Here is a 57671-nt window from a genome sequence, read left to right as displayed (position 1 = left end):
GTGGGCTACGAACTGCTGGGACTGGCTTATAAAGACCAGGCCGACAGCGCCCGCTCCGTTTACTACCTCACCATTGCCCGTTCCCGGTACGAAAAGCTTCGTTTCGTGGCCAGCGCCTGGGCCGTCAACGAACTGGTTCGGGATATTTCCGGGAAAAACTATTACGCCGGTATCCAGATCGGCTCCTCCCAGGTGAAGCTGGTGATCGCCAAAACCCGGTACGAAACGGACTTTTACGACAAAGACATCAAACTCCAGGCGGAGTTTCCCAATTCCTACTTCCTGGCCAGTGCCAATCCATCGGCGGGCGCGGTTCCGGACCCGATCCGGATCTGCCTCGATTCCATCCAGCGCTATCAGATTCCCCCGGAGCGGGTGTTCATTGCGCTGAGCAGCGATGTCCGCAACAGCCTGGCCGCCAGCCCGGCCCGCCGCAAACAGCTTCACAGCCAGTTGACCAAACTGCTTCCTGCCGGCAATTTCCGGCTCGACACAACGCTTTCGCCTGTTCGGGAGGCCGAACTCTTTACCTTCGGGGCGGTTCCCCGGAAAGTGTGGTCGTCCACGTCCGCCCTGCATCTGGGCAATGAAGTGACCTCGGGCGGGTATTTCGCCGACAGACGCAAATTTCAGCCGGTGAACGTGCCCTTCGGTATTCAGTCGCTGGTGACCGCGATCGATCCCCGGAAGTCCATGAACCGGGACGAATTCCGGCGGGAAGCGCAACGTATAGTGCAGGCCGTCGCGGATACCGCGCTTGTCCGTCGCCTCGGCGGAGCGGATGCCGGGCTGAGGCAGCGGCGAACCGTCGGGTTAGGAGGGGATATTCCCCGGGCGGTCGTTACCTGCCTGCATCCGGAACGGGCGGGCACGACGGCGGTGGTCATTACCCCGGAGGAGGTGGAGCGATTTAAGAAGCTGGCGTTGACGGATTACCAGGCGCTGCTGAAACCTGATCTGAAAGGCGTCCGGGACGCTTCCGTCCGGGCCCGGGCCGAGCGCGATCTGGCCGCACTCCGCGACCAGCTTGGCGAAAAGCAGCTCATCGCCGGGGCGTTATGGCTGGAGGCCGTGATGAAAAGCTACGCCGGTGGCCCGGCCGCCAAGCGATTCGTGTTTATCCGCAATTCGGACGTCGGCTGGGTGACGGGGAAATTCCTGGAGACGATCAGCGGCGAATACGAAGCCGCCATTGCGCAGGGCGACCTGTATACCCGCTAATTCTGGCCAAAAAAACAGCTGAGATTGTAAAAGGAAAGCGAAAAAGTCGTAATTTTGCGATTAAATCTTTTTTATCAATTAATTAAGCTGTCTGACGATGTATTTAAACACCGAGAAAAAGCAAGAAATCTTTGCTTCCCAGGGTTTTCAGAAAAATCCGGGTGACACTGGGTCGGCCGAATCTCAGATTGCTCTGTTCACGTACCGGATCAACCACCTGACGGAGCACCTGAAAGTTCACAAACACGATTATAGCACCCGTCTGGGTCTGCTCAAACTGGTAGGTAAGCGCAGAAGACTGCTGGACTACCTGGTGAAGAAGGACATCAGCCGCTACCGGGCCATTATTGCAGAACTGAACCTGCGTAAATAAGGTAGCCAAAAACGATTATCAGGGAACTTGTCTACAGGTTCCCTGATTTCGTGTTATAAAAGATTAAAATTGTTGCGGTTTAAAGCGGATCGAGAGAAAATTTAGTTGCTGTAAGTAAGACCGCCCTCAGGCGGCATGGATGCCAAGCTGTTGTGTGTTTTAGCTAACGAATATGTCACAAATCATCACCCAAACCATTGCACTTCCCGACGGACGTACGATTACCATTGAAACCGGCAAGCTGGCTCGTCAGGCTGACGGGGCGGTTGTCGTTCGCCTGGGCGATACGATGCTCCTTGCCACGGTAGTGTCGGCCAAGGAAGCCAAAGAAGGCGTCGACTTTATGCCGCTTTCCGTCGATTACCAGGAAAAGTTCGCGGCTGCCGGCCGTATTCCGGGTAGCTTCCAGCGCCGGGAAGGCAAATTGTCCGACCATGAAGTCCTGATCTGCCGCCTCGTTGACCGGGCTCTGCGGCCTATGTTCCCGGAAGATTATCACGCCGATACGCAGGTCAATATTTTGCTGGTTTCCGCCGATGCGGAAGTGCTGCCCGACGCGCTGGCAGCCCTGGCAGCGGCGGCGGCCCTTTCGGTTTCCGACATTCCGTTCAACGGCCCCATCTCGGAAGTCCGGGTGGCCAAAATTGACGGTGAATACAAAATCAATCCGCTGACCTCCGATCTCGCCCGCGCCACCCTCGACGTCATTGTCGGGGCAACCGAGCACGACATCTGTATGGTGGAAGGCGAAATGCAGGAGTGCCAGGAGGCAGAGGTGGTCGAAGCCCTGAAGATTGGCCACGAAGCCATCAAAACCCAGATTGCCGCGCTGAAAGAGCTGGAGGCGAAGACGGGCAAAACGGAGAAACGCGTATACAGCCACGAAACCCATGATGAAGAACTTCGTCAGCTGGTTCACGGGCAGACGTTCGAGAAGGCGCTGGCGGTGGCTAAACAGGCCAATGCCAACAAAAAAGTCCGCAGCGAGTCGTTCAAAGCGGTTTTTGAAGAATTCAAACAGCAGCTGTTCCCCGAAGGAACCGAAGTGGATGCCGCGAAACTGGCCCTGGCCAAGCGGTATTACCATGACGTACAGTGGGAAGCTTCCCGGCGTCTGGTGCTCGACGAGCGCTACCGTCTGGACGGCCGGAAGCTGGACGAAATCCGGCAGATTACCTGCGACGTGGATTACCTGCCGATGGCCCACGGCTCGGCCGTGTTCACCCGCGGGGAAACCCAGTCGCTGACCACGGTGACGCTCGGTACCAAAATGGACGAGCAGATCGTCGACCAGGCGATGTACCAGGGGTATTCCAAATTCCTGCTGCACTATAACTTCCCCGGCTTTTCGACGGGCGAAGTGAAGCCCAACCGGGGACCGGGCCGCCGCGAAATCGGCCACGGAAACCTGGCGCATCGTTCGCTCAAAAAAGTGCTGCCGGCTGATGCCGATAACCCGTACACGATCCGGATCGTGTCCGATATTCTGGAGTCCAACGGCTCGTCGTCGATGGCTACGGTCTGTGCCGGTACGCTGGCGCTGATGGATGCCGGGGTGAAAATCAAAGCGCCGGTGGCGGGTATCGCCATGGGCCTGATTACGGACGAAACCTCCGACAAATACGCCGTTCTGTCCGACATTCTGGGCGACGAAGATCACCTCGGTGACATGGACTTCAAGGTGACGGGTACCGAAAGCGGCATCACGGCCTGCCAGATGGATATGAAGGTCAACGGCCTTTCGTACGAAGTTCTGGCGCAGGCTCTGGAGCAGGCCCGGGCCGGTCGTCTGCATATCCTGGGCGAAATGCAGAAAGCCATCCAGGTGGTTCGTCCGGACCTGAAGCCGCACGCGCCGCGGGCGGTGACGCTGAAAATCGAGCGGGAGTTTATCGGTGCCGTTATCGGACCGGGTGGCAAAGTGGTGCAGGAGATCCAGAAAGAATCCGGCACGACGATCGTCATCGAAGAACGCGACAACGCCGGTTATGTCAGCATTTTCTCAAACAATCAGGAAGGTATGGACAAGGCCCTGTCGCGCGTGCGCGGCATTGTGGCCGTACCGGAAGTGGGCGAAATCTACGACGGCAAGGTAAAGACGATCATGCCGTTCGGGGCGTTTGTCGAGTTCCTGCCGGGTAAAGATGGTCTGTTGCATATTTCCGAGATTAAATGGGAACGGCTGGAGACCATGGACGGCGTTCTGGAAGTGGGAGAGGAAGTACGCGTCAAGTTGATTGAAGTGGACAAAAAAACCGGAAAATTCCGTTTGTCGCGCAAGGCTTTGCTGCCGAAGCCGGTGAACAAAAATCCGTCGTGAGTTGTTAAAATTTTGTGTACAGAATCAAGAAATGATTTCGTTTACACTGAGCAATAGCGAATTCCGTACATGAGACAGCTAAAGATTTCAAAACAAATTACCAACCGCGAAAGCCAATCGCTGGACAAGTACCTCCAGGAGATTGGTAAAGTGGATCTTCTAACCCCGGACGAGGAAGTTCAGCTTGCTCAGAAAATCCGGGAAGGAGACCAGCTTTCGCTGGAACGTCTGACCAAGGCGAACCTTCGTTTCGTGGTTTCGGTAGCCAAACAGTACCAAAACCAGGGTTTGTCGCTGGGTGACCTGATCAACGAGGGTAACCTCGGTCTGATCAAAGCCGCGCAGCGTTTCGACGAAACCCGGGGTTTTAAGTTTATTTCGTACGCCGTATGGTGGATCCGTCAGTCGATTCTCCAGGCTCTGGCCGAACAGTCCCGGATTGTGCGTCTGCCCCTCAACCGGGTAGGCTCGCTGAACAAAATTTCCAAGACGTTCTCGGACCTGGAGCAGAAGTTTGAACGGGAACCGTCACCGGAAGAACTCGCTGCGGTGCTGGACATTACGGCCGCCGAGGTGGTGGATACGCTGAAGATTTCGGGTCGCCACGTTTCCATGGACGCGCCGTTTGTGCAGGGAGAAGAAAACAGCCTGCTGGACGTCCTGGAAAACGACGGAGAGGATAAGCCCGACTCCGGTTTGATCAACGACTCTCTGCGGAAAGAAGTGCAGCGCGCCCTGTCAACGCTCACCCAGCGGGAAGCAGACGTCATTACCCTGTACTTCGGTCTCAACGGCGAACATGCCATGACGCTGGAAGAAATTGGCGAGAAGTTTAACCTGACGCGCGAACGGGTTCGTCAGATTAAAGAAAAAGCCATCCGCCGTCTGCGGCATACGTCGCGCTCCAAAGCACTGAAGACGTATTTGGGGTAAACGGTATATGAGTTTAGGGTTTATGGTTTATCGTTGCTTCGCTGGTTTAGAATGGCGGAGCAACTAAACCCTAAACCCTAAAATTTTGAAAGGCCTCCCGAACAATCGGGGGGCTTTTTTCATGAACAGGCGGTTATCTTTACAGGATTGAAATAACGATACCAATTGTGGCCATTCATCAGCACGTCTTAGCCCTTGTTGAACTTTGCGCCCGGAAGGGCCTCCATCATGCCGTCATTTCTCCGGGTTCGCGCTCGGCACCGCTGACGCTCGCCCTCGCCCGGCATCCGCATATCAAAACCTACGTGGTTGCCGACGAGCGGTCCGCCGGTTTTATCGCGCTTGGGCTGGCCCAGCAGCTTCGGATGCCGGTCATCGTGGTCTGCACCTCTGGCAGTGCCGTGTACAACCTGGCCCCGGCGGTGGCCGAAGCTTACTTTCAGGAAACCCCGCTGTTGCTGCTGACCGCCGACCGGCCAAAGGAATGGATTCACCAGCTCGACGGGCAGACAATCTACCAGCAGGATATTTTCGGCAAGCACGTCCGGTACAGCGCCGAACTGCCGGCCGACTACGGCCATCCGGATGCGGCCTGGGCGGCGGAACGAATTGCCAACGAAGCAATCAACCAAAGCCTGCTGGCCCCGCGTGGCCCGGTCCACCTGAACATCCCCCTCCGCGAGCCGCTGTATCCCGTCGAGGGAGAAGCCTATCAATTTCCGGCCGTTCGGGAAATCGAGCAGCTGACTTCGGTGCCGGCTTTAGCGCCATCGACCTGGCACCGCCTGCAGGAGGAGTGGGAGCGGGCCGACCGGAAGCTAATCGCCGTAGGCCAGCACCGGTCCGACGGCGGTTTAAGAAAAGTGCTGGCGCAGCTGGGCGACGAATGGGCAGTTCCCATCCTCGGGGACAGTATCGCCAACCTGGGAAGTGCGGGGCCGTTCATTGGCGCGCAGGATGTGTTCATGGGAAACCTCCCGGATGCCGCCGCCGCCGACTTGCGCCCCGATCTGCTGATTACCTGCGGGCAGTCCTTTCTTTCCAAAGGGTTCAAGCAGTTTCTGCGGAAATACAAGCCCCGGCAGCACTGGCATATTCAGGCCGCTGGCCCGCTTGCCGACCCGTTCCAGACCGTAACGATGCTGATTCCGTATGAACCGCGGCTTTTCTTCCAAAAGCTTTTCGAAGACCTGGATTTTCAGCGGATGAAAGAGGGGGATGAAGAGGTGGACCCCGTTTTCCGGAATGCCTGGCTGGCCAAAGAGCAAGCCTCCCGCCGCTTTATGCACCAGTTTCTGAATCGGGAGGAAACCTTCTCGGAATTCGGGGCCGTTCGTCAGGTGCTGGAGGCACTGCCCGGGAATAGCCAGTTGCACGCCGCCAACAGCATGCCGGTTCGGTATGTCAACCTGTGCGGCGTCGGGGAGTCGGTCGAGGTGTTTGCCAACCGGGGCACAAGCGGCATCGATGGCTGTCTGAGTACCGCGGTGGGGGCGGCGCTGGCCAGCCCGGATACGTTGGTGACGGCCCTGATTGGGGACGTGGCGTTTTTTTATGACCGCAACGCCCTCTGGAACGCCCACGTCCCGGCCAATCTGCGCATCGTGCTGCTCAACAACCACGGGGGAAACATCTTCCGGATTATCGAGGGACCTTCCCGACAGCCGGAACTGGAGACCTTTTTCGAAACGCCCCATTCGTTTTCCGGCGAAAACACCGCCCGGGACGCGGGAGTTGGTTACCAGCTGGCCGCCGGTTTTGAGAGCCTCCCGGCGGGTCTGGACTGGTTGTACGCCCCTTCCACTTCGGCGCGGCTTCTGGAAATTCAAACCGACCGGGCGGTCAACGCGGAGGTCTTTGGCCGGTATCGGGAAGGGGCAAAGGCTCTGTTCTAGCGGCAGAACTGCCGGCGGTACTCCTGCGCCAGCTCGTCGCCTCCTTTTGCTCCAAGCTCCCAGGTTTTGCAGGCCTGGGCGAGGTTATTGGCCGCCCGAAGCGCCTGACCCAGGTAGGCATAGACGTTCTCGACGGATGGGTCCAGCTTTTCGGCCTGCTGCAACCGGGGCAAAGCCTGCTGCGGCTGGTTTTTTTGCAGGAAGTAAAGGCCTTCGTTGCGGTGCGCCCACCCATTCCGGTCGTCGAGGGAAAGCGAGCGGCGAATGAGGACAATGGCTTCCTCGGGACGGTTCATCTGAAGCAGCAGGTACCCTTTGTTGTTCAGGTAATAGGGCTGGCCGGGGTTGAGGCGCAGGGCCTGGTCAATGAGCTTTAAGGCGGGGTCGTATTCCTTTTTGCGGGTCAGCAGGAGACTCAGGTTATTGAGGGCAAAATCCTGCCTGGGATTAGCCGCTACCGCCGCCCGGAAATCGGCCTCAGCCAAATTGTATTGTTTCTGCTGGAAAAACAGAACACCCCGGTTGGTCAGGGCGTCCGCGTTGGACGGCTGCAGGCGGATGGCCCGGTCGTAGGCGGCCTGCGCCGCGGACAGGTTGTTCTGCCGAACCAGCACATCGCCCAGCCGGACGTGGTAGAAGGAAGAGTCTGCATAAACGGACTTGATTTTTTCCAGATCCTGCCGACTCTCGGAGGGGCTATTCCGGTCGAGCAGGACTTCGGAACGGTTGAAATAAGCTTCCCAGAATTCGGGGTCAACCTCGATCGCCTGGTTATAATCGTCCAGGGCGCCCGGCAGATCGCCGATCCGGTAACGGGCCAGTCCCCGGTTGTTGAGGGCATCCGCAAAGTCCGGTTTCTTTTCCAGCGCTTCGTTGTAAAACTTAATGGCTTCCCGGTATTCGCCGGTTTGAAAGGTCCGGTTGGCCCGCTGGAAAAACCGGACCGCATCGTCTTCCTCCGTGTCGGAACAATTGGTGAGCAGCAGCAGACTGCACAGAATGAAATTAAGGCGGAGCAAAGTGAACGGACGCATGACTCGGGAAGATTTTGGCGTAAATTTGAATCATTTTGCTTGAAATACCAATCATCTAACGGTGTTAACCAGCCCCTATGCGTTATTTAAAGGACATTCCGCATCCCCAGTTAAAGATGGGTCTTTTCGCCTGGAACGGCAAATACATCCTCAAAGTGGAGGTGGGGATGTACGAACAGACCTATAAAATCAGTGAAATGGACGTGTCGTCTGAGGAGGAAGTGGTGACGCTGCTCGATGGGCCGTTCCTGAAAAAGGTAGCGGAGCGCTTCGGACAGATGCACGGCGACTTTATGGAAAGCGCGGAACGGAACGGAATCGTGCTCTAACCAAAAACGTCTGCCTGCCTGAGCGAACCAGGTAGGCAGACGCACCATAAGCTTTCCCTATTGGTCTCCGGTGTGGAGCCATTTGGCATAAAGGGCCTTCTGACCGGCTGTCGGATTAGCGACCGGAACCAGCTGGAAGTTTACCAGCGGATTGGTGGCGAGTTTCACGCTCAGCGTCCGGGGCAGGCCATTCCGGCTTACCTGAATGCTGACCGCATCGCCGGGCTTGAAACTTCCCAAAGCGCTGTTGAGGTCGGGCCCCGGTTTAGTGCCGTTGAGGGAGACCAGTTCATCACCGACGTTAATTCCGTCGTTCCAGGCAGGGGAGTCCCGGCGGACGGAGGTTACGAAATGGCGTCCGTCTACCACGCGCGTGGTGGCCCCGAGGAATACGGCGTTTTTGGTGGTGCTGACATCGTCCAGACGCAGTCCGACCGGGGCGAAGAAAGCGTTGTAGTCGATGGGGTCCGTGCTGAACACGTATTTCCGGAAAAAGTCGCTCATGTTCCGTCCGGCCACCCGGCTGGCGGCCTGTTCGAATTCCTCATCGGTGAACCCGCGCTTTTGTTTTTTGTAATACTCCTCGTAGAGCGACTTCATGAGGTCGTCCAGATTCCGCTGGCCGTTGGTTGCCGACAGGATGGCCAGATTCAGCAGGCCCCCCAGCACGGCCCCCTTGTCGTAATAAGAGATGATGCTGTTGACGGAGTTTTCGTTAGGCCGGTAGTACTTGATCCAGGCATCCTGGCTCGATTCGGCCACGGACTGCACGCGGTTGCCCGGCTGGTTCTCGATCCGGGTAATCTCGGAAGCGGTAATCTTCAGAAACGCATCGGGCGCAATCAGACCGGCGCGGCGGAGGATGTAGTCCTGGTAGAACGAGGTGATGCCCTCGGCCACCCACAACTGCGTCGTATAATTTTCGTTCTCGTAATCAAAAGGCCCCAGCGCCCGCGGACGAAGGCGCTTGACGTTCCAGAGGTGGAAATATTCGTGAGCCGCCAGACTGAGGAAGCCCTGGTACGATTCCGGACGGCTGTAGGCATTCCGGGTAACCTGCAGGGTGGTCGAATTCAGGTGTTCCAGACCGCCGCCGCCCGTGGGCGTGTGGTGCACGATAAACGTGTAGTCCTTACAGGGCTGCTCCCCGAAAACACTCGTGGCGGTTTCGCAGACTTTCTTCAGGTCCGCCGCCACCTTCTGCTCGTCATACGTCGTTTCTCCAAACATCGCGACCGTGTGGGGAACGCCCGCGGCCGTAAAGCGAAAGGTCTTCTGGTTGCCGACCTCGATCGGGCTATCGACCAGCACATCAAAGTCCGGCGCTTCAAACGTATTGGCCTGTCCCGGGACGGCGGGCAGACCCGTCGAGACCTTTTTCCAGTCCGTATAGGGATTGACGACAACGCGGTGGGGCTGGCTGCGCAGCCCGTCGACGAAAAGAAAGATGCTGGCGCCGTTGAAGTAGCCGTGATCGGCATCCACATGACTCGTCCGGACCGACAGTTCGTTGGCGTAGACCTGATACTGGATCGTGATCGCTTCCTGATTGGTAAAGATCCGCCAGGTGTTCTTGCGGATTTTATCGGCTTTCACGGGCTTTCCGTTGACCAGCGCGCGGAAGCCCTCCACGTTTTTGGCGTACTCCCGGATGAGGTATGAACCGGGTGTCCAGACGGGCATTTTAACGTCTACATACCCGTTCTTTTTGACGTTGGTAACCGCATCGGAGGCCACCAGACGCATTTCTACCTCGGCATAGTGGGTCTGGGGCTTAGGCATCGACAGGATATAGGTAATGGGAGCCGCCGGAGGAAGTTGGCCCTCATGTCCGTAAGCGGATGCTAGCAGGAACCAGCATAAAAAGAGCAGGCTTACTGTTTTTTTCATACGGAAAAGCACGTACTTTCGTTTTTAACGTGTCAGAAATTGTATTATTTGGCTACGAAAGTAAAGACCTTCTGACGCAATACCAAACCGGCAAACGGGTATATTGTTACCGGAACGGCTTACTTGTTTTGATCAACCTGTTCATTGTCAACACCTCATAATATGAAATTGTCTCCCCGCAATCTTGCGGTAATTTTATCCTGCTGCGCGTTACCCTTTTCGCTGCAGGCTCAGCGCACCCTGAGTTATACGGAACCTGACCGCCATTACCGGAATGGCATCGAATGGTTTGAAAAAAATAATTATGCTGCGGCCCGGGAAGAGTTTCAGCAGTACCTCACCTCGCGGCGCAGCGTTCTGAATACCGGCGACCTCAACGCCGTGAACGCGGAGTACTACCTGGCGCTTTCGGGCCTGTACATGGATCTGCCCGGCGCGGAGGTGCAGGTGGATCGTTTTGTCAAAACGAATACGACCCATCCCAAAGCGGCCCAGTTGTTCGGGGATCTGGGAGAATACTACTTCTATAAAGGAGACGTCGACAAGGCCATTACGTTTCTGGAAAAGGCGGTCCGGCAGAACCAGAATTACGCCCGGGCCGCGCAGAACAAATACCTGCTGGCGATGGCCTACTACGGCAAGCAGGATTTCCGGCAGGCGTTGCCGCTGCTGAACCAGATCAAACAGGATACCGGTCTCGACCAGGCTCCGGCGGCTTCCTACTATGCGGGGGTGATCAATTTCCGGAACGGCAACTTCGCCGAGGCGCTGTCGGACTTCCGGCGCGTGGAAAAGAATCCGGCGTATCAGAACGATGTGCCAAACTGGATTGTGCAGTCCCTGTACAAAACCGGGCGGTACGACGAACTGCTGACCTATGCCGAGCCGTTGCTGGCCCGCAACCGGGCCAATGCGGCGCAGTTGGCCGATGTGGCCCTTTTTACGGGCGAAGTGTATTACAACAAAGGACAGTTTGCCAAGGCGATACCGTACTACCGCCAATATTCGAATACCAAAGGCCGGAGCGTTCCGCCGCCCATCCAGTTTCGCCTGGGGGATGCGCTCTATAAAACCGGGGATTATGCCGGGGCCATCAATTCCCTGAAGAACATCTCGGCGGGGAAGGATACGGTGGCGCAGTATGCCGCCTATCGGCTCGGGGTCAGTTACCTGCAGACCAACAACCCGAATTATGCCCTGAATGCGTTTGATCAGGCCGCGCGGCTGACCTTCAACAAACCGATTCAGGAAGAATCCGCCTTTAACCACGCCAAGGTTCAGCTGGACCTGAACAATGGGGCCGAGGCGGCCCGCGAACTGACGGACTTCCTGAAGAAGTATCCCAACAGTTCCTACGAAAACGAAGCCAACGAACTGATCGGGGAGGCGTACTTTGCGTCGAACAACTTCCCGGCGGCAATCTCCTACATTGAAGGACTGCGCCGGCGGACGCCTAAAATCAACGCCTCCTACCAGCGGGTCACGTATAACCAGGCCGTTAACGATTTCAATGCGGAGCGGTACGACGCGGCCATCACCAATTTTGACAAATCCCTCAGGAATCCGGTCGACGCGGACCTGCGCAACAGCGCCCAGTTCTGGAAGGGAGAATCGTTTTCGGCCCAACAGAAGTATAATGACGCCATTCCGCTCTATAATCAGGTCATCAAGGCGGGAAACGGAGAACTGGCCACCAAAAGCCTGTATGCTCTCGGATACGCGTACTATAACCAGAAAGATTACAGCCGGGCGGGTACGTACTTCCGCGATTACATCAGCCGGGCCGGTCGCGGCGGAGATCCGCAGACCGTCGAGGACGCGACGGTCCGGGTAGCGGATAGTTACTTCGCCTCCAAGAATTACAACGAAGCCATTCGGTACTACGACCAGGCCATCGCCCAGGGGCGCATTGACCGGGATTATGCCACCTATCAGAAAGGACTCATTCTTGGGTTTATGGATCGGGTTACCGAAGCGAAGAACCTCTTCGAGCAGGTCGTCACCCGGTACCCGACCTCCCGGTACGTGGACGACGCGCTTTTCCAGATGGCGAACGTCGATTTCGAGAAGAGTTCGTACCAGTCGGCAATCCGCGGCTTCACGCGGCTGATCAACGAAAAGCCCAAAAGTTACCTCATTCCCCAGGCGCTTCTGAAGCGGGCTACCGCCTACGGAAATCTCCAGACCTACGAACCGGCGGTTCAGGATTACAAGCGGATTCTGGATCAGTACGGCAACAGTCCGGCCGCGGCGAGTGCGCTCATCGGGTTGCAGAACGCTCTGAGCGATGCGGGCAGAGGCGAAGAATTCGGGAGCGTTGTCCGGGATTACAAGAAACAGAACCCGGGCAGCTCAGATTTACAAAAGGTTGAGTTTGAGAATGCTAAAGGTCTGTACTTCAATGAGAAATACGCTCAGGCTGTGCAGGCGCTTACGGCCTTTATCGATGATAATGCCGGTAGTCCGCTGATTTACGAAGCGCGGTATTACCTGGCGGATTCGTATTTCCGGTCCAACGACCCGACCAATGCCCTGCGGTTTTATTACCAGGTCATCAGCGACAACAAAACGGATTTTGTCAGCCGTGCCGCCGCCCGCGCCGCCGACCTGGAAAGAGGGCAGAAGAACTATCCGAAGGCCGTCCAGAACTACCGAATTGTGCAGGCGCAGGCCGCCAGCAAGGCCGATCAGGTAACCGCCACGCTCGGCCTGATGGATACCTATTTTGCGATGGGGCGATACGACAGTACGCAGGTGTATGCCCGTGAGGTGCTTCAACTGGGGAACACGGTTCCGGGGGCTACCAACCGGGGTCAGCTCATGCTCGGCAAAGCCGCCTACCAGAAAGGAGAATATCCCCGGGCGCTGGAGGAGTTTGAGAAGACGATCCGTCTGGCCAAGGATGACAACGGGGCGGAAGCCAATTACTGGATCGGAGACATTCAGTACAAGAATAAAAAGCACAAAGAGTCGATCCAGACCCTGCTTCGTTTCAACGCCGATTTTGCGGAACAGGAATACTGGAAAGGCAAAGGCTTTATTCTGGTGGCGGACAATAACGTAGCGCTGAATGAACTGACCCAGGCTAAAGCCGTTCTGAATTCGATCATTGAAAATTCAACCTTACCCGAAATCGTTCAGGAAGCCAAGCAGAAACTGGCCGCTCTGGAAGAAAGAAAATAGAGACTCTATCCCATGCTCATTGATATTCGTTCGTACGTAGCCCGTACCGCCCTGCTCCGGGCGGCCTGTTTTTCGCTGGTGGCGGGTTGCCTCTATCTAATGCCTTCTGAAGTCCGCGCCCAGCAGCCCGGACGACCGACCCCGCCGCGGCAGGGAGAAATCGACAACCAGGAGATCACCATCGAGAAAAACCGCAAGATTGAACTGCCCGCCGCCAACCGGGTCTTCAACAAAATTCCTTCCCTGAAGGCGAACCCGGACCAGAAGAAGGTGACCTACGAGTTTACCGACCGACCGCTGGCCGTGGGCGATCCGAGGTTGTCGCCTGTGGCTTTGCCGGTTCAGTCCGGCAAAGCGGAGAATACGCCGCTTTTCAACAACTACGTGAAGCTGGGGGCCGGTAATTACGGTTCCTTCCTCGGAGAAGCGTTCGGGAGCACGGCGGTGTCGGAAAACATCATGGTCGATGGCTCTTTTCGGCATTTATCGTCGTCCATTGGTCCGGTGGATGGGAAGAATTCCGCAACCAGCGAGAACCGTCTGAAATTGAACGGCGCCTATCTGACCAATTCGGCGCAGATTACCGCCAACCTGGGTTACGACCGGGATGCATTCTACTTCTACGGCTATCGGCGGCCCCGCGAGGTAGACCGGGATACCATTCGGCAGACGCTCAATACGGTCAACTTCCGGATCGGGATCGAAAACACGGAGCCGGAAAACCTGATCGATTACTCGCTGAAAACCGGCATCACGTCGTTCCGGGACCGTTACAACGCTTCCGAGACGGACTGGGCGACCAATTTCAACGGGTCGGTCGGCATTACCGAAAAGTTTATCGCCCTCATTGCCGCGGATGCTTTCGTGACGCAGCGCACGGATGGTCCGGTGGATAACCGCAATCTGTTCCGGGTCAAACCGACCTTCAAGTACAGTACCTCCCTGCTGACGGTCACCGCCGGCGTCAACGCCGTGAACGAAACCGACCGCCGACTGGGCATCAACCGGACCCGGGCGTTTCCCGTGGTTGAACTCGACGTAGTTCCGGTGGGGAGCTTCCATTTTTTCGCGGGCGTGGATGGGGATATTGCCCGAAATACGCTGCGCAGCCTGCTGAACGAAAACCGCTGGCTTTCGCCGCAGGTGGTTCTGGCCAATACGGAGAAGACGCTGGATCTCTACGGCGGTTCGAAGGGCGACCTGGGCGGAGGATTTACCTATGAAGCCAAGGTTTCCTACGGGCAGTACCGTAACTTTTACGCCTTCAACAATACCTGGGCGGATACCTCGCGTTTCTCAGTCCTCTATGACGGGGGAAATGCCCGGGTCCTGAACATCTCCGGTCAGCTGGGTTACACCTATAAGGACCTGTTCCGGTCAACCCTGAAAGTGGATGTGTACGACTATGCCCTTAGCCGCCTGGAGGAGGCCTGGCACCGGCCCCGGCAAACGGGCGTCTGGTCGAATTCACTGATCGTCAACAAAAAGCTTTTCGTCACCACGGATTTGTACCATTACAGCGGGATCCGGTCGAAGAACTTTGCGAGCGGACGAGTGGTAACGTTGCCGGCTATCTGGGATCTGAATATGAAGATTGATTACTTCCTCGGCAAGCAGGTCTCTGCTTTTGTGTCGTTAAATAACATCCTCGGAAAAAATTACGAGCGCTATTTGTATTATCCTCAACAGGGGCTTAACTTTCTCGGCGGAGTTTCCTACTCGTTCTGATGCCTAACCCGACTGCCATGCTACCTGTATCGGATTATATCAAAAAGCTGCTGTTCCAGTATGACTGTGTGGTTGTGCCGGAACTGGGCGGCTTTATCCTTCGGCATTTGCCCGCGGAGTTTGCCGAGGGTATGGCAATGTACCTGCCGCCGCGGAAGAAAGTCGCTTTCAATGCCGCTCTAAAACTCGATGACGGCCTGCTGATCAGCTACATGATGCTGCACGAGTCCTGCTCCCGCGAGGAGGCGCTGAGGCACATTCGGGCGTTTGTGGAGGAAATCAAAACCCAGATCCGGAATGCGGGCTCGTTTCAGCTGGAAGGGGTTGGGCTCTTTACTCATAACGAAGAAGGACACCTGCAGTTCGATCCCGAATTACGGCATAACTTTCTGGGCGAATGCTTCGGGTTTCAGCCTGTTCCGGCCGCTGCCGTGGCGGTGCCTGTGGAAGAAAGTGTCACTCCCGGAGAAACCGTGAAGGAAGAAGCAGAGGCGACGGTTCTGGAACATCCGGCCCTGCGGACGGTCCGGGCGCCTTACTGGCGCTGGGTCGCGGCGGTCCTGCTGGTCGGGTCTGTGGGGGTGATGAGTTACTTTACGTTTAGCCGTGTCCCGGGCCAGCTGGCTTCCAGCCTGAACCCGTTTGATCTGGTCTGGACGGTTCGTGATTTGTCTCCCGCTGTTCAGGAAGAAAAGCCCGCCGCTCCGGTGGTTAAAAAGATACCGGTCAAAGCAGCATCCGTTCCTGTGGCAGCCGAACCCGTCGTGGTCAAGCCCGTAGCTTCAGCACCCGTACCGTCGGTGGTATCGGCGGCTCCAGTAATAAAGGCCGTGCCTGTCGGGACGCCGGACGTCGTTAAGCCTGCCGAGACCCTTAAATTCAGGTACCTGGCCATCGCGGGGAGCTTTTCGAGTAAGAAGAACGCGCGGAAGTTTCAGCGCCAGCTCCGTCGCAAAGGATACGAAACCGCATTCATCGTTAATCCGGAAGCAAAAAGGGGCTTGATCAAAGTAGCGGCCTTTGGATTCAACAAACGGTCGGAAGCAGAAGCGGATCTGGCCCGGATTGCCGAATTCACGGGAACAGAAGCGTGGATCAGCCGAAATTAAGAAGCAGACATCCTGATTTTTCGATAAAGGAAAGGCATTCTGACGAGTGCCTTTTTTTTGTTTGGAACAGAAACGCTTAATTTCGCTTTGTTTTTGCAGCAGACTAAAGAAACACGCAACTGGATGAATAACCGAATCTTTCTGGAAAACGAAAAGAAGTACCAATTGACAGCACTCGCGGGGGCCGGATTGGCCTGCGGGCTCGTTTTCCTCCTGCTGTTTCTGGTCACTCTGTCCGGAACCGTACCGGTGCCGCCTGTCATTGAGTTTGTGGAAGTCAATTTCGGGACGGACGATGTCGGCAGCGGTTCCCTCCAGACGCTGAATAAGGCCAGTGATTCGCCTAATCCCGAAAATGTGAAACGGGAGGAGGACGTCCCGAACCCAAAAGTAACGACGACTTCCCGGGTTGAAAAAATACCTCCCGCTCCGGTGCCCGTTGTTGAAAAAGCCCGGCCCTCCCGGGTGATTACCGAAAAGCCGGACATCGCCTCCAAAGTTGAAAGCCCGGTCACGACACCCGAGAAGGCCGAACCGAAAAAGATAGTGTCGAGCGCTCCCAAACCTTCGCCCGCTCCCCCGCGCGTCGAGCCGGTTGCCCGTCCGAAACCGAAAGTGGATAACAGCGCCCTTTTTAAGCGTTCGGGATCGGCCGGGTCCAATGGCACCGCGGGTCGTGGAGCCGGCGTGGGCGGAAACAATAACGGCGACAACGCCTCAGGAGTAGGCGATAAAGGAAATCCGGAGGGGAAAGTAGATGCAAAAAGCCTGTACGGTGCTCCGGGCGGCACGGGTTCGGGGGTGTCTCTGAATATTTCCGGTTGGGGGTTGGGCAGTCGTCCCCAGGTGGATGACGATTCGGACGAAACGGGGAAAATCGTTTTTCAGATAAAAGTGGACGACCGGGGCGATATTCTGTCGGTCCGGACGATGGAGACCACCGTGAGTGCGGCGGTAGTGGAGGTTTATAAACGGGCCGTTCAGCGCGTTCGCCTGGTGCCCAAGTCCTCCGTCACGCCGCCCGTTTCAACCGGAACCATTACCTTTATTATCAAATCCAAGTAAATTTGCCGAATGACCTATTCGGAAAGTATCGAATACCTGTACAGTCGACTCCCGGTTTTTCACCGGGTAGGTGCCAAAGCCATTAAGCCGGGACTGGGCAATATCATCCGGCTCTGCCAGGCGCTGGGTAATCCGCAGGAAAAACTAAAGTATATCCACGTCGGAGGAACGAACGGGAAGGGCAGCTCTTCCCATCTGCTGGCGTCCGTACTGCAATGCGCGGGGTACCGGACCGGGCTTTATACCTCTCCCCATCTGAAGTCTTTTACCGAGCGAATCCGGATTAACGGCGTATCGATCGCCGAGGAGCGGGTCGCGGAGTTTGTGAAGCGGCATCAGAACCTGATCGAAGAGATTGAACCTTCTTTCTTCGAGATAACCCTGGCCCTGGCTTTTGACGAATTTGCGCGGCAGCAGGTAGACATTGCCGTGATGGAGGTAGGACTGGGCGGGCGTCTTGATTCAACCAACATCATTACTCCGGTGGTCTCGTTGATTACCAACATCGGCTGGGACCACGCGGATGTGCTGGGGGATACCCTCGAAGCGATCGCCTTTGAAAAAGCCGGCATCATCAAGCCAAATGTTGCAGCCGTGATCAGCCAGCGAAGCAGCGACACCGATTTTGTTTTTCAACAATCCGCTAATGAAAAAGGGGCGAGGCTTCTCTTTGCCGAGGATGTTTACCGGGTAGTACCTGCTACCGGGGCGCCTGTTTTGGATACAAGGCGTTTCGAGGTCTGGAAGCAGGGGGAGCCGTGGGGTGAAATCGAATCAGGCTTACTGGGGGAGTATCAGCAACGCAATCTGGGTGGGGTTCTGGCTACGCTTGACGAAATACAGATGGTTTATCCGGTCCCCAGGGAGGCCATACTGAAAGGCGTTCGTGAAGTCGTGTCGCTGACCGGTCTGAAAGGGCGATGGCAGATTCTGCAAAAGGAGCCTATGGTGATTTGTGACACCGCCCATAACGAACCGGGCCTTTCTTCGGTGTTTTCAGCGCTCTCACGGCTTTCTTTTTCCGGACTGCATATTGTGGTGGGGTTTGTGAAAGATAAGGACCTGGAGCGGGTTATAGCTCTTTTTCCGGAAGAGGCGACGTATTATTTCACCCAGCCCCGGATTCCCCGGGCGTTGCCTGTTCAGGAACTGGCTCAAGTCATGGCCGCAAGAGGGTTGGCCGGCTCTTTGTATGCGGATGTAAATGAGGCCCTGGAAGCGGCAGTATCCCGGGCTGGTAACAATGATTGTATCCTGGTCACGGGTAGTACGTACCTGGTGGCTGAATTAAACAAGTTATAACGTGGGTAGATTGAAGTTAATGCGGTTCGAGCAGAACCGGATGAGTCCTAATGTCATAGAGTTTGGGAAACCTTTGTTTGAAACGGTCAGGGGCCGGTGGAGGACCGAGGTATTTAAAAATGAAAACCCCGTAGTGCTTGAACTGGCTTGCGGAAAAGGGGAGTATACCGTTGGATTGGGTCGGCATTACCGAAACATCAATTTCATCGGGATCGACCGGAAAGGGGATCGTCTTGCCCGGGGAAGCCAGAGTGCTCTGGCGGAGGGCCTGGACAATGTGGCATTTCTGCGCTGCGATATTCTGCAACTGGAAGACTTCTTCGGTCCCGGCGAAGTGGATGAGATCTGGATTACGTTTCCCGACCCGCAACCGAAGCAGAAGAAAGAGAAAAAGCGGTTAACCAATCTAAGATTTCTTCAGATCTACAGCAACATCCTCAACGAATCGGGAATCCTCCATCTGAAGACCGACAACACTGATTTTTTTGAATACAGTCTGGAAATGTTGCCGACCGCCGGTTTCAAGAAGCTGGAGGCTACTTTTGACCTTTATTCGACCGAACTGGCTTCCATTCATCTGGGAATCAAAACCAAGTATGAGGAAATCTTTTCCTCCCAGGGGCATTCCATCAAGTACCTCCAGTTCCAGAAATAAAGAAGGCGGCCTTTGAGGCCGCCTTCTCACTTATTGTACAATACCTAACCGATTAGGCCAAACGCGCGATGAGGTCAGCGATCCGGCTTGAATAACCGAACTCGTTGTCATACCAGCCTACCACTTTCACGAGCGTACCGTTTGCGCTGGTCAGCTTCGAGTCAAAGATGCAGGAGTGGGGGTTGCCTACGATGTCGGTAGATACAATTTCGTCTACACAATACTCCAGAATGCCTTTCATCGGGCCTTCCGCAGCGGCCTTAACGGCATTGTTAATTTCTTCAACCGTAGCTTCCCGCTTCAGGATAACCGTAAAGTCCGTGATCGAACCGTCGGGGACAGGTACGCGCATCGCGTTGCCGTCGAGTTTGCCTTTCAGGTGAGGCAGGACGAGTCCAACGGCTTTAGCAGCGCCCGTTGAGGTCGGTACGATGGATAAGGCAGCAGCACGGGCACGACGCAGATCCGAGTGGGGAGCATCCTGAAGGTTCTGGTCTGCCGTGTAAGCGTGGATGGTTGTCATGTACCCTTTTTCAATTCCGAACGTATCGTCCAGAATTTTCGCCATCGGGGCAAGACAGTTCGTCGTGCAGGAAGCGTTGGAAACGATGGTTTCAGTTCCCGTCAGCGTATCGTCGTTTACTCCCAGTACTACCGTCGGGATGTTTCCCTTTGCAGGGGCGGAGATAACCACTTTCTTGGCACCGGCAGTCAAGTGTTTGCCTGCACCGGCTTCGTCCACGAAACGGCCGGTAGACTCAAGAACCACGTCGCAACCTAACTGAGCCCAGGGTAGGTTCTGGGGATCACGCTCTGCATACGCATGGATACGGACACCATTTACGGTAATGCTATCGCTATCGGAAGTTACGGTTCCGTTGAACTTGCCATGAATGGAATCATATTTCAAAAGATGGGCTAAGGTCGCATTATCGGTAAGGTCATTGATAGCGACAATTTCAACATTTTCTTTTTCTAACAGCCGACGAAAGGAGAGACGGCCAATACGACCGAATCCATTAATGGCAACTTTAATTTTGCTCATGGTAGAAAGAATTGAGTGACGGGGCAAATTTACGACTTGTCATTAAAAAAGACAGAAAAAATGCAGGGAAGAAAGAGATGAAGACAATAAACAGAGCGCATTACATTAGTATTTTAGTAATTAGTATTAGCAAGGTTAGATCACAAAATTAGTATTTAGTTGTATTGATTAGTAATATGCTAATTAAGTTGCTGCTTTATACTAATTATAATAGTATTATGTTTGGTATTTACTAACTATTTATTTATTGTTGAATCCTATCTGAATCTGGTTATATATAAGATCAATTATTTCTGCCATGTATTACACGCTATAGGTACATGTTTCAGCTATAAACAGGATAACTATATGCCTTTAGACTGCAGGAGTGCGTAGGGCTAAAATTTTTTTCCAGGTATAATCATTTTATACCAGGCTCCGATCATTGGCTTAGAACGATCGGGGAGAGACGTAGAGCCGCTCTTTCATGACGCTTGACACAATAGTTCTTTTCCGTTGGAGAAGCCTGCCAGCGCGCTTTAAAAGACGGACGTTTAGATTCTGGCTTTATAATTTTTCTCTCTTATTCAAAACCACTTAAGTGGTTTTTTTATTTATATATAATAGACAGATAGAAGAAAGAAAAGATGGGCTGATAGGAGAATGTCGTTGCGCTGGCCGCTATGATCAGGATCTAGACCAAGATCATTTCAACCGTTCATCTTTTCTCTTTATTCTGTAATTGGTGTGTTTAATTGAGCTGGAATGGATAGCGAAGAAAAGAATGGTCAAATATTTCCAAAAGGTATACGTATATTTGATCATGTTTTCGAGCTGGCTTTTATAAAGCGGCTTAACTCAGGCATCGAGCTTTCTGGACGTATCCAATAATCTTCTATAATGAATTCATAACTTTTACGCCTGAAATATTTTATAAGTCAAAAGCGTAACTAACTGGTTATGAGTTTGTTTATCTAACTTGTCAAAAGTAAAAATTCTTCCTGTTTATATAATTATTTTGTCTTTATGTTGAAAAGCCAAATTGAAAATATTTGGGATGATCGGGAACAGCTGAAAAGACCCGAATCTGTTGCTGCCGTCGCCGAAGTCATTGCATTGCTTGATGAAGGCCAGCTTCGCGTTGCAGAACCGAAGCAGGATGGATCTGGATGGCAGGTGAATGACTGGGTTAAAAAAGCCATTCTTCTTTACTTCCCGTCCCAGCAAATGAAGGTTTCGGAGGTGGGAATTCTTGAGTTTTATGACAAGATTCCTCTGAAAACAGATTATAAAAGGAGAGGGGTTCGGGTCGTTCCGCCGGCCGTTGCGCGCTATGGTTCCTATATTAGTCCGGGTGCGATTCTCATGCCTTCTTATGTCAATATCGGGGCGTATGTAGGCGAAGGGACTATGGTGGATACCTGGGCAACTGTAGGCAGTTGTGCCCAGATCGGGAGTGATGTCCACCTGAGTGGAGGTGTCGGTATTGGGGGTGTCCTGGAGCCGCCTCAGGCAGCCCCGGTGATCATCGAGGATGGCGCCTTCATTGGCTCCCGCTGTATCGTAGTGGAAGGAGCCTATATAGGAAAGCGTGCGGTTCTAGGTGCGGGAGTCACGATCACCGGCAGTTCCAAAATCATTGATGTGACAGGCAGCGAACCGGTCGAGTACAAAGGATATGTTCCCGAAAACTCGGTTGTCATTCCGGGCAGCATCCCGAAAGAGTTTGCTGCGGGTACGTTTCATGTTCCCTGTGCCCTGATCATCGGCAAACGAAAAGCTTCTACCGATTTGAAAACTTCGCTGAACGAGGCGCTTCGGGAGAACAACGTAACGGTTTAACAGAGCAAACCGGAGTTTACAAAACTCAACAGCTTACGGTTTACATAAACAAGCCAGCTATTTACAAAAGTAGCTGGCTTTATTTTTGTAAATTATTTAACATTCCATTTTAATTTACATTATTTAATTTACTTTTGTTATATAACATCGGTTAACATGTAATCTTGTAAACTATGTCAATAAATGACAAAATTAAACTGTTACTGAAGGATCGTAATTTAACACCTTCGGTATTTGCCGACGAAATCGGGGTAAACCGAGCCAGCATTTCTCACATTCTATCGGGGCGTAACCGGCCAAGTTATGATATTATACAGAAGATTTTGCGGCGTTTTCCGGACCTGGGGACCAATTGGATGCTCGAAGACGAAGAGCAAAATAACGTTGTAAATTACGACAACCGGTTTTCTAACCCGCCAAGTGGCCGAAGAAACAATTTACAACCTGAAATTGCTCCATTGGTTCAACCCAAGCCGGTAGCCAGCAAGCCCGAAGCCGTTCCGGATACAATTGTAAACCAGGAGCCAGGTGCGGTTTCTAAACAAATCGAGCGTATTCTGATCTTCTACACGGATGGCACTTTTAAAGAGTATTCTCCGTCCTAAGCAACCATCTCCGGTTTATATACCTATATTTGCAATACGTAATATGGCGTCTGGATTTCAACAAAGGCAAATTCTAAGACTTAATAGGGAAACAGGTGAAAGGCCTGTGCTGTCCCCGCAACTGTAAACGCGCACTAACCGATTTCTCTTCTTGCCACTGTTCCTTTGCGAATGGGAAGGCTAAAATCGGGCCGTAAGCCAGGAGACCTGCCTGTTACCTTATGCTGACGTTGTTCTCGGGTGAAGAACTTCAGAAGCCACCAGGATTTGTTCTGGTGTAACCTTTATCATTCATGAGGTATTCATTGGGGTTCCTGGCTACGGTACTGACCGGCCTGAACGTACCGGCCTGGGCTCAAACCCGGGAGCCAGCGGCTATTGTCCTCGATACGCTGGCCGTACGAGCCGAACGCCGGGCCGCCTTCCGCATCGGACAGAATGAAATTCTGCTGGATTCAGTTCTGGTGCAATCGCGCGGACAGTTCCTATCCGACGTTCTTCGGAGATACACCGGCATTCCGAACCGCGCCTACGGCAACGGTATGTTGTCTGCCCTTATCATCCGGGGACTGCCCGCCAGCCGAACGGCGGTGTTATGGCACGGCTTTCCGATCAATTCATCCATGCTCGGCAGTACCGATTTAAATCTGATTCCAATTTCGGGACTGACCGACATGGCTGTTCAACCCGGTGCTGGCAGTAGTCTCTTCGGCTCGGATGCCATTGCCGGTAGTATAGCGCTTTCTGCCAGACCGGAGTGGAAACCGGGATTCAAAGCCACGGCGGGCGCTACTCTCGGCAGCTTTGGACTGAAGACCGGCCAAGCCACGGCCGGTTACACCAACGAACGGCAAACCGTAAGCTTAAGGACAAGCGTCTCTCTGCTGGATCACGCCAATCGGTTCTGGTTCAGAAACACATCCCGGTTTGGCCAGCCCCGGGAGCGGCAGCAGGATGCAGGGATTCGCCAAAAATCCGTTTCGCAGGATGTCTTTATCCGATTCAGCAAAAAAATAGCCCTGACGTTGAGCGCCTGGTGGAATCAATCGCAACGCCAGCTTCAGGCACCCATCAGCGTCCGTATTTCGGACGAGAGTCAGGCGGATGAAACCCTTTCTTCATTAGCGTCTGTTGAATTTAACCATACGGGATGGAAGGACAAGCTTTCCGTTTATCACCAATATTCATCCATTCGGTATCAGAAGCCGTCCACCCAGTTGAACGAATTCTCTTCGGAGACCCGGACCATCTTCCGGTACGAACAGGATTGGCGGATAAACCGATCGGAGAGTGGTTTCCCCAACTGGCAATTCCAGTGGGGGTTGGAAGGCGCCGTCCAGCAGGCACGGGCTGAGTCCTATCAACAGACGGGTCGGCAAAACCGGTTTGATGTTTACGTGCTGGCTACCGGACACTGGACAGCCCGTTTGCGCTCGACGGTTCATCTCCGTCAATCGACGACAACCGGGTTTCGCGCGCCGTTTACCCCGGCGCTGGGACTCGAATATGACTGGCGTCTCCTGGCATCCCTGCTTACGGTCAAAGCCCATGCGGCCCGCTCGTACCGGGTGCCCACGCTGAACGATCGATACTGGCGTCCCGGCGGCAATCTAAATCTGCTTCCGGAATCTGGTTTCAGCCGGGAGCTGACCGTAAGCCAGACGTTCAGTCACTCCACCTTGAAGAACTGGCACCTGACGGCTTACCGGAATACCGTTCAAAACTGGCTCGACTGGGTTCCAGGGGATACCGTCAGTTACTGGTCGGTACGAAACCTGCCGAACGTTCGCGCCGAAGGATTGGAAGCCGGTATGCAGTTCGCTCATAAACTGGGTCGCCTTCAATTGCAGTCGGCGGCCATGCTGAACTACAACCGTACCGTATCGCTGGCCGCGCAGGGCGCAGGCGGGCGTCCTCCGCAACTGATGTATGTTCCCAACTACTCAGGCAACTGGACGATTGATCTGCAATACCGGTCGTTCGTCGGTGGGGTACAGCATACGTATACAGGCAGGCGTTTTACTACTTCGGATAATTCCTACGCCCTGCCGGGCTACTGGCTGGCGGACGCTTACCTCAGACATCAGCGGAAGTTTGCCCGCTTTCAAACAGAAGCCATTTTCAGGGTCAATAACGTCTTTAACACCACGTACCAGGCAATTCAGGACCGGGCCATGCCTGGCAGACACTATCAATTTTCGTTGTTTTTTATTTATCCCTAATTCATTACCATGATTACTTTCTCAAACATTCGCCTGACGGTGGTTCTGGCTACGGCTATTGGCTTGCAGGCCTGTCAGGTGAACGACAATCCGGAAGCAAAACCGTACGACACCGGAGTCCTCGTCCTCAACGAAGGAAACTTTCAGAAGGGAAATGCCTCCGTTTCTTTTCTGAACCGGAACGAATCGACGGCGATCACCGACATTTTCCGTACCGTCAATAACCGATTCGTCGGGGACGTTCTGCAGGATTATGCCGAAGCCAACGGTCGGGGATACCTCGTCGTCAACAACAGCAATAAGATTGAGGTCGTGGAAGCCACCACTTTTAAGTCCGTGGGGGCCATTGAATCCGGTCTGCCGCAATGCCGGCGGATTCAGATCGTCTCTGCCGATAAGGCCTACGTCAGCTGCTGGGGCGACGCGCAAACGAAACCCGGCGTAGCGGTAGTGGACCTCAGAACCCTTAAAGTGACCGCCTACATTCCGACCGGAAAAGGTCCCGAGGACCTGCTTCTCGCCGGGAACCGCGTGCTGGTAGCCAACTCCGGCGGGTTTGAGGTCGCCAGCACCGTTGACGTGATTGACGTCACTACGGACAAAGTCACCTCAACGATCCCCGTGGGTGATGTACCTACCAATCTGGTGACTGACAGCGAAGGCCAGGTGTGGGTGCTGTGCAGCGGCAAACCTACGTGGAGCAGCCCGAACGGCATGACCACCGCCGAACTCGTGCGGATCAATCCCGCCACGGCGAGCGTAACACGCCGTTTAGTCATCGACGGCAAAGCGATCAACAGCAACCCGGATGAATTATCGACCAATAAGGAGCGGACGATGCTGTATTTTGTCGCCGCCAACGGAGTTCATACCGTTCTGACCTCGGCGACCGCTGTAACCCTCGACAAACCTGTCATTCGTCGCGGTTTTTACGGCCTTGGCGTCGATCCGGCCACAAACAACATCTACGGGTCAGACCCGCTGGATTACAGCCGCCAAGGCTACGTTTTCCGCTATAAATCGACCGGGGAGCGTATCGATTCCGTTAAGGTTGATTTGATTCCGACCGGATTCTATTTCAAGTAACGCCCGAGTCTTAGACAAGTAAAAAGCCCGCGTTCTGCGGGCTTTTTTTATGGTATTTAATTAAGCGCTGATAATCAACGTTTCACGTGAATAGTTAAACCCCTGTTTTATAAGAGGAAGTATATTGCCTTTATAATCAACCTATTATACAGTAATTCATCCCTGTGGAAACGCATCAAACTATTTGTTGTATAATTTATATTATGTTAACTAGCTTTTCCAAAAGAAAGGCGGCCCTTTTCAGAACCGCCCCCTTTTTCCTTATTTAGGCTCGATGCAGGCAATCTTGTTGTCTTCAAACTGCTTCAGGATGTTCTGCAGGTTCGTCAGACTTTCGTTCAGATCGCTCTCCGTGTCTTTCACACTTTTCGCTTTCAGGAAGTACGGCAGTGCCTGCTTGAATTTACCGCAAACCCGTCCTTCGACTTCCTTACCACGCGCCTGGTATTCTTTCATATCCATCTTGTCAACCTGGCCTTTCATGATAACGGCTTCGTTATAATAATAAACGCCCATGTTGAAGTTGGCATCGTAGTTATTCGGGTCGATCTGCAGCGCTTTCTGGTAGTATTCCAGGGCTTTGGCAAGGTTCTCGTTCTGCTCTTTGGTCAGCTGAGCGATTTTCCCCTCCGCGTTTTCTACCTGCGGCTGGCCGGCCTCTTCTTTCATCTGCTTCTCCGTCTCGGCGATATCCGACTTCTTATCGGTGATCATCTGATTAACGGATGCCAGCTGGCGTTTTACGTCCGCATTCTTCGGCTCTTTCTTGGCGCGGGCCGTCAGGCGGGTTACTTCCCCCTGCATGGCTTTCAGCGCGTCCTGCTGCTCGGCGAGTTGCTTCGGCAGCACTTTTGAGCGGCGGGAAGCGTCCGAGATCTTTTTCAGCTCGGTGCTGGCTTTCTGAGCGTTCTGGTCGTACAGGATACCGATGTTCAGCCAGTTGGTGGCGTTGTTCGGATCTTTCTCGGCCAGGGCGATCATGCCTTTCATGGCGTCGTCGATACGGCCGGCGTTCACCAGGATGTTTACGCGCTCGGCCGACAGGTCTTTGTTGCCGCCCAGCGCCGTGATGCCGCGGTCGAGTACCCCAATGGCTTTATCGATATCCTTATCCTGACGGTACAGGCTGGACAGTGCGTAATAGATGCTGGGGTCTTTCCCGCCGTTGTTGATATAGCTTTCAAAGCCCGATTTGGCCAGCGCCAGGTCTTCACCCTGCTGGGCGGCGATGCCCGTGTACAGGGCAGCCGTGGTGTCCTTCGGGTTGGCTTCCATGGCCATGTTCATGAACTTGGCCGCATCCTTGAACCGCTTGCTCTGGTAGTTGTTGGAACCGGCCGTCATGAAAGCGTAGTACATGCCCTGCCCTTTCAGAGCGTCTTGGGCTTCTTTGCCTGTTTTGCCGCCATTGTCCAATTCAGCCGCTTTCTTATAGGCTTCGTAGGCCGTCATGGCAGCGTTGGAATCAAGTTTAACGGCACGTTGCGCGATTTCTTCGTAGGTTTTACCCCGGCTCAGCCAGGTAGCTGCCTTTGCCGACTTCTTAGCATCCGTGATGTCTTTATCACTCTTTTCCTTGTCCTTTTTGTACTGCTGCTCCATCACGGCATCCAGACCGCCCGCTTGTTGGGCATACGCTCCTGCCGAAAGGAAACCCGCCAGCAGGAACAATGCGACTTTTTTCATGTGAGAAACTGTTATTGGTTGAACTGGTTAACGAAAATTATGGGAAGTACCGTATATTTTCCGGAAATATCAAGCTTCAGAATCAGAAGCCGCTTCGGTGATGGTGCCTTCTTCCCCGGCTCCCTCCTCTTCTTCTTCCCGCGCAATCTGCGTCACGGACGAAATTTCATCTCCGTCCCGAAGGTTAATCAGCTTAACCCCCTGCGTATTACGACCCGCCACGCGAATCTCGTCTACGTTCATGCGGATCGCCGTTCCTGCCCGGGTGATGATCATCAGGTCATCGGAATCGGTTACTTCCAGAATGGCCACGAGGTTGCCGACCTTTTCGGTCACTTTTAGCGTTCCTACGCCCTTGGCACCCCGGTTGGTTACGCGGTATTCATCGACTTCCGAACGCTTGCCGAAGCCTTTCTCCGACACCACCAGCAACTGAGCGTCTTCCCGGCCAATGCACACCATGCCGACGACCTTGTCTCCGGCGGCCTCATCGAGGTCAATCCCTTTCACACCCGCCGCCGTACGACCCATCGGACGCACCCGGTTCTCGTTGAAACGGACCGCTTTCCCGGAGTTGGACGCAATGACGATGTCGTTGTTTCCGGTCGTCAGACAGACGTTCAGCAGGCTGTCGTCTTCGTTGATCGTGATCGCAATGATCCCGTTCGTACGCGGGCGGGAGAACGCTTCCAGCAGGGTTTTCTTGATGGTTCCCTGCTCGGTACACATCACAATGTAATTATTGTTGATGTAGTCCTCGTTCTTCAGGTCCTTGACGTTGATGACCGCCTGAACCTTGTCGTCGCCTTCGATATTGATAAAGTTTGCCAGCGGGCGGCCTTTCGAATCCCGGCTCCCTTCCGGCAGACCGTGAACGGGCAGCCAGTACAACCGTCCCTTCTGCGTGAAAATCAGCAGAGTGTTGTGCATGGTGGCCGTAAAGAGGTGCTCGGTAAAGTCGTCGTCTTTCGTCCGGACGGCCCGTGAACCGACGCCTCCGCGGGTCTGCGCCCGGTATTCTGCCAGCGGCGTCCGTTTGATGTACCCCTGGTGCGAAATGGTGATGAGCATTTCATCGTCGGCAATCAGCGAGAGGTCGCTGATGTTGCCATCGCCCAGCGGGTTGATCTGCGTCCGGCGTTCGTCGCCGTAACGGGCTTTCAACTCCAGCAGTTCGTCCTTGATGATGGCCAGTTTCCGAACCTCGCTCGTCAGAATATCCTTCAGGTCGTTGATGAGCGCCACCAGCTCGTTGTACTCCGCGATGATCTTGTCCCGCTCCAGGCCCGTCAGGCGCTGCAGACGCAGTTCCAGAATGGCTTTAGCCTGCACTTCCGACAGCTCAAACCGTTCGATGAGGCTGTTCTTGGCTACCTCCGGGTCGCGGGCCGAGCGAATGAGTTCGATGACCGCATCGAGGTTATCGAGCGCGATGAGCAGACCCTGCAGGATATGCGCCCGTTTTTCGGCTTCGCGGAGTTCGTACTGCGTCCGGCGGGTCACCACTTCCTGGCGGTGCTCGACGTAGTACCGGATCATGTCCTTCAGGTTCAGCAGCATCGGACGGCCTTTCACGAGCGCCACGTTGTTGATCCCGAACGACGACTGCAGCTGGGTGTATTTGTAAAGGTTGTTCAGAACGACGTTAGGCACCGCCTCGCGCTTGAGGTCGTACACAATCCGCATCCCGTCGCGGTCCGATTCATCCCGGAACGCCGAAATCCCTTCAATTTTCTTTTCGTTGATGAGGTCCGCCGTTTTTTCGAGCATCACCGCTTTGTTGACCATGTACGGAATCTCCGTAACGATGATCTGCGTTTTGCCCCGGTTTTCCTCGATAGTGGCATTGGCCCGGATCACCACGCGGCCCCGGCCGGTATGGTACCCGTTCTTCACTCCTTCCACGCCGTAGATCGTTCCGCCGGTCGGGAAGTCCGGAGCCGTCACGAACTTCATCAGCTCGTCGATGGTCACCTCCGGGTTATCGATATAAGCCACAATGCCCTCCACCACTTCCGTCAGGTTATGCGGCGCCATGTTGGTCGCCATCCCGACGGCAATGCCCGACGAGCCGTTCAGCAGCAGGTTCGGCAGTTTACCCGGCATGACCGACGGCTCTTCCAGTGAATCATCGAAGTTGGCCTGAAAATCAACCGTTTCCTTGTATATATCCGTCAGCAGTTCTTCCGCGATCCGCTTCAGACGAGCTTCCGTGTAACGCATGGCCGCCGGTGAATCTCCGTCGACGGAACCGAAGTTACCCTGTCCGTCCACCAGCGGATACCGCAGCGACCAGTCCTGGGCCATCCGGACCATCGTATCGTACACCGACGCATCGCCGTGCGGGTGGTACTTCCCCAGCACCTCCCCTACGATACGGGCAGATTTCTTGAACGGCTTGTTGTAATTCACACCCAGTTCGGCCATTCCGAACAACACGCGGCGGTGTACGGGTTTCAGACCGTCCCGCACGTCGGGAAGTGCACGTGAAATAATGACCGACATCGAGTAATCGATGTAGGCTCCACGCATCTCATCTTCAATATTGATGGGAATAATGTTACTGCTGCTTTCCTCAGCCATATTCAGAGGGTTATCTTAAAAAAATACTATCAAAAAAAGTATCCCATAGAAAGGCATACCCAATCATACAAATATGCAATTTTTTTGCGAGAAATAAAAGGATTAATCCCCCTTTTTGCCCTTGCCCGGGCTTTCTTTCGTTCTATTCCACCCAAGCCGGACCCGCAGGAGCAACTGCCTCGAAAACGGCTCCATTGCCTAATTTTCCGCCGTCCGGAAAGGTCGTTTCCGGGTGCTTTTTAATACTTTGCGGCCTAAGACCCCTATTCGATAAGACCTATTTTTATGGACGAACAGCGACTCAACGTGCTGGTAGTGGAGGAAAACCAATCCTGTGCAGACGCCATCCGGGAAGCCATGAACCGATTGTCTTTCTCCAACGATTCTTTTTTTGCCCAGGATACGCCGGAAGCAATCCAGTACCTCGAAAAGCGGACCTCGACGGCGACCTCCCCCCTGCCGGACCTGATCATGCTCCATCTGGCTCCCGACAAAGTGGATTCCTGGAATTTTCTGAGCACCGTCAAGCAGGATTCGGCCTGGAGCACGGTTCCGGTTCTGGCGCTTTCGGACACCGAAGACCGGCTCTTTATTCACAAGGCCTACCAGGCCGGGGTTACCTCGTTTCTCGCCCATCCCCACAATACCGAAGAGTGGCTGCCGCTCCTCGAATCCCTTCGTTCGTACTGGGGCTCGGTGGTCCGGCTCCCGAAGAAAAACGTTCGCTGGCTGACGGGCAATCACTGAGCACCTAGGCTCCGGGCCGTTGTTTATCAGACAAAGGCACAGTTTTTGAGACGGATTCTCCAGCAACTGCTTGCCTATGTTTTTACAGCGCTTTACTACGCCCGACTGGCTTAAGAATATTCTGCATTCGCCTAAATCTCCGGACGAGGTTCCGGCTTCCCATTTTGACGAACTGCGGGAAAAGCTCCGCTGGTTATCGGACAGTGCGCCGGAAATTTCCATTGTGATTCCGGCCTATAATGAAGAAAAAAACCTGCTCTGGCTCCTGGCCTCCATGGCCGGGCTCAAGTCGACTCGCCGGGTCGAACTGCTGATTGCCAACAACAAATCCACGGACCGGACCCAGGAAATCCTCGACCGCTGCGGCGTGCGTTCGATTCTGGTCACGCAGCAGGGCGTGGCCCATGCCCGGCAGGCGGGGCTGCTGGCCGCCAAAGGCACCTGCATCGTTTGTGCCGACGCCGATTCGCTGTATCCGCCGGGCTGGGTTGATGCCGTCACCGAACCCCTGTTCACGCAGCCCGAGGTGGTTTGTACTTACGGCTACTATTCGTTTATCCCCAGTCGGCAGAATTCCCGCCTTAAGTTGGGTCTTTATGAATCCATCGGCGAACTGTTCACGCACATCCGTAAACGCAACCGCGAGGCCGTGGACGTGCGGGGCATGAATTTCGCCTTCCGCCGCGCCGACGCGCTGGCCGTCGGGGGCTTCGATGTGACTATCGGCCACCAGTCAACCTTTACGGGAACAGAACTGACCTCCGGACAGCCCCGGGCCGAAGGCCGCTGCGAGGACGGCTGGCTGGCGCTCTGTCTGTCCGCCCGGGGCCGGTTGCTGCGTGTTCGTTCCGACGCGGCCCGCGGCTGGACCAACGACCGGAGCATCATGGCGGAAGGCAGCCTCAGCGCCGCGTTTTTTACCCGGGTTCAGAAAGAACTCAAACGCCTTCCGCTCTACCTCGACCCCCGCAAGAAAATCACTGCTTAAGAACGCTTCTCGGTAGCCGCCATGTCCGTCCCTTCTTTTGAGGTTGTCTGTGTCAGCCTGACCTCGTACACCAACGCGTTCACCAAGTCGACCGTCGAACTGATGAACGAACTGGCCCGCCACCACCGGGTGCTGTACGTCGACTTTGCCGTTTCGGTCAAAGACCTGGTGACGGGCAGGCTGAGAAACGGCTGGAAGAAAGTAGTCGGACTGGATGAGCGATTAGCCCGCGTTGAGCTTTCCCACGGCGGCACACTGCACGTCCTTACGCCACCGCCCGTGCTTCCGGTCAACTGGATGCAGCCGGGAGTGCTTCACGGATTCGCCCAGGGCTTTAATACGTACTGGCTTGCCGCCGAGATCCGGGCCGCCATGAAACGGCTCGCTTTCGACCGCCCGGTGGTCATCAATGCGTTTCACCCGATCAACGGCCTTGCGCTGGCGGGACGGCTCAACGAACGCGCGCTGGTCTACTACTGCTACGACGATATTTACGCCGAAAGCTGGAGCCGCCACCACGGCCCCCTTTCCGAAGCGGCGCTGATCCGGCAGGCCGACGCAGTCATCGCCTCCTCCCGCGAACTCCAGCTCCGGAAGACGACGGACACGACGCCCTGTTATCTGCTGGAAAACGGGGTTGACTATCCGCTCTTTCAGCAGGCTTTTCATCTGCCGACGCCCAAACCCGTCCAAACCGTGGGTTACATCGGGGCCATCGACAATCGCCTCGACCTGGATTTGCTCGGCACCTGTTTTCAGCGCTTTCCCGAGGTTCAATTCCAGTTTGTCGGCCGACAGCCCGACGCGGCGATCCGGGCGTTCTTTGAGCCGTATGCCAACGTGACGCTCAGCCCGCCGGTCGCGCCCAGCCAGCTTCCGGCGTTTGTCGAAACCTTCGACGCCGCCCTGATTCCGTTCGTCTGCAACCAGCAGACCAAGGCCATTTATCCGCTGAAGGTCAACGAATACCTGGCCGCCGGACTTCCCGTCGTTTCAACTCTTTTTTCGGATTTGTCCGACTTTGCCGGAGTCGTCGCGCTGGCCGATTCGCCGGAGGACTTCTGCGAAGCCCTGAAAGGGGCGCTGGCCGATACCCGTCCGGAAGAGGCCCGGAAACGGTCGGCCTTTGCCCGTACCAATTCCTGGGAAGAGCGCGGCAAACGGCTTGAGCAGATTCTGGGCGAGGTGCTTCGGGACAAACGCTAGGTTCTGGCGAGCGTCGCCCGCTCCCACTTTCCGCTTGCTTCGCAGTACCGCTTGATGATGCGGGCCGGATTGCCGCCCACGACGCAGAACGGCGGTACGTCTTTGGTCACTACGCTGCCCGCCGCCACGACGGCATTTCTCCCGATGCGGACTCCGGCCGTAACGACCGCATTGGCCCCGATCCAGCTTCCCTCCCCGACCACAATCGGAGCTACCGAAACCGGCTGCCGCCGGATTGGCCGGTGAATGTCCTGATACGAGTGGTTCAGGCCGGAAATAACCACGTTCTGGGCCGTAATTACGTCGTTTCCAATCGTCACCGGCCCGATAATCACGTTGCTGATGCCTACCCGGACCCCGTCCCCGATAGCCACCGCTCCCACGCCGTTGTTGATCACGCTGTAGTCTTCGATGGTCGAATCACGGCCGATCGAAAACGGCTGAAACGGAAGCACATCCAGCCGAACCGTGCCGCAGACCCGACTGCCGTTGCCGCGGGGGTGCACAAACGGATTAATCAGCCAGCTTACCCAGCGCCGCGGCCGGGCCTGCCCGCTCGGAAGCAGCAGATAATGGACAAATGATTTCACCCGGGGACTCTCTTTCAGGAAGGCTTTCAATGCGTTCATCGCTTACTATTAATCGAGATTCTATGAAAAGTCTTTAATATACTGTTTTAGTATACTTGTAGAGGGTTATTTAACAGACTGGCAACATAATTGCTGTATGGTTAGCAACCCATATTTATCAGACAAATAATGTACCGTTTTTCAAAATCCCCCCGTAAACGTAAATTCGGTAGAGTACGCTCGTGGTTTCCCGTTCTGGTTTTGCTCCTTTCGGCACTGACGCTTGCCCCGGCCAGCGCCGCGGCTCCGGCTTCTGCCGACACGCTGATGCTGAGTCTGGACCGCGACCTGGGCGACCAGCTTATTCCCTTCGAACGCATCTTTGATCTGGCCCTGCACCACTCGCCCCTCATGAAAGTGGAAGACGCGACGGTAGAAAGCCGGATTCTGGACATTCAGGCCTCGCGGGTTGCCATCCTGAATCAGCTGAGCACCTCCGCCGGCTTCAACAGCGGCACGGCCACCGTCCTCAGCGTGGGCAACGTGGCTAACGAAACTTTCTCGCTCAACAACGGCTACCGGTACGGGGTCACTTTCGGCATTTCGGTCGGGGAACTGCTGAGCCGCCGCCGGAAGATTCAAACCGCGAAGATCGAGCACCGGCTTTCCGTCATTCACCGGGACCAGGCCAAACAAAGCTTCAAGCGCGAACTTTCCCAGGCTTATCAGGCTCTGCTGCTGTCCCAGAAAGTGCTCCGCCTGACCATCCGCGACGCCCAGGCCGCCCTCATCGCCTTCCGGGTCGCCGAAATCAGTTATCAGAAAGGCAAAACCGCGCCCGACGAATACGCCTCGGCCAGCAAAGCCTACACCTCGACCCAGATCGAAGTCGAGCAGAAGCGCAGTGAATTCATGACCAAGCTGTATGACTTCGAAATTCTCACCGGCGTCGAATTGCCCCGTTTAATCCTGAACTAATCCATCCATGACAGTTTTCGCAATTATCCGGTTGTTGAAAAAATGCCTGCCGTGGTTGATTTTGATGCCCACCGTTCTGGCCGCGACGGTCTTTCACCTGACCCGGGACCTGCCCCGCGAATTCCAGACGACGGCCACGGTTGCCACCGGACTCGCTTCCAACATTTCCATCAGCGACGAACGTCCGGACGGCGGCGCGATCAACAACACCATCGAGGGCATGATCTCGATGATCAAAAGCCGGGAAGCCCTGACCGAGGTTGCGCTGCGGCTGATGGCGCTGCACCTTCTTCAGGACAAACCCGACGACCAGATCATCGGGAAGAAGACGTTTGCTGACCTTAAAATCCTGGTTAAGCCCGAGTTGCGGGCGCTGGCGGTAGTGCCGGGCAGCACCGAAGCGACTTACCAGAATCTGCACAAGTTGCTCGACACGCCGGAGGGGGCGCCGCTGAAATGGCTCCTCTACCAGTCGCCGAGCGCCTATGCCGTCAACAATGTGCTGGCGGGCATGGGGGTCAAGCGGGTCAACAGCAGCGATATGCTGCAATTTTCGTTTACGGCCAACGACGCCCCGATCTGTTACCAGACGCTGAACATTCTGCTGGTAGTTTTTAAACAGCGGCACGAAAAAGCCAAAACGGCCGAAACCGGGAACGTCATCCAGTATTATGAGGAGCAGACGCAGACGGCCTACGAAACGTTACAAAAGGCTGAAAATGACCTGAAGAACTTCGGCATCGACAACAAGATCATCAACTACGGCGAGGAGTCGCGGTATGTTTCCCAGTCGAAGGAAAACCTCACCACCAACATTCAGACCGAAATGGTGAACATGCAGGTGGCCAAAGCGGCGCTGGAATCGATCGAAAGCAAATCGGCGGACCAGAAGTCCATCGTCCGGCTCAACGAGACCCTCCTCGGGAAACGGGGGGAACTCGCTTCGGCGCAAATGGAGCTGACCAACCTGAATACGTTTGAAGGAACACCGGAAGCCATTGAAAAACAGCAGCGTCGGGTCAACCGGATTACGGAAGAGATCAAATCCCTGGCCCGCTCGTATTACGCCCTCAACAACACCCTCGACGCCATTCCGCAGGAAAACCTCGCCCAGCAGTGGGTCAACCGGATGCTGGAATACGAGGAATCGGCCGCCCGGGTCAACGTGTACCAGAAGCGTCTGAAGGATTTCGACGGCATTTACAGCCATTATGCTCCGCTGGGAACAACCCTCAGCCGGATGGAACGCCGCATCGGTCTGGCCGAGAAAGATTACCTGAGCAGTCTGAGCAGCCTGCAGGCAGCCCGTCTCAAGCAGAAAAACCTGGAAGTAACCCGGCCCATCACGCTGCTGGACCCGCCGACCTATCCGTCTCAGGCCCAGGCGTCGAAGCAGAAAATGCTGACGATGTCGGGCTTCCTGGCCGGCGTCGTGCTCGTTCTGGCGGTTGCCTTCGCCACCGAGTTTCTGAACTCGACCATCCGGACGCCCGAGCGGGCGGAAGAACTGACCGCCCTTCCGCTGGGCGCGGCCTTCCCCGCCGTGACCAAACGGACGCAGCGGTACGAGCTGCCGTACATCGAGCAGTGTATGCTGGAACAGTTGCGCAGTGCCATCCTGATCGAAACGACCACGGTAGCTCCCACTTCGGCCTATCACCTCGTCACGCTCTTCAGCACGCGGCGGGGACAGGGCCGTTCGTGGGTGGGCGAACGCATCAGTCACCAGTTTGCCAAAGCCGGCCAGCGCGTGTGTTACCTCTACCCGTTCGATCCGAAAAAAGTCAATACGCCGCCGAGTACCGCCGCTACCACGGTGCCCTACTACGTTTCGGACGACTTTTCGGATACGGGCTGGATCGGGTCGCTGCTCGAAAACGCCGGGGCTCCGGGTCCCGAGGTGTTCGATTACATTTTCCTCGAACTGCCCAATCTGCTCGACACGGCCATTCCGGCGCACCTGGCCGGACAGTCGCACCTGTCCCTGCTCGTTACCGACGCGACCACCCAATGGGTCAAAGCCGACGCGACCTTGCTGAACCTGTACCGGAAAGCCACCCGCAACAAGGTCTTTGCCGTTCTGAACCGGGTCGAGCCCGACTGGCTGCGTCCGCTCCTGGGCGACATTCCGAAACGGGCCTTTCATTTTTACCGAAAAAAGAAATCAAGGTCTGAGCCGGCGCCGTCCGCGTAGTCATCCCGATGCACACACTGTCTGAACGTCATCCGACTCTCTGGACCGCTCTGCTGGCTCTGGTCTCCATCGGAACGGCCCTGCTTGCGGGCCGCTACATTGCCGGGGCCGGGATGGAAGGAGTCGGCCTGCTCATTGCGCTGCCCATTGTGCTGACCATCGTCTGCACGATTGTGGCCCGCCCGCGCGTTGGGGTCTCCTTGCTGTACCACCTGAGTTTCACGCTCTTTGCCATCGGGCGGATTCTGTACACGAACATTCCCATCGGTCTCTCCATCGACGGGGTGATGCTGCTTACGCTCATCGGGGCGCTTTTCAACAAAAAGAAAAACATCGGCGTCTTCCAGTCCGCCGTCTTTTTCGCGACGGCCATCTGGTTCGTCTTTACCGTTTTCGAGCTGTTCAATCCGGAGGCCCGCAGCAAGCAGGCCTGGTTCTTTGCCGCCCGCGGGGTTTCGATCTACATGATTCAGATCGTGGTGATCGGCCTGCTGCTGATTACCGAACGCAAGGACCTTTACCGTTTCGTCAATACCTGGATGGCCTATTCGGCTTTTGCGGCGCTATGGGCCTTCAAACAGCAGTACATCGGCCTGACAACCAACGAGCAGCGCTGGATGGACGAAGGGGGTGCCCAGACCCACATTCTGTTTGGCAACCTCCGCAGCTTTTCCATTTACAGCGATGCCGGGCAGTACGGCGCGGCGGCGGCGCACGCCTCGCTGTTTGCCATGATTCTGGCCGTCGAAACCAAGAACAATCTGCACCGGCTGAAGTACATTTTTATCGCGGTCACCAGTTTCTGGGGGTATGCGCTAGCCGGGTCGCGGGGACCGCTCATCGTTTTTGCGGGCGGAATGATGGCCTACCTGCTGCTGCGGCGAAATCTGGCGGTCATCGCCGTCGGGATGGTCCTGGCCGCCGGGGCGTACGGGTTTCTCAAATTCACCTACATCGCTCAGGGAAATTATCAGGTGCAGCGGATGCGGAGCGCCCTCGACCCCAACGACCCCTCTCTGCAGGTGCGGCTGGCCAATCAGAAAAAGCTCAGCGGCTACATGGACTCGCGTCCCATCGGGGCCGGTATTGGCTCGGGCGGGGAATGGGGCCGCCGCTTTTCGCCCGGAACGTTTCTGGCCGAGACCGCGCTGGACAGCTGGTACGTCAAAATCTGGGTGGAGACCGGCGTGGTTGGCCTCAGCATCCACATCCTGACGCTGCTCATGATCGCGGCGGCCGGGTACCGCAATATCATCCGGCTCCGGGACCCCGTTCTGGCCTCCACCATGCGGGGCCTCTTCAGCGGGTACATCGGGATTCTGCTGGCCAGTTACGGCAACCAGATCCTCGGACAGACCCCTACTTCAACGGTGATGTACATCACCATCGCCACCTTTCACCTGTGCAGCCGGTTTGATACGAAGGAGGAAAGCGAAACGGCCGAGGAAGACGAACAGGCCGCCTGATTCGTTACAGATTCGTTTAAGACAGAAAAGCCCGGAAGCGAGTCTCGCTTCCGGGCTTTTGTATTGGGAAAAGACAATTCCGGCTTAGACCGTTTCCGCCGCCGGATTCACTTCGGCATCCTCCGCCCGGCGGGCTTTTTCCCAGATGCCGGTAGCCGGAGTGCCCTTCAGGTAACGCATCAGCCCGGCGATGGCGCAGACATTCATAAACGTGAAATAGTACGGAATAAACAGCAGCTTAACCCGTAGCTGGCGGTGTTCGGCGACGTACCCCAGGAGGGCAGCCAGGTAAAATCCAATCTGCGCCGCTACGGTCATGGCCCAGAAGAAAAACAGCTGGGAGGACTCCAGGGCCGTTACCAGCGTCAGCAGTACGGACGCCAGCAGCATCAGCGGCAGGCAGAACGGCGCCACGGCCCAGCGCAGGACCCGGTGCGACAGGTACTGAAACGTCAGCCAGCCGTACCGGAAGGGATTCAGCAGGTAAGCCAGCCGGACGATGGACTGAAAACCGCCCGTGGCAATCCGGATTTTCCGCTTTTTCTCTTCTTCAATCGAAAACGAAGGCCGCTCCAGGGCAAAGGCGTCGGGGGCGTACTGGACCCGGTAGCCGCGTCCGGCGATGCGCAGCGAAATGATGAAGTCGTCGAGCAGGGTATCGGCCTCCACTTCCTCAAACAGTTCGGTACGCAGAGCAAAAAGCTCGCCCGCCGCGCCGACGATGGTGTGCAGTTCGGCGTCCTGTTTTTTCAGAAAGGATTCGTATTTCCAGTAAAGACCCTCCCCGGCTCCGGCGGCCGCTTCCGCCGCATTGAGTTCGATCCGCTTCTCCCCGGCCACCGCCCCCACGTCCGGGTCGGCAAAATGGGCGACGATGTTGCGAATCGCGCCGGCGTTGAGGTTGGTATTGGCGTCGGTAAAAATGACGATCGGCGACTTGACGTATTTCATGGCGCGGTTCATGGCCGCCACCTTGCCCCGGCGTACGCTTCCGCCCAGCACGTCAATCCGGCGGTCGTAGCGCTGGCGGGCTTCCAGCAGCCATTCCATCGAGCCGTCGATGGAACCTTCCGTCACGAACAGCAGGCGGATGCGGTCGGCGGGATACGCCAGGGAAAGCGAGTTCTTGAGTTTGGCCGGCAGAAAAGCCCGCTCGTTATAGGCCGGAATCACGACCGTCACCTCGGGCCAGTAGGCCGACGCATCCGGTCGGGAGCGGTTCAGTTTCAGCATCTTCCGAACCCGGTTCAGAACCCAGATCAAAAGACCATACCCCAGATAGGTATACCCCGTCAGGAAGACACAAACCCAGAAAAGTAGTGATAACGCTGTTTTCATAACGCTGGAAAATAAGGAGTTGCTTAAGCGGGCCGGTACGACAGATTCCACCGGAGGCCGGAAACGAACGAACGCAGGTGCGTCCATTGTCCGCGCAGCGTGTAAAGCAGAAGGTGTTTGGGAACGGCCAGCAGACAGAAAAAGACCAGAAACGACAGCCACTGCAACCCGCCCGTGTTCCGCCGCATGAACAGAATCCGGTTGCGGGTGTGATAGTATACTTTCAGCGGACTGGCTTTCCCGATGGAGGTCGATTCCTTGTGGAGAATAACGGCCGGGGGCTGGTAAAAAATCGTATACCCCGCCCGGCGGATTCGGGCCGACCAGTCGAGTTCCTCGTAGCACAGGAAGAATTCTTCGGCGAAAAGGCCCACGGCCTCCGCTACCGAACGCCGGACCATCATGGCCGCCCCGTGCGCGTAATGCGTGGGGCCCGGCTCGTCATACTGGCCGTGGTCCTGCTCCCGGGTGCCGACCGCCACCACCTGACCGGTATAGGCGTTCAGCTTGCCATAGCCGGCGTACTGAATGCGGTCGGGTTCGGAGAAATAACGGATTTTAGGACAGACCACCCCCACGGCGGGGTCGGCAAACGGGGCCATCAGGTCATCCAGCAGGGTTTCGTTCAGTTCCGTATCGTTGTTGACGATAAAGAAAAACTCGCCCCGGGCGGCTTTCATGCCGAGGTTGTTGCCGCCGGTGAACCCCAGATTCTCCGGGCTCAGCAGGAGCCGCACGCGCGGGTTGGCCTCCCGGCGAACCACCTCCTCGACCGTCACCCGCGAGCCGTTATCGACCACGATGATTTCGTAGTTCGGGTACCGCAGCCGCCGCGACGAGGCCAGAAACGCCGCCGTCACCTCCGCCTGGTTGTAATTGATCGTGATGATGGACACCAGCGGCTCCCGGCCTACATATCTTCCTTCTGCCATAGCGCTTTCAGAGTTCGGATGAAGATCAGTACGTCGAGCCGGAACGAAAACGTTTTGGCGTACAGCACATCCAGTTGAATCCGTTCTTCGTCGGACAGGCGTTTTCCGCGTCCCCGCTTCGTCACCTGCCAGAGGCCCGTCAGGCCCGCCGGCGCGGCAAACCGGCGCGCGTAGGCCGTGGTCGTGAGCTTTTCGGCTTCGTAGGGCGGCAGCGGGCGGTTGCCCACCAGCGACATATCCCCGCTCAGGATGTTGAACAACTGCGGTAGCTCGTCGATACTGGTGTTGCGCAGAAACTGGCCCAGCCGCGTCACACGGGGGTCTTTATTGAATTTGGTGAACGTCGCCTTGTATTTCTTCTGCAGCGCGTACACGTCTTCGCAAATCATTTTTCCGTCCAGGTACAGCTGTCGTCCGCAGGATGCTTGTCCGCTCCGGCGGCACTCTTCGCAAAGCTGTTCGGTATCGGTCTCCGGCGTGCGGGCGTACACGTTCAGATCGGCCATCTGCGCCAGCATCTGATCGGCGTCCGTCCGCATCGTCCGGAACTTGTGCATCGGAAACACCCGGTAGTTCATCCCCACCCGCCGGGAGCTGTAGAACACCGGACCCCGCGAGTCGAGCTTGATCAGGATGGAGACGACCAGCAGCAGGGGCGAAAGCAGCAGCAGGGCCGTCAGCGAGACGAGGATGTCGAGCAGTCGCTTTCCTACCGGCATGCGGACAACCGGATGCCAGGCGGCCCGTCTCTGTTCGCGCTGGTACTCTTTCCGGCGGCGCAGGTAATCGATCCGGATCGCGATGGCGTCTTCGGCCCCGTAGGCCGGCAGAACATCCTGAATCGAGCGCCGGGTAGCCTGGCGTTTCAGCTGTTCGGTCACGGGTCCGCTGCTCAGCAGGACGACCGGAATATTTTTCAGGAACAGATGGCCCTGCAGAATTTCGGCAAAGGCCAGTCCGCCCAGATTTTCGTTGATCAGGACCAGATCCGCCGGCTCCCCTTCCTGCAACAGTTCCAGCGCTTCCTGCGGGTCATCGAGCGAAACAATGGATACATGCGGCCCGAACGCCCGGATAAACATCAGGGAAGCCGCAATGTCACGCTCTAGATAAATGACCCGGAAGGCCGCTTTTTCCGTCTGAATGGTAGGAGTCATGCGTTAATGGCTAGTTAGGGCGCTTCCGGATTAGAATGAATAATGCGAATTGACCCGCCGCAGGATGGCATTGATCTTGGCCCGGACTTCGAGCGGATTAAACGGTTTGGTAATGAAGTCGTCGGCGCCCAGTTCCAGACACCGGATGCGGGTCTGGCTGTCGTCATGCACCGAGAGAACCATGATGGGAATCTGCCGCAGGAGGCTGCTGCTCCGGAGCAGCCGAATCAGTTCCTGCCCGTCCAGATGCGGCATCTGCAGATCGGTGATGATCAGGTTTGGTTCGTTCCCCTGTTCCAGCCAGGCCATGGCTTCCATTCCGTTTGCCTGCGTGGTGATGATAAAATCCTCCTTCAGCGTCTGACGCAGTACCTTCCGGATAAAGGTGTCGTCGTCTACAAGCAGAATGTGGTACTGGTCTTTCATCGTTAAGTTTTACAAGTCGGTGGTTTCCCGAATCGGGAAGAATCTTTCCATTTATTGGAAGCGCTTTCTGCCGAAATATGCTTAAAAACACATTAATACGTCAATTATCGCCACAATTACCAGACAAACAAAAACTAAGCCAGATCAAAAAAGCGAATCTTTTTTTACGCGGAATCTACTTCCGGCGCAGTCCGCGGCCCTGAACCGTGATGGAGTAACTGTTGGAGCCGGCCGAGGCCAGGTAGTTAACACTCACCGTGTTTGCATCCACCGAGCCCTCGCCCAGCGCGGCGGCCGGACCGATGTACCCGTTGACCGATTTAATCTGAATGATCTGTTTCCGGATCAGCAGGGACGAGCCCGACAGCTCGGCCACCACCGTCAGGTCCGGCCGTCCTTCGACGCTCACTTCCAGTTTGTCGCTGGCCACGCGGACAAGAACGATTTTTCCGATGTAGCTCGACCGGGAGGAAGCACTCTGGGCAATGATGTTCGACTCGACAAGGGTCGTCTGGCAATCAAAGACACCCGCGAACCGGGCGGCGGGATCAATTTTAGGAATACAGCCGTTAAAGAGCCCGATTCCGGCGAGAAGAAACAGAAGAATCTGGCAAACCTGAGTAGTTTTCATGTCTGTTATTTAACAAAATTGCTGCCAGAAAACAGAAGAATTTCCGGGCAGGCGACGGCCTGCCCGGACGGGGCGTCAGGCGACCAGAAAATATAACAGAACGGCCGTAAGCAGAAGAACCAGAGACAGCAGCAGACTCCGCCAGAATACCCGCCACCGCCTGCCTGACTGCTGATCAAAAAATGACTTTTTCATGAATCTGATTAATGCCGCAATATGGCCCGGAGCCATTAAAATGACATTAAGCCCATATTAACAAAAGCTTAACAAAACCTCCCCTGCTCCCGGAATTTGCCGTTTCCGGCTTTTTTTGTTTAATAATTGTTCAATGAAACGCTATTATTTATTAAACAATTTCGCTACCTTTGGTTAGCTAACTCAATCGCCACTAAACGTGGTTACCACACCAAGCAGTATGCCGAAAACATATCGAATCTTCATGGCTGATGATGACGAGGACGATCGGTTTCTCGTAAAATCAGTATTTGACACGAACTGGCAGGACTGCGAAGTGGTTTTTGCCGTCGATGGAGCCGATCTTCTTGAGCGTCTGGACCAGTCCGACCGCCGTCCGGCCCTGATTCTGCTGGATCTGAACATGCCCCGGATGGATGGCTTTGCGGCCCTCCGCCACATCCGCGCCAATCCGGCCTACCGTTCCATTCCGGTCATTATTTTTACGACCTCCTCGGCTCCCGAGCACATCATGCTGGCGTACGAACTGGGGGCCAATTCCTTTTTGACCAAACCTTCCAGCTTCAGCGGCCTTTCGCAGCTGATTCACCAGGTTCGTCTGTTCTGGCTTGACCTGGCGCGGGTTCCGGCCAACGTGATTAGTCCTTCGCTTCCGTAAATTATGTATCTTGCGGTTACCATTCTGGACCTGCCGCAAGTGTATGAAAATTCGTTCCACCACCGCATTCGGGTGGCTTTACTTCCTCATTACGCTGTTTGAAATTACCGGCGAAACCCTCAACGAACGCTGGCTGATCTACGGTACCAAACCTCTGCTTGCCGTTCTGCTTCTCCTCTTTGCCCTCAAGCGTCGTCCGCTGCTTGGCTTTTCGGTATCCATTATCTGGCTAATGGTCGGGCTGGGCTTTGCCCTGGCGGGGGATACGCTGCTGATGATTCGGGAGATCGACCTCTTTATGCCGGGGCTGGCGGCGTTTCTGGTGATGCAGCTTTGTTACATCCTGGCCTTCCGGAACTCCCGCAAGCGAAGCGCTCCGCTCGAACCGGGGCGCCTCTGGATGCAGGCGCTGCCTTTTGCCGTCTATCTGGGGCTTTTTCTGGCGCTTCTCTACCGCCCGCTGCACGAGGTTCCCGCAAACCGGGGCCTATGGCTGCCGGTGGTCGGGTACGGGCTGTGCCTGAGTCTGATGGGCTGGTCGGCCTCGCTCTGGCAGCGGCAGGCCAAACAGGCGGGCTCCCGCTGGGTGCTGCCGGGTGCCCTTCTGTTCATTCTCTCGGATTCGCTGATTGCCGTCGACCGCTTTCTGTGGCCTCTCCCCTTCTCCGATTTCCTGATTATGAGCACCTACGCAAAGGCCCAGTATCTGATCGTCCGCGGGATGCTTCGCACCGTTTAAAGCCAGCGGCTCAGAAACTGGTTAAAGGCATCCTTGTACTGCTCGCTGATGGGAATGCTGGCCGGACCAATCTGGATGGTGTTTCGCGAAACCGTTTCGATCTTGTCCAGGGCGACGATGAACGAACGGTGAACGCGCATGAAGCGGCTGGAAGGCAGCTTCTCTTCCAGCGCCTTCAGGCTCGTCAGCGACAGAACCGGGCGGCTGGCCGACTGAAGATGCACCTTCACATAGTCTTTCAGCCCTTCGATGAACAGAATATCGCTGTAGGCAATGCGGACAAGCTGGTATTCCACCTTCAGAAACAGGTACTCCTGGTGGTCGGGGAGCCGGGGCGGTTCGCTGGCGGCGCGCTGGAGGAGTTCGAAATAGGAACGGGCTTTGGTCGCGGCCCGGAGAAATTCTTCGTAGTTGAAAGGCTTCAGCAGGTAATCGAGGGCATCGACGCGGAAGCCTTCCACGGCAAACTGGTTGAACGCTGTCGTAAAGATGATCCGGGTATGCCGCCCCCCGGCCCGCTCCAGCAGTCTGGCCAGTTCAATCCCGGTCAGGTCCGGCATCTGAATGTCCAGAAAAAGCACATCGACCTCTTGCTGTTCAAGCGCCTGAAGGGCTTCCACCGCGTTGGAGTAGCGGCCGGTCAGGGTCAGAAAAGGGGTTTTTTCGATGAACGCGCACACCAGCCCGAGGGCCAGCGGTTCGTCATCGACGGCCATGCAGGTCAACGTCATGATATGGTAAGCTCAAGCTGAACGCGGTATTCGTTGCTGGAAGTATTTTCGCTCACCAGCAGGTTGTACCTTTCGGGATACAACAAATCCAGCCGACGCCGGGTGTTGGTCAGGCCGATGCCGTTGCCGGTTTCCAGCGACTGGCTTTTGTCCGGCAGGATCGTGTTGCGTACCTCCAGCGAAAGGTGTCCGTTGTGCTGCCGGACGCCGACAAAGATCTGGCTCGGGTGCAGGGCGCTCACGCCATGTTTGAACGCGTTTTCGACAAAAGGCAGCAGGATCATCGGCGCTACGGCCACATCCCGGACCGGCTCGGGCTTCTGGAACGTCACCGTCACCTTGTCCGTCAGCCGCAGCTGCATGAGTTCAATATAATCCTGAACAAAAGAAAGCTCCTTGCTGAGCAGGGTCGTGGGAGCTTGGGTTTCGTAGAGCACATACCGCATCATCCGCGACAGCTTGTGCAGCGCCTCCCGGGCCGTTTCGACGTCGATCAGCGTCAGGGCGTAGATGTTGTTCAGCGTATTGAAAAAGAAATGCGGGTTGATCTGGGCTTTCAGAAACGACAGTTCGGTGCTGGTTTTCTGCTGTTCAAGCGCGAGCCGCACCTGCGCATCCCGCTGCCACTTCTGGACCGAGGTAACGCTGGTGCTGATGCCGATGATCAACAGGGTCATCAGAATGGCGTACGAATCAAAGGGCGCCGACGGACGGCGGGGCCGCGCCTGCCAGTCTTCGGGATGAAAAGCCCGGTGAATGAGTTCGGGCAGGTTCAGCCACTGGTCGAACTGGCGGCTCGCCAGCATGGCAAAACCAGCCGCGGCGATTACCATCCCGACGTAAAGCGCCACGCGGACTTTGTCGCCAAACAGCAGCCGGGGAACCAGATAGTTGGCGTTGAGGTAAAACATGCCGATCATCAGGCCGAAAAAGAGCAGCTGCTTAATCCAGTATTCGGTGGGCACCGTAACGTCTTTATACAAAATCGGCTGAATCACCAGCAGCGTACTGCCAAGCAACGTCCAGCCGAGCACGTGTATCAGAAACGGAACCATGCTTCGGATTGTCCGGGAGGCCATAGAACAAATAGTTAAATCCGTTGGATTAAGTTCATGGAAAAACAGCCTGACTTCACCGAAGTCAGGCTGTTCGGTCAGATACTAATCTACATTTACTTTTCCCAATTGCGAGCGACAACCGGAAATTGCCTTGTCAAATGTATAATAACGTCCCAAAAAACGCGCTCCGGGTAGACTACTCCCCCAACTGTACCGACGAGTGCCCGGATTTACCCGATGAGCCGAGCGGACGGCCCTCCGCCGGGAGGGCTGGCGGAGTTCGTCGGACAAAAGCGGGGGTCAATCGGCATGCATGGGCGCTTGGTCTATTGTATTTTTTAATATGTACGAAGCTATTTTGTTTTGTATCGAAAAAACTGCAAAACAGAATTGTCTATGCATAAATTGTTCTATCCCTTTCTACTCACTACGGCGCTGCTCTCTCCGGCTTTTGGCCAGTTCCCGATGACGGGAGGCAGCCCCGGCGGTGGTCCCGGCAACCGGCCCGCAGCCACCATTCCCGGCACGGCCAACGACGCCACCCCGCGCGGCAACGGCAAAATCAGCGGTGTTCTCCTCGACGAAGCCAGCGGTAAACCCGTCGAATACGCGACCGTCGCGCTGATCAGCAAAGCCACCGGCAAACCCATCGACGGAACGACCTCCGACGAACGCGGGCAGTTTTCGCTCACCCGCGTTGCGCCCGGCGCCTACAAGATTCAGGCTACCTTCCTGGGCTACCAGAACAAGGAGGTCGATAACCTGACCATCGCCAAAGGCACGGAACTGAACGTGGGCGTGCTGAAGCTCGCCGCCGACGTGCGGACCCTCCAGGAAGTTGAAGTGACGGGCCAGAAAGCCATGATCGAAGAAAAAGTGGACCGCCTGGTCTACAATGCCGAACGGGACGTAACGACGAAGGGCGGCGACGCTACCGACGTGATGCGCCGCGTTCCGATGCTCTCAGTGGATCTCGACGGCAACGTCAGCCTCCGGGGCAGCCAGAACGTCCGGGTGCTGATCAACAACAAACCCTCGACCATCGTGGCCTCGTCCGTCGCCGACGCCCTGAAGCAGATTCCGGCGGACATGATCAAGTCGGTGGAGGTGATCACCTCGCCTTCGGCCAAATACGACGCAGAAGGTTCGGCGGGCATCATCAACATCATCACGAAGAAAAACACCCTCCAGGGCCTGACGCTGAACCTCGATTCGGGCGTTGGCAACCGCGGCTCGATGCTCGGCCTTAACGGCAATTACCGGACAGGCAAAATGGGCTTCTCGCTCGGGGGCTTCGGCCGGGCCGGCTACAACATCAAGGGTAAATTCAACAACACCCAGATTTCGACCATCAACGGCCAGCAGTTCTCCACCGTGCAGACCTCCGAGTCCCTCAACCGGAACCTCTTCGGCCATTACCAGCTCGGGTGGGATTACGACATCAACAAAAACAACTCGCTGACGGCTTCTGTCCGCTTCGGGCTCCGCAACCAGAACTCCACGCAGGACCTGACGACGATCCGGCAGACGGCAACGACGGTCCAGAGCACGCTGCGGGATGTCGCGACGAAGGATAATTCGCAGACGGTCGATATCAACCTCGACTACACCCGGACGTTCAGCAAACCCCAGCAGGAGTTGAGCGTGCTGACGCAGTTCAGCCGGAACAACCGGACCAACAATTTCACCTCCGTTCTGCTTGACCCGTTCCTGTCGCGCTACGGCGAGGAAGGCAACGACAACAACAGTTACAACCAGGAATCGACCATCCAGGTAGATTACCAGACACCCGTCAAACGGAACCAGATGCTCGAATTCGGCGGAAAAGGTATCTTCCGTCAGGTGTACAGCAACATTCAGTACAACAGCACGATCACCACGCCGGCCCCCGACAACGTGCTCGACTACGACCAGAATGTAGCCGCCTCGTACCTGTCCTACACGTATACCACCAAAAGCAAGTATACCTTCAAGGTTGGAGGCCGGTATGAGTACACCATGATCGACGCCCGCTTCCGTCAGGAACAGCCGATCACCGACGACCAGATTCCCGATTACGGCTCGTTTGTGCCGAGCGTCAACGTGTCAAAGAACCTGAAGGGCGGTAAAACCATCCGCGCGGCCTACAACCGGCGGTTGCAGCGCCCGGGTATCCAGTTCCTGAACCCGAACATCAACTTCTCCAACCCGGACAATATTTCGTACGGGAACCCCTACCTGCGGCCGGAGATGTCCAACAACTACGAAGTGAGCCTGAGCGTTCCCATCAAAGCCGTTTACCTGAACATGACCGCCTTTGCCCGGAACACGGACGGTTCGATCGAAAGCGTGGTCACCAGCCGTCTGGTCAACGACACCCGCGGGGAGCGTACCGTCTTCGAAACCACCTACCAGAACATCGGTAAGCAGGAAGCGTACGGCATGAACTTCTTCGGTAACGTGACGCTGTTCTCCAAGTGGCAGATCGGCGGCGGCTTCGACGCGTACTACACCTACCTCACCAACAACAACCCGAACCCGGCCCTGTTTGCCGAGAACGACGGCGTGGTGATTCAGGGCCGGATGTTCACCAACCTGACCCTCAAAAAAGGCTGGGGCATCCAGGGCTTTGGCGGCATGCGCGGCAACCAGGTCAATCTGCAGGGTACGCAGGGCAGCTTCTACATGTACAGCCTCGGCTTCCGGAAAGATTTCCCCAACAAGCGCGGCAGCCTCGGTCTGGCCGCCGAAAACTTCCTGACCAACTCGATGAAGGTCCGGACGACCCGCGAGTTTGCCGGCTCTTCCCAGAACAGCCTCAACCAGATGTACAACCGCGGCGTGCGGATGACGTTTAACTACCGGATCGGCAAGATGAGCTTCGACCAGCAGCCGCGCCGCCGGAAAAAATCGGTCAGCAACGACGACGTCAAAGGCGGCGGCGGTGACGGCGGCAACGATGCCGGCGGTGGCCAGCAGGCAGCTCCGCAACAGCAGGGGCAGGGCGGCGGCCGGCCAAGACAGTAAAAATCAGCAGGTTTACCGCCGATCATTAGAAGTTAATGGTAAATTGCCTTTTAGGAAAAGCGGTAAACCTGATAACATTCTCTTAAACCTTTCAATCAACCCCTATCGTATGAAAACCAACGCAATTGTACTGGGCCTGGTGGCCGCCAGTGTCTGGACGGGAAGTGCTTTTGTGAACAAACCCGCGGAGGTGCCCACCGTCAAAGCCGCCGCCAAGGCGACCACTTACGCGGTGGATACGGAGCAGAGCGTGATTAACTGGAACGGGAAGAAAGTGACCGGCGAACACTACGGCACCGTTAAAATCAACAAAGGCACGCTGTCGGTCGATGGCAACAAGCTGACGGGTGGCACGGTCGAGGCGGACATGAAAACCCTCACCAGCCTGGACCTGAAGGACAATGAGAACATGTACAATCGGCTGGTCACGCACCTGAAATCCGACGATTTCTTCTCGGTCGAAAAACACCCGGTGGCCACCTTCGTCATCACGAAAGCCACTCCCAAAGGCGGCAGCCAGTACGATCTGACGGGCAACCTGACCATTAAGGGAATCACCCAGCCGGTCACCTTTCCGGCTACGGTGAACATTACCAAAAACGGAGTGGAAGCCAACGGGAAAATGTCCGTGGACCGGACCAAATACGATATTAAGTTTCGCTCCAAATCCTTCTTCGAAAACCTCGGCGACAAGGCCATCTATGACGATTTCACACTGGAAGTGAAGCTGTTAGCCAAGAAAGGGACCGTCTGATGCTCGGGAGTGAGGATTCGGCCCTAACAAAAACGACCCAGGCGAGTATAAAAGGCAGCATGATTATGCTGCCTTTTGTCATTATCAAAACCCAACGCCTATGTTTGTCATCGCTATTCACGGGGGAGCCGAACCCCTGACGCCCGCCGATCTTTCCGAGGCTGAACAGAAACAATACCTTCAGGGCCTGGACGAAGCCCTGACCGCCGGGTACGACGTGCTGGAAAGCGGCGGAACCGCCCTCGATGCCGTTACGGCCGCCGTGATGGCGATGGAGAACAATGTCCTCTTCAACGCGGGGCGGGGAGCCGCCTTTACCGCGGCCGGCACGCACGAACTGGAAGCCGCCCTGATGCGGGGCGATACCCTGGAGGCCGGTTGCGCCGCCGGCGTGGTCAATCTCCGCAACCCGGTTCTGCTGGCCCGGGCGGTGATGGAAAAGACCGAACACGTGCTGATGGTCGGCTCGGGGGCTGAAGAATTTGCCCGCGAGCAGGGACTGGAATTTGACTCGGATGACTATTTCTTTAGTGAGAAGAAAGCAGAGGAACTTCAGGAAAAGCAGGAAGCCGTCACCCGGGACACCATCGGCGCGGTGGCTCTCGACCGGCACGGAAATCTGGCCGCCGCGACATCCACCGGTGGTCTGACGGGCCAGTTGCCCGGGAGGGTCGGCGATACGGCCATCATCGGCGTAGGCACATACGCCAACAACGACACCTGCGCCGTCTCCTGCACCGGCGACGGCGAATTTTTCATCCGGACGGTAGCGGCCTACGATGTTTCCTGCCAGATCGGGTACCAGCAGCGTTCCCTGAAAGAAGCCTGCCGTTCCGTGCTCGACAAAATTGCCGCGCTGGGCGGCGAGGGCGGTATCATTGCCGTTACTCCGGCCGGTGAGGTCGCGCTGGAATTTAATTCGGGCAGTATGTTCCGGGGCTGGCGGTCGGAAAACGGAAAAGGGGACATCCGGATATTCCGAACTGAATAAATCGGCGTAACACTTCCCTCCGCTGCCCCGTTATGAATGAATACATCCTTTTCTCCGCAACCACCCGGTCATGAATGTACCCAAAGGCAAACTGATTCCCATCGGCGGCAACGAAGCGAAAGGACCAGCAGAGCAGACAGACGACGATCGTTCACCGCTGGTCGATTTTTTTCATTCGGGAATTCTGAAAGAAGTGCTGGACGAAATCCGGGGCGAACAGTCCCGCATTGAGGTGATTCCCTCCGCTTCGAGTGTGCCCGACGAAATGCGGGAAATGTACGACGAAGCCTTCGAGCACCTGAATCTACGCCAGGTTGGCTACCTCGACATCCGCAGTCGCGGGGAAGCCCACGCGGCCGAAAACCTGAAGCGACTCGAACAGGCGGATGGCGTCATCTTCACCGGGGGCGACCAGGTAAAGCTGACCGAGATTCTGGCCGGAACGCCGTTTTTTGACTTATTGAAAAGACGTTATCAGGAGGAGCCGTTTGTTATTGCCGGAACCAGCGCCGGGGCGATGGCCATGTCTCATTTCATGATTCGGGAGGGCAACAGCGCCGAGCCGCTGCTGAAAGGCATGGTCGATACGGGCCAGGGATTTGGGCTGCTCCCGCAGGCGATCATCGACACGCATTTTATGAACCGGGGACGGCTCGCCCGCATGACCGAAGCCCTGATGCGGCATCCGGAGTGCATTGCTTTGGGAATCAGCGAAGATACGGGGCTAGTGATTACCGGCGAAGATACGATGCGGGCCATTGGTTCCGGGGTCATTATCGTCATCGAAGCCGACGAGATCATTAAAACCAACTACCACCACGCCAATGAGTTCGAGCCCGTTTACATCGAAAATCTGCGGCTGCACATTCTGGCGCAGGGAGCTAGTTACTCCCTGCGCCAGCGTCGCTTTATTGAACATTGACGAAGGTCCGCTTTAAACGGCAACCGGTTTTCTCTGCGTCTCCAGCCTTTTGATCAGTTGCACGGCCACTTCAATCTTTTCGGTCAGGTGCATCACCAGCGCGCCCGATGGAGCCCGGTCGATAGCGGTCCGGAGGGCCTTCTCCTCGCTCGGCACGACCTGCGCGGCTTTATCCGGAGCCACTTCGGCAATGCCCTGCTGCAAAAGCTCTGCAATCTGTTCGGCGGGCCGGTCCCGGGTATCTTCATCGATCCGGATGATGATTTCGTCGAAGGTCTCGGCGGCGATGCGGCCAATCTGCCGGATGTCGTCATCCCGCCGGTCGCCCACGCCCGTGACGATGCCAATGCGGCGGGAAGCTTCGGTATTCTGGACAAATTCGCTCAAGGCAATCAGGCCGTGCGGATTATGCGCGTAATCGACCACCACCCGGATGTCCGAAAGCTGAAAGACGTTCATCCGGCCCGGAGTCGTTTCGTGCGTGGGGACAAAAGTCCGTAGCCCTTCCGTGATGACATCCACGGGCACGTTCTGACAATAACAGGCCAGCGCGGCCGCCAGGACGTTCTCGATCATGAATCCGCAGGTGCCGTTGAACGTCAGCGGTACATCTCTGACGTGTACCAGCGGAATCGACTCGTCGCCCCGGCAGATTTTGAGCCAGCCTCCGTCGCAGATCGCGGCCAGTCCGCCCGTCTGCCGGTGCTGCTGCACCCGTTCGTTCCCCGCGCGGCGGCTGAACAGCGCCACCTCGCTTCGGACCTCTTCCCGCATGGCGTAGGTGTAGTCGTTATCGGCATTCAGGACGGCGTACCCACCCTTTCGGACCGTTTCAGGAATAACGGATTTCACCCGGGCCATGTCTTCCACGGTCAGAATGCCTTCTAGACCCAGGTGGTCGGCGGCCACATTGGTCACCACGCCCACATCACACTGGTCGAAGGCCAGTCCCGCCCGAAGAATACCGCCCCGGGCGCATTCCAGCACCGCCACCTCGACGGAGGAGTCGCGCAGAATCTTGCCGGCGCTGATGGGTCCGGTGCAGTCTCCCCGCTCGATAAGGTCGTCCCCCAGGTAAATTCCTTCCGTGGTGGTGAAGCCGACTTTCTTCTGCATCCCTTTGAAGATATGCGCAATCAGGCGGGTAGTGGACGTTTTCCCGTTCGTTCCCGTGATGGCGATCAGCGGAATTCGTCCATTTTCTTCATTCGGGAAAAGCATATCGGCAATTGCCTGGCCTACATCGCGGGGTTTGCCTTCGGTCGGATGCGTATGCATCCGCAGTCCGGGACCGGCGTTCACCTCGATCACCGCCGCCCCGGCCTGCTGGAGCGGCACGGTTATATCGTGCGCAATGAGGTCGATGCCACAGATGTCCAGTCCGATCACCCGGGCGATCCGCTCGGCCATTCGGGCCAGTTCGGGATGAATCTCATCCGTGCGGTCGATCGACGTCCCTCCCGTGCTGAGGTTCGCGGTTTTCTTCAGGTACAACACCTCGTCCTGCGGCAACACACTTTCCGGACTCAGGTGGCGGGACCGCAGCAGGGCGAGCGTGGCTTCGTCCAGTTCAATCCGGGTGAGGACGTTCTGGTGCCCGGTTCCGCGCCGTTCGTCCCGGTTGACCACGTCGATGAGTTCGCGAATGGTCGAGAAGCCGTCCCCCACGACCAGCGCCGGCAGCCGTTGAGCCACCGCGCAGAGTTTAAAATCAATGACCAGCAGCCGGTAGTCGTTCCCCGACACAAACTGTTCGACGATCACTTCTTTCGAATGGACTCTGGCGCGCTGCCAGGCTTCAAACAGTTCGCTGGCCGTCCGGATGTTGGTGGTAACGCCCCGTCCATGATTTCCGTCCAGCGGCTTGACCACCAGCGGAAACCCGAGGGCCCGGAGCACTTCCTGAAGTTCTTCCTCGCTCCCAATGACCCGCCCGGTCGGCACCGGAATACCGGCTTCTTCCAGCACCTGCTTGGTTTTGTCTTTATCCGCCGCCAGGTCCATGGCAATGGCGCTGGTCTGGCTGGAGACGGTAGCCTGTATACGCTTCTGCCGGGCACCGTAGCCGAGTTGAATGGTAGAGTCCGCGTCCAGTCGGATGGTCGGAACGCCTTTCCGGCGGCAGGCGTCCACAATGGCGGCCGTACTTGGGCCCAGTTTATCCGCTTCGTAAAGCTGCCGGATGCGTTCTACGGCTCCGGCCACATCGTATTCTTTTCCGTCTACCAGCGCCTGTGCCAGATCAACCGCACAGCCGCCGGCCAGCATACCGGCCCTTTCTTCCCGACAGGCAAAGACAACGTGATAAACACCCCTCTCGCCCGTACCCCGGGTTTGTCCAAAGCCCACGTTCATTCCCGCAAGGCCCTGAAGCTCAAGCGCCAGGTGCTCAACGACGTGGCCCATCCAGGTTCCTTCCCGAACCCGTTCGAAGAACCCTCCGGGATGTCCTTCCGAGCAATGGTGGTCGTACAGACTCGGCATGGCGGCCGTCAGCCGTTCCAGAAATCCTTCAAGGGTATTGGTTGGGTGTTCTTCCAGTTCTTCCAGGTCAAGGCGCATGGCCACAAGGTTGTGGCGGCTGACAGACCAAAAGTTGGGTCCGCGCAGGCAGCGCATAGCTACTAATTTCATAGTTGTACGGTTTTTGCCAGGTATCTCGCTCCCATTTCCGAACTACCCGCACAATGTTATGTTTACCCGCACCGAATAAACTTATTTCATGAATAATGTTCACTATTTTTATTTTCCGAAATGAGGATTTGGGTCGGCCCTGGTTCCCCTTTATTGTAAATTGAACCGTTTTCAGTTACCCGTTGAACTTATGCACTTGATTCGTCCGCTCGTACTGGCAGTTTTGCTGCTGGTCGCCATGCCCGCCACCGTCTGGTCCCAAACCGGCTCTTTTGTGCTCCGGCCCGGCACTCCCGAGGCCACCAGCTTCAACGCTGAGCGGCTCCAGCGAATCGACCGGGCTGTTAATGAGTATGTACAGAAAGGCTGGCTGCCCGGCGCCGTTGCCCTCATCGTCCGAAATGGACGAATTGTGTACCACAAAGGGTTCGGGTATGACGATATCTCGCGGAAAAGTCCTCTGGCAAAAGATGCCATTTTTCGAATCGCGTCCCAAACCAAGGCGATCACCAGTGTGGCCGTTATGATGCTGTATGAAGAAGGGAAATTTCGGCTGGATGACCCTGTCTCGCAGTACATTCCGGAGTTCAAAGGTCTAAAGGTGCTGGATAAGTTTAACGACAGGGATTCGACCTACACGACGGTGGCCGCGAAAAAGGCAGTCACCATCCGGCACTTGCTTTCGCATACGTCCGGAATTGGGTATCCGGTTATTGGCAGTCCTACCGCCAACGCTCTTTATGCCAAAGCGGGCCTGCATGCCGGCCTCGGCGTCCCCAACGGAAAGCTCGTCGACCAGATGAAAATCCTGGCTCAACAGCCGCTGCTTCACCAGCCCGGCGAGCGGTGGACGTACGGACTGAACACAGACCTGCTTGGCTACCTCGTGGAAGTTGTTTCCGGTATGCCCCTCGACCAGTTTTTCCGGACCCGAATTTTTGATCCGTTGGGCATGAAAGATACCTGGTTTTATCTTCCTCCGGACAGGCGCAATCGGCTGTCCACTCTTTATACCGAAGAGGCCGGAAAAGGGGTGCGAAAGATGAGTGAGGTGCGTAAAGACATGGACGTCAACTACCCGAATACTAAAGGAACGTATTTTTCGGGTGGAGCGGGTCTTTCCTCCACCGCCCTGGACTACGCCACTTTTCTGCAGATGTTATTGAACGGGGGCACCTACAACGGAAAGCAGTTGCTCAGCCGCGCCACCGTCCGGATGATGACAAGCAACCAGATCGGAGCCCTGTCGTTGGGTGACCAGAAATTTGGTCTAGGTTTCGGAATTTTCACCGCGGAATCCGCAGCGCAGACGCCCGTTTCAGAAGGGAGCTTTCAATGGGGCGGCTATTTTGGCACCTCTTACTGGGCCGATCCCCGGGAAGGAATCGTGGCTCTGTTTTTAACCCAGATGGTGCCCAACAGTCACGGCGAAATTGGGGACAAATTCAAGACGCTTGTTTATCAGGCTCTTGCTTCAGAGACCACCACCGTTGTCTCTCAAAAATAGCGCTTGTTGAATTTGTTTGTAAAAGACCCGTAAACGAGGCGGAACGAGCTTCTTTTATAGCGCTAAAAACAAAAAAGGCCACAGACAGTGTCTGTGGCCCCTGATTCAGCGGTGGCGGCTACCTACTCTCCCGGATGCGACTCCAGTACCATCGGCGTGGCGGGGCTTAACGGCTCTGTTCGGAATGGAAAGAGGTGGACCCCCGCACCATGGCCACCATCCCTGCTCTTCCCCCACGCTTACCCGGCACTCGCGTCCCGGCGGTGGGTTAAGGGAATGGCTCCCCTGATGTCTATGGCGTTTCTTGCCGCACTGGAAACTACAACCGCTACCTTGTGAGTCTGTCGACTGCACTTCTTGGCCTGTAAAGGAATGGAGCCACGCGTTCGGGCCATTAGTACGACTCGGCTCTAGCGCTCTCACGCCCTGCACCTGTCGCCTATCCACGTCCTGGTCTCGGACGACCCTTCATGGAAGTCTCATCTTCGGGCCTGCTTCGCACTTAGATGCTTTCAGCGCTTATCAGTTCCCCACGTAGCTACCCGGCCGTGCCGCGGGCACGACAACCGGTCCACCAGCGGTGGGTCCATCCCGGTCCTCTCGTACTAAGGACAGCCCCCGTCAGACTTCCCACGCCCACCACAGATAGGGACCGAACTGTCTCACGACGTTCTGAACCCAGCTCGCGTGCCACTTTAATCGGCGAACAGCCGAACCCTTGGGACCTTCTCCAGCCCCAGGATGTGACGAGCCGACATCGAGGTGCCAAACCTCCCCGTCGATGTGAGCTCTTGGGGGAGATCAGCCTGTTATCCCCGGCGTACCTTTTATCCTTTGAGCGATAGCCCACCCATGCGGAACTACCGGATCACTATACCCTGCTTTCGCACCTGATCGGCCTGTTCGCCTCACAGTCAAGCCCGCTTCTGCTATTGCACTCCCCAGCTGGTTACCAACCAGCCTGAGCGGACCTTTGGAAGCCTCCGTTACCTTTTCGGAGGCGACCACCCCAGTCAAACTACCCACCAACCACTGTCCCCTTAACCTAAGGGTTAGACTCCAGCACAGACAAGGGTGGTATTTCAACGTTGGCTCCACGATGCCTGGCGACACCGCTTCACTGCCTCCCACCTATCCTACACATCCCTGCCCCGAAGTCCATGATAAGCTATAGTAAAGGTGCACGGGGTCTTTCCGTCCCGTGGCGGGTAAGCGGCATCTTCACCGCTACTACAATTTCACCGAGCTCATGGTTGAGACAGTGCCCAGATCGTTACACCATTCGTGCAGGTCGGAACTTACCCGACAAGGAATTTCGCTACCTTAGGACCGTTATAGTTACGGCCGCCGTTTACTGGGGCTTCAGTTCAATGCTTCCCTTGCGGTAACATCCCCCCTTAACCTTCCAGCACCGGGCAGGTGTCAGACCTTATACCGAATCTCTCGATTTCGCAAAGTCCTGTGTTTTTGGTAAACAGTCGCCTGGGCCTCTTCTCTGCAACCTCCCACTCACGTGGGTAGGCCCCCCTTCTCCCGAAGTTACAGGGTCATCTTGCCGAGTTCCTTAACCATGACTCACTCGTGCACCTGAGGCTCTTCGCCTCGACTACCTGTGTCGGTTTGCGGTACGGTTACCGGAAAGATTAACGATAGCGGCTTTTCTTGGAAGCCCATCCCCGGCGCTATCCCGCAGCCCCGAAGGGCCCTGGGTACTTTCAGCTTCCACCTGACTCTACGTACTTCACTATAGAACCAATAG

43 protein-coding genes, 2 rRNA genes and 1 riboswitch (2 of these 46 only partly in view) are annotated in these 57671 nt (G+C 56.0%); of the genes, 29 read left to right on the top strand and 16 right to left on the bottom strand.

Features of this window, described 5'->3' with window-relative positions; translation table 11 throughout:
• The 5 genes from ORG26_RS22790 to menD form a co-directional block, all read left to right on the top strand.
• Window positions 1–1221 carry the 3' portion of a tetratricopeptide repeat protein gene (locus tag ORG26_RS22790; protein ID WP_266365965.1) on the top strand. It extends 204 nt beyond the left edge of the window, so the window shows 1221 of its 1425 coding nt (coding positions 205–1425); its start codon lies beyond the left edge, outside the window; its stop codon occupies window positions 1219–1221.
• 97 nt (window positions 1222–1318) lie between these two features.
• Entirely contained in the window at window positions 1319–1594 is a 276-nt protein-coding gene (gene rpsO, locus ORG26_RS22785) for a 30S ribosomal protein S15 (RefSeq protein ID WP_266365964.1), read from the top strand.
• A 172-nt stretch (window positions 1595–1766) separates the two neighbouring features.
• Window positions 1767–3914 carry a polyribonucleotide nucleotidyltransferase gene (gene pnp / locus ORG26_RS22780; RefSeq protein WP_266365963.1) on the top strand — a complete coding sequence of 716 codons (2148 nt, stop codon included), beginning with the start codon at window positions 1767–1769 and terminating at the stop codon, window positions 3912–3914.
• A gap of 69 nt (window positions 3915–3983) precedes the next feature.
• Complete coding sequence (locus tag ORG26_RS22775; protein ID WP_234733861.1) at window positions 3984–4847, top strand: sigma-70 family RNA polymerase sigma factor; 864 nt, start codon at window positions 3984–3986, stop codon at window positions 4845–4847.
• A gap of 167 nt (window positions 4848–5014) precedes the next feature.
• Entirely contained in the window at window positions 5015–6742 is a 1728-nt protein-coding gene (gene menD, locus ORG26_RS22770; protein ID WP_266365962.1) for a 2-succinyl-5-enolpyruvyl-6-hydroxy-3-cyclohexene-1-carboxylic-acid synthase, read from the top strand.
• Here the strand turns inward: menD and ORG26_RS22765 are convergent.
• Window positions 6739–7776, bottom strand: coding sequence for a tetratricopeptide repeat protein (locus tag ORG26_RS22765; protein ID WP_266365961.1), 1038 nt, complete (start codon window positions 7774–7776; stop codon window positions 6739–6741). The two genes, menD and ORG26_RS22765, sit on opposite strands and share 4 nt — an antisense overlap.
• Window positions 7777–7853: 77 nt before the next feature.
• Between ORG26_RS22765 and ORG26_RS22760 the strand changes: the two genes are divergently transcribed.
• Complete coding sequence (locus ORG26_RS22760; protein WP_266365960.1) at window positions 7854–8105, top strand: hypothetical protein; 252 nt, start codon at window positions 7854–7856, stop codon at window positions 8103–8105.
• A 57-nt stretch (window positions 8106–8162) separates the two neighbouring features.
• On the opposite strand, the gene ORG26_RS22755 is transcribed toward ORG26_RS22760, so the two are convergent.
• Window positions 8163–9995 (bottom strand): M61 family metallopeptidase, encoded by a 1833-nt coding sequence (locus ORG26_RS22755; RefSeq protein WP_266365959.1) that lies wholly within the window; start codon window positions 9993–9995, stop codon window positions 8163–8165.
• Between the two features lie 162 nt (window positions 9996–10157).
• Between ORG26_RS22755 and ORG26_RS22750 the strand changes: the two genes are divergently transcribed.
• The 6 genes from ORG26_RS22750 to trmB all read left to right on the top strand — a co-directional run bounded on the left by ORG26_RS22750 (window position 10158) and on the right by trmB (window position 19037).
• On the top strand, window positions 10158–13178 hold the full coding sequence (locus tag ORG26_RS22750) for a tetratricopeptide repeat protein (protein WP_266365958.1): 3021 nt from the start codon (window positions 10158–10160) through the stop codon (window positions 13176–13178).
• Between the two features lie 99 nt (window positions 13179–13277).
• The gene (locus ORG26_RS22745) at window positions 13278–14906 is read left to right on the top strand and encodes a TonB-dependent receptor (protein ID WP_266369463.1); all 1629 of its coding nucleotides are present in this window, start codon (window positions 13278–13280) and stop codon (window positions 14904–14906) included.
• Window positions 14907–14923: 17 nt separating this feature from the next.
• A complete protein-coding gene (locus tag ORG26_RS22740; RefSeq protein WP_266365957.1) occupies window positions 14924–16015 on the top strand; it encodes an HU domain-containing protein in 1092 nt (363 codons plus the stop codon).
• 123 nt (window positions 16016–16138) lie between these two features.
• The gene (locus ORG26_RS22735) at window positions 16139–17080 is read left to right on the top strand and encodes a hypothetical protein (RefSeq protein WP_266365956.1); all 942 of its coding nucleotides are present in this window, start codon (window positions 16139–16141) and stop codon (window positions 17078–17080) included.
• A gap of 9 nt (window positions 17081–17089) precedes the next feature.
• Window positions 17090–18382 carry a bifunctional folylpolyglutamate synthase/dihydrofolate synthase gene (locus tag ORG26_RS22730; RefSeq protein WP_266365955.1) on the top strand — a complete coding sequence of 431 codons (1293 nt, stop codon included), beginning with the start codon at window positions 17090–17092 and terminating at the stop codon, window positions 18380–18382.
• 19 nt (window positions 18383–18401) lie between these two features.
• Window positions 18402–19037 (top strand): tRNA (guanosine(46)-N7)-methyltransferase TrmB, encoded by a 636-nt coding sequence (gene trmB / locus ORG26_RS22725; protein ID WP_323134439.1) that lies wholly within the window; start codon window positions 18402–18404, stop codon window positions 19035–19037.
• A gap of 52 nt (window positions 19038–19089) precedes the next feature.
• Here the strand turns inward: trmB and gap are convergent, their stop codons facing one another.
• Complete coding sequence (gap, locus tag ORG26_RS22720; protein ID WP_266365953.1) at window positions 19090–20082, bottom strand: type I glyceraldehyde-3-phosphate dehydrogenase; 993 nt, start codon at window positions 20080–20082, stop codon at window positions 19090–19092.
• A gap of 1005 nt (window positions 20083–21087) precedes the next feature.
• On the opposite strand from gap, the gene ORG26_RS22715 reads away from it, so the two are divergent.
• The 4 genes from ORG26_RS22715 (at window position 21088) to ORG26_RS22700 (ending at window position 25816) form a co-directional block, all read left to right on the top strand.
• Entirely contained in the window at window positions 21088–21903 is an 816-nt protein-coding gene (locus ORG26_RS22715; protein WP_266365952.1) for a 2,3,4,5-tetrahydropyridine-2,6-dicarboxylate N-succinyltransferase, read from the top strand.
• Between the two features lie 173 nt (window positions 21904–22076).
• On the top strand, window positions 22077–22508 hold the full coding sequence (locus ORG26_RS22710) for a helix-turn-helix domain-containing protein (protein ID WP_266365951.1): 432 nt from the start codon (window positions 22077–22079) through the stop codon (window positions 22506–22508).
• A gap of 27 nt (window positions 22509–22535) precedes the next feature.
• Window positions 22536–22737, top strand: a riboswitch (cobalamin riboswitch).
• A 64-nt stretch (window positions 22738–22801) separates the two neighbouring features.
• Entirely contained in the window at window positions 22802–24730 is a 1929-nt protein-coding gene (locus ORG26_RS22705) for a TonB-dependent receptor plug domain-containing protein (protein ID WP_266365950.1), read from the top strand.
• 9 nt (window positions 24731–24739) lie between these two features.
• Window positions 24740–25816 (top strand): DUF5074 domain-containing protein, encoded by a 1077-nt coding sequence (locus tag ORG26_RS22700; RefSeq protein ID WP_266365949.1) that lies wholly within the window; start codon window positions 24740–24742, stop codon window positions 25814–25816.
• Window positions 25817–26077: 261 nt separating this feature from the next.
• Here ORG26_RS22700 and ORG26_RS22695 read toward each other — a convergent pair whose 3' ends face one another.
• Both ORG26_RS22695 and gyrA read right to left on the bottom strand, forming a co-directional pair.
• Entirely contained in the window at window positions 26078–27502 is a 1425-nt protein-coding gene (locus tag ORG26_RS22695; RefSeq protein WP_266365947.1) for a tetratricopeptide repeat protein, read from the bottom strand.
• 69 nt (window positions 27503–27571) lie between these two features.
• Window positions 27572–30085 carry a DNA gyrase subunit A gene (gene gyrA, locus ORG26_RS22690; protein ID WP_266365945.1) on the bottom strand — a complete coding sequence of 838 codons (2514 nt, stop codon included), beginning with the start codon at window positions 30083–30085 and terminating at the stop codon, window positions 27572–27574.
• Window positions 30086–30370: 285 nt separating this feature from the next.
• Here gyrA and ORG26_RS22685 point away from each other — a divergent pair, with 285 nt between their 5' ends.
• The 3 genes from ORG26_RS22685 (at window position 30371) to ORG26_RS22675 (ending at window position 33026) form a co-directional block, all read left to right on the top strand.
• On the top strand, window positions 30371–30832 hold the full coding sequence (locus ORG26_RS22685; RefSeq protein WP_266365943.1) for a response regulator: 462 nt from the start codon (window positions 30371–30373) through the stop codon (window positions 30830–30832).
• A gap of 76 nt (window positions 30833–30908) precedes the next feature.
• Complete coding sequence (locus tag ORG26_RS22680; RefSeq protein ID WP_266365941.1) at window positions 30909–31820, top strand: glycosyltransferase family 2 protein; 912 nt, start codon at window positions 30909–30911, stop codon at window positions 31818–31820.
• Between the two features lie 21 nt (window positions 31821–31841).
• The gene (locus tag ORG26_RS22675) at window positions 31842–33026 is read left to right on the top strand and encodes a glycosyltransferase (protein WP_266365939.1); all 1185 of its coding nucleotides are present in this window, start codon (window positions 31842–31844) and stop codon (window positions 33024–33026) included.
• On the opposite strand, the gene ORG26_RS22670 is transcribed toward ORG26_RS22675, so the two are convergent.
• Window positions 33023–33655, bottom strand: coding sequence for an acyltransferase (locus ORG26_RS22670; RefSeq protein WP_266365937.1), 633 nt, complete (start codon window positions 33653–33655; stop codon window positions 33023–33025). The genes ORG26_RS22675 and ORG26_RS22670 overlap by 4 nt on opposite strands.
• A gap of 201 nt (window positions 33656–33856) precedes the next feature.
• On the opposite strand from ORG26_RS22670, the gene ORG26_RS22665 reads away from it, so the two are divergent.
• From ORG26_RS22665 to ORG26_RS22655, 3 genes are all read left to right on the top strand, one after another.
• The gene (locus ORG26_RS22665; protein ID WP_266365935.1) at window positions 33857–34573 is read left to right on the top strand and encodes a TolC family protein; all 717 of its coding nucleotides are present in this window, start codon (window positions 33857–33859) and stop codon (window positions 34571–34573) included.
• A 64-nt stretch (window positions 34574–34637) separates the two neighbouring features.
• Complete coding sequence (locus ORG26_RS22660) at window positions 34638–36767, top strand: GumC family protein (protein ID WP_266365933.1); 2130 nt, start codon at window positions 34638–34640, stop codon at window positions 36765–36767.
• Window positions 36768–36775: 8 nt separating this feature from the next.
• Window positions 36776–38233 carry an O-antigen ligase family protein gene (locus tag ORG26_RS22655; protein ID WP_266365931.1) on the top strand — a complete coding sequence of 486 codons (1458 nt, stop codon included), beginning with the start codon at window positions 36776–36778 and terminating at the stop codon, window positions 38231–38233.
• 84 nt (window positions 38234–38317) lie between these two features.
• On the opposite strand, the gene ORG26_RS22650 is transcribed toward ORG26_RS22655, so the two are convergent.
• From ORG26_RS22650 to ORG26_RS22630, 5 genes are all read right to left on the bottom strand, one after another.
• Window positions 38318–39571 carry a glycosyltransferase family 2 protein gene (locus ORG26_RS22650; protein ID WP_266365929.1) on the bottom strand — a complete coding sequence of 418 codons (1254 nt, stop codon included), beginning with the start codon at window positions 39569–39571 and terminating at the stop codon, window positions 38318–38320.
• A gap of 23 nt (window positions 39572–39594) precedes the next feature.
• Window positions 39595–40503 (bottom strand): glycosyltransferase family 2 protein, encoded by a 909-nt coding sequence (locus ORG26_RS22645; protein WP_266365928.1) that lies wholly within the window; start codon window positions 40501–40503, stop codon window positions 39595–39597.
• Window positions 40482–41660 carry a sugar transferase gene (locus ORG26_RS22640; RefSeq protein WP_266365926.1) on the bottom strand — a complete coding sequence of 393 codons (1179 nt, stop codon included), beginning with the start codon at window positions 41658–41660 and terminating at the stop codon, window positions 40482–40484. The genes ORG26_RS22645 and ORG26_RS22640 overlap by 22 nt, the downstream gene beginning before the upstream one ends.
• Window positions 41661–41690: 30 nt before the next feature.
• The gene (locus ORG26_RS22635) at window positions 41691–42086 is read right to left on the bottom strand and encodes a response regulator transcription factor (protein WP_266365924.1); all 396 of its coding nucleotides are present in this window, start codon (window positions 42084–42086) and stop codon (window positions 41691–41693) included.
• Window positions 42087–42261: 175 nt separating this feature from the next.
• Window positions 42262–42717: a hypothetical protein gene (locus tag ORG26_RS22630; RefSeq protein ID WP_266365922.1), complete on the bottom strand. Its 456-nt coding sequence runs from the start codon at window positions 42715–42717 to the stop codon at window positions 42262–42264.
• 439 nt (window positions 42718–43156) lie between these two features.
• Between ORG26_RS22630 and ORG26_RS22625 the strand changes: the two genes are divergently transcribed.
• Entirely contained in the window at window positions 43157–43570 is a 414-nt protein-coding gene (locus ORG26_RS22625; RefSeq protein WP_266365920.1) for a response regulator, read from the top strand.
• 43 nt (window positions 43571–43613) lie between these two features.
• Window positions 43614–44309: a lysoplasmalogenase gene (locus ORG26_RS22620; protein ID WP_266365918.1), complete on the top strand. Its 696-nt coding sequence runs from the start codon at window positions 43614–43616 to the stop codon at window positions 44307–44309.
• Here the strand turns inward: ORG26_RS22620 and ORG26_RS22615 are convergent.
• Together ORG26_RS22615 and ORG26_RS22610 are read right to left on the bottom strand one after the other, a co-directional pair.
• Window positions 44306–45040, bottom strand: coding sequence for a LytR/AlgR family response regulator transcription factor (locus ORG26_RS22615; RefSeq protein WP_266365916.1), 735 nt, complete (start codon window positions 45038–45040; stop codon window positions 44306–44308). The genes ORG26_RS22620 and ORG26_RS22615 overlap by 4 nt on opposite strands.
• On the bottom strand, window positions 45037–46119 hold the full coding sequence (locus tag ORG26_RS22610; protein ID WP_266365914.1) for a sensor histidine kinase: 1083 nt from the start codon (window positions 46117–46119) through the stop codon (window positions 45037–45039). The genes ORG26_RS22615 and ORG26_RS22610 overlap by 4 nt, the downstream gene beginning before the upstream one ends.
• A gap of 375 nt (window positions 46120–46494) precedes the next feature.
• Here ORG26_RS22610 and ORG26_RS22605 point away from each other — a divergent pair, with 375 nt between their 5' ends.
• The 4 genes from ORG26_RS22605 (at window position 46495) to ORG26_RS22590 (ending at window position 51771) form a co-directional block, all read left to right on the top strand.
• Window positions 46495–49104: a TonB-dependent receptor gene (locus tag ORG26_RS22605; RefSeq protein WP_266365912.1), complete on the top strand. Its 2610-nt coding sequence runs from the start codon at window positions 46495–46497 to the stop codon at window positions 49102–49104.
• 109 nt (window positions 49105–49213) lie between these two features.
• On the top strand, window positions 49214–49858 hold the full coding sequence (locus tag ORG26_RS22600) for a YceI family protein (RefSeq protein ID WP_266365910.1): 645 nt from the start codon (window positions 49214–49216) through the stop codon (window positions 49856–49858).
• 100 nt (window positions 49859–49958) lie between these two features.
• On the top strand, window positions 49959–50849 hold the full coding sequence (locus ORG26_RS22595) for an isoaspartyl peptidase/L-asparaginase family protein (protein ID WP_266365909.1): 891 nt from the start codon (window positions 49959–49961) through the stop codon (window positions 50847–50849).
• A gap of 70 nt (window positions 50850–50919) precedes the next feature.
• Window positions 50920–51771 carry a cyanophycinase gene (locus ORG26_RS22590; RefSeq protein ID WP_266365907.1) on the top strand — a complete coding sequence of 284 codons (852 nt, stop codon included), beginning with the start codon at window positions 50920–50922 and terminating at the stop codon, window positions 51769–51771.
• A 12-nt stretch (window positions 51772–51783) separates the two neighbouring features.
• Here ORG26_RS22590 and cphA read toward each other — a convergent pair whose 3' ends face one another.
• The gene (gene cphA, locus ORG26_RS22585; RefSeq protein WP_266365905.1) at window positions 51784–54405 is read right to left on the bottom strand and encodes a cyanophycin synthetase; all 2622 of its coding nucleotides are present in this window, start codon (window positions 54403–54405) and stop codon (window positions 51784–51786) included.
• A 190-nt stretch (window positions 54406–54595) separates the two neighbouring features.
• Between cphA and ORG26_RS22580 the strand changes: the two genes are divergently transcribed.
• Window positions 54596–55912 (top strand): serine hydrolase domain-containing protein, encoded by a 1317-nt coding sequence (locus ORG26_RS22580; RefSeq protein WP_266365903.1) that lies wholly within the window; start codon window positions 54596–54598, stop codon window positions 55910–55912.
• 109 nt (window positions 55913–56021) lie between these two features.
• Here ORG26_RS22580 and rrf read toward each other — a convergent pair.
• Window positions 56022–56133, bottom strand: a 5S ribosomal RNA gene (gene rrf / locus ORG26_RS22575).
• Window positions 56134–56286: 153 nt separating this feature from the next.
• Window positions 56287–57671, bottom strand: a 23S ribosomal RNA gene (locus ORG26_RS22570) (it continues 1513 nt past the right edge of the window).

This window comes from Tellurirhabdus rosea, from assembly GCF_026278345.1.
Classification (GTDB): domain Bacteria; phylum Bacteroidota; class Bacteroidia; order Cytophagales; family Spirosomataceae; genus Tellurirhabdus; species Tellurirhabdus rosea.
This window is presented reverse-complemented; position numbering and strand designations above follow the sequence as displayed.

Coding starts and splice junctions, on each gene's coding strand:
- rpsO (WP_266365964.1), top strand. CDS start 1,319: ATGTATTTAAACACCGAGAAAAAGCAAGAAATCTTTGCTTCCCAGGGT.
- pnp (WP_266365963.1), top strand. CDS start 1,767: ATGTCACAAATCATCACCCAAACCATTGCACTTCCCGACGGACGTACG.
- ORG26_RS22775 (WP_234733861.1), top strand. CDS start 3,984: ATGAGACAGCTAAAGATTTCAAAACAAATTACCAACCGCGAAAGCCAA.
- ORG26_RS22765 (WP_266365961.1), bottom strand. CDS start 7,776: ATGCGTCCGTTCACTTTGCTCCGCCTTAATTTCATTCTGTGCAGTCTG.
- ORG26_RS22760 (WP_266365960.1), top strand. CDS start 7,854: ATGCGTTATTTAAAGGACATTCCGCATCCCCAGTTAAAGATGGGTCTT.
- ORG26_RS22755 (WP_266365959.1), bottom strand. CDS start 9,995: ATGAAAAAAACAGTAAGCCTGCTCTTTTTATGCTGGTTCCTGCTAGCA.
- ORG26_RS22750 (WP_266365958.1), top strand. CDS start 10,158: ATGAAATTGTCTCCCCGCAATCTTGCGGTAATTTTATCCTGCTGCGCG.
- ORG26_RS22745 (WP_266369463.1), top strand. CDS start 13,278: ATGCCTTCTGAAGTCCGCGCCCAGCAGCCCGGACGACCGACCCCGCCG.
- ORG26_RS22740 (WP_266365957.1), top strand. CDS start 14,924: ATGCTACCTGTATCGGATTATATCAAAAAGCTGCTGTTCCAGTATGAC.
- ORG26_RS22735 (WP_266365956.1), top strand. CDS start 16,139: ATGAATAACCGAATCTTTCTGGAAAACGAAAAGAAGTACCAATTGACA.
- ORG26_RS22730 (WP_266365955.1), top strand. CDS start 17,090: ATGACCTATTCGGAAAGTATCGAATACCTGTACAGTCGACTCCCGGTT.
- trmB (WP_323134439.1), top strand. CDS start 18,402: ATGCGGTTCGAGCAGAACCGGATGAGTCCTAATGTCATAGAGTTTGGG.
- gap (WP_266365953.1), bottom strand. CDS start 20,082: ATGAGCAAAATTAAAGTTGCCATTAATGGATTCGGTCGTATTGGCCGT.
- ORG26_RS22715 (WP_266365952.1), top strand. CDS start 21,088: ATGTTGAAAAGCCAAATTGAAAATATTTGGGATGATCGGGAACAGCTG.
- ORG26_RS22710 (WP_266365951.1), top strand. CDS start 22,077: ATGTCAATAAATGACAAAATTAAACTGTTACTGAAGGATCGTAATTTA.
- ORG26_RS22705 (WP_266365950.1), top strand. CDS start 22,802: ATGAGGTATTCATTGGGGTTCCTGGCTACGGTACTGACCGGCCTGAAC.
- ORG26_RS22700 (WP_266365949.1), top strand. CDS start 24,740: ATGATTACTTTCTCAAACATTCGCCTGACGGTGGTTCTGGCTACGGCT.
- ORG26_RS22695 (WP_266365947.1), bottom strand. CDS start 27,502: ATGAAAAAAGTCGCATTGTTCCTGCTGGCGGGTTTCCTTTCGGCAGGA.
- gyrA (WP_266365945.1), bottom strand. CDS start 30,085: ATGGCTGAGGAAAGCAGCAGTAACATTATTCCCATCAATATTGAAGAT.
- ORG26_RS22685 (WP_266365943.1), top strand. CDS start 30,371: ATGGACGAACAGCGACTCAACGTGCTGGTAGTGGAGGAAAACCAATCC.
- ORG26_RS22680 (WP_266365941.1), top strand. CDS start 30,909: ATGTTTTTACAGCGCTTTACTACGCCCGACTGGCTTAAGAATATTCTG.
- ORG26_RS22675 (WP_266365939.1), top strand. CDS start 31,842: ATGTCCGTCCCTTCTTTTGAGGTTGTCTGTGTCAGCCTGACCTCGTAC.
- ORG26_RS22670 (WP_266365937.1), bottom strand. CDS start 33,655: ATGAACGCATTGAAAGCCTTCCTGAAAGAGAGTCCCCGGGTGAAATCA.
- ORG26_RS22660 (WP_266365933.1), top strand. CDS start 34,638: ATGCCCACCGTTCTGGCCGCGACGGTCTTTCACCTGACCCGGGACCTG.
- ORG26_RS22655 (WP_266365931.1), top strand. CDS start 36,776: ATGCACACACTGTCTGAACGTCATCCGACTCTCTGGACCGCTCTGCTG.
- ORG26_RS22650 (WP_266365929.1), bottom strand. CDS start 39,571: ATGAAAACAGCGTTATCACTACTTTTCTGGGTTTGTGTCTTCCTGACG.
- ORG26_RS22645 (WP_266365928.1), bottom strand. CDS start 40,503: ATGGCAGAAGGAAGATATGTAGGCCGGGAGCCGCTGGTGTCCATCATC.
- ORG26_RS22640 (WP_266365926.1), bottom strand. CDS start 41,660: ATGACTCCTACCATTCAGACGGAAAAAGCGGCCTTCCGGGTCATTTAT.
- ORG26_RS22635 (WP_266365924.1), bottom strand. CDS start 42,086: ATGAAAGACCAGTACCACATTCTGCTTGTAGACGACGACACCTTTATC.
- ORG26_RS22630 (WP_266365922.1), bottom strand. CDS start 42,717: ATGAAAACTACTCAGGTTTGCCAGATTCTTCTGTTTCTTCTCGCCGGA.
- ORG26_RS22625 (WP_266365920.1), top strand. CDS start 43,157: ATGGCTGATGATGACGAGGACGATCGGTTTCTCGTAAAATCAGTATTT.
- ORG26_RS22620 (WP_266365918.1), top strand. CDS start 43,614: ATGAAAATTCGTTCCACCACCGCATTCGGGTGGCTTTACTTCCTCATT.
- ORG26_RS22615 (WP_266365916.1), bottom strand. CDS start 45,040: ATGACGTTGACCTGCATGGCCGTCGATGACGAACCGCTGGCCCTCGGG.
- ORG26_RS22610 (WP_266365914.1), bottom strand. CDS start 46,119: ATGGCCTCCCGGACAATCCGAAGCATGGTTCCGTTTCTGATACACGTG.
- ORG26_RS22605 (WP_266365912.1), top strand. CDS start 46,495: ATGCATAAATTGTTCTATCCCTTTCTACTCACTACGGCGCTGCTCTCT.
- ORG26_RS22600 (WP_266365910.1), top strand. CDS start 49,214: ATGAAAACCAACGCAATTGTACTGGGCCTGGTGGCCGCCAGTGTCTGG.
- ORG26_RS22595 (WP_266365909.1), top strand. CDS start 49,959: ATGTTTGTCATCGCTATTCACGGGGGAGCCGAACCCCTGACGCCCGCC.
- ORG26_RS22590 (WP_266365907.1), top strand. CDS start 50,920: ATGAATGTACCCAAAGGCAAACTGATTCCCATCGGCGGCAACGAAGCG.
- cphA (WP_266365905.1), bottom strand. CDS start 54,405: ATGAAATTAGTAGCTATGCGCTGCCTGCGCGGACCCAACTTTTGGTCT.
- ORG26_RS22580 (WP_266365903.1), top strand. CDS start 54,596: ATGCACTTGATTCGTCCGCTCGTACTGGCAGTTTTGCTGCTGGTCGCC.